This is a genomic window from Chitinophaga sp. CF418 (genome assembly GCF_900142925.1).
GTDB lineage: Bacteria > Bacteroidota > Bacteroidia > Chitinophagales > Chitinophagaceae > Chitinophaga.
In genome coordinates this window covers 383,142-440,812 of the sequence record NZ_FRCN01000005.1, presented here as the reverse complement: position 1 = coordinate 440,812, position 57,671 = coordinate 383,142, and the positions used below count along the sequence as shown (strand labels likewise).

Sequence of the window (57,671 nt, the reverse complement as noted above, 5' to 3'; positions counted from 1 at the left end):
AATTACTATCGTATTAAAGGGATCACGAAGAGTGGTAAGGCCATCTATTCATTTCCATACTTAGCACTGCTCATAGACAGTATGCCGCCTGCTGTTCCGGTAGGACTGGCTGGTAAGGTAGATTCTCTTGGTATTGTCACCTTAACATGGACAAACAATACCGAGAAGGATCTCCAGGGGTACAGGGTATTCAGAGCCAACAGTACGAAAGAGGAATTTGTTGAGGTAACCCGTGAGATACTGAAACGTCCGGGTTTCACTGATACCATCACCCTGCACACACTTACGTCGCATGTATTTTATAAAGTGATTGCAGTAGACAAGAACTTCAATCCTTCAGAATATTCACCCTACGTGATGTTGAGAAGACCAGATACAATAGCGCCTTCCCGTCCGCTCATCACAAAAGCTTACAGGTCTGACAGTCTGCGTGCGATTGTGCTGGAATGGGTCAACAGCTCCAGCCATGACGTAGTGAAGTATGCCCTTTACGGCATCAATACCAAAGACAGCAGCCGCCGGCAGGTAGCGGCATGGGATACCACTTCCAGACGTGAAAGCTATACCGATACCGCATTGGTAATGGGGAACACTTATTACTACGAGCTGGTGGTATATGACGATGCCGGTAACCATGCAAAAGAAATAAGCGGCGATATCTGGTTTGAAACAGGTAAACGTCCTGCAGTGAAAGGCCTCAAAGGATTGGTAAATACGGAAAAGAAACAGATAGAGCTAAGCTGGCAATATAATCAGCCGGAAGTAAAACAGTTCCGGATCTACCGCGCAAAGAACGATAATCCTTTTATTCTGTACAGTACTGTCGATGGTGGTAAACCGCAATGGGTAGATAACGAGGTCTTCCTCGGAAATATCTATAAGTATAAAATTACCGCAGTGATGAAGGGAGATGTGAAAGCAGAAATGAGCAAGGTAGTGGAAGTTAAATTTTAATCCGGTTCTCCGATAAAAGCATTGCGTTATGAAGTACCGCCAAATATTTTTTATTACAACGATCGGTGTGTTACTGACCGGCGCCGGCGCTGTAAAGGGCCAGGCGCTTGATCAGTTTGGAGTGAAGAAAGGTGTGACCATGAATGGGTCTGTAAATGCCAGCACAACTGCTTATACAGCCAGTGGCATCGCGAGCAGGAGAGATCCCTTTGCGTGGTATCTCAACGGTAATATCAATATCAATATGTTCGGCTATGATATGCCGTTCTCTTTTAGTTATAGCAACCAGGGAAAGAACTATTCCCAACCCTTTAACCAGTTTCGTTTCGCCCCAAGTTATAAGTGGGCGAGGTTATACGTGGGTAGTACCAGTATGAACTTCAGTAACTATACCCTGGCAGGGCATATGTTCAACGGAGTAGGAGTAGAGCTGACGCCTTCGAAATGGCATATCTCGGCCATGTATGGTACACTGCTGAAGGCCGTTCCTTTTGATGTGCTGGCGCCGGAAAGTTATAGCAGGGCCTCTTTTGAACGTAAGGGCGCTGGTCTGAAAGTGGCGTACGAAAATGCAGGTAATGCCTATGGCATATCGCTGTTCCGCGCTAAAGACGATCCTGCCTCTCTGCCTTTCATCCCCGATGATGCCACCATCACACCGAGAGAAAACGTAGCGGTGGCTTTCAACGTGCGGCAGAGCATCATGCAACACATCTTCGTAGATATGGAGTATTCAGTGTCTGCCATCAACCGTGATGTGCGCGGCGAGAAGAATGCATTTGACAGCAGCAGGGGTACTTCTAACCTGTTAAAGCACTTTCTGTCACCTACCAACAATACCCGCTACTTTGATGCTATACAGGCAGGGCTCGGATACAATGGTTCATTCTACACTGTACAGCTGCGCTATGAAAGAGTAGCGCCTGACTATGTAACCCTGGGCGCCTATAATGTGGTGAACGATATGCGTAACATCACGGTAGCGCCTTCATTCAAACTGTTCAACGGCAGGGTGAACCTCTCTGCCAACGCAGGTATGCAGGTGAACAATCTCGACAAGAGCAAGAGCAGCGACGCCAAACGCTGGGTGGTGAACGGGAATGCCAGCGTTACTGCGGGCGAACACTGGGTGCTGAACGGAGGATATTCCAACTTCAGTAACTATACCCGCGTAAGGCCACAGATAGATCCTTATTTTAACAATCCGATGGATACCCTGGATTTCTACCAGGTGAACAATACCTACAATGCGATGGTGATGTATCATACCGGTGATAAGGACAGACAGCAGGCTATTACGCTTAATTCTTCCTACCAGTATGCGAGCGACAGGACCAGCACAGACACAACCGCACCGGTATTGAGCAAATTCTTTACTTCTAATGTCAGTTATTCCTATAGCCTGCCACCGAAAGATCTGACCATGAGCGCTTCGGTGAACTATTACAAGAACTCAGCAGCCGGATTAAGCACCACTTTCATGGGGCCTGGTGTAAATGTGAATAAGCAATTCCTGGAGAAAACATTGCGTACAGGCCTTTCTGCTGTATACAATGTGACCTCTGCTAAAAACACAACAGGAGAGGGGCTGACCACCACTACCAATAGTACCCTGTTCAACACGGGACTGAACGTCAATTACAGTCCTAAGGGCAAACAATCCGAAGCAGCTGCAGATGGTGAGGGTAAGAGGAAGTTCTTCAGCAAACAAACACATACCATAGGCGCTACCGTTTCGTGGGTATTGCGTGGCGCCACCACTAACCAGCCGGGTTACAACGAACTGACAAGTACGATCAACTATACCTATTCATTTTGACAACGATGTTTAATCATATCCTGAGGATGTCCCATATATACCGTTACGTTCTGTGTCTGCTGCTGTTTGTGGCAGGTGTAACAAACGTGAAAGCCCAGCAATATCCTGTTACTGCCAGTACACAGATCATACCTCCCTACAGTGTCTATCTTCCTGACTACGCCGTAGCAGGTAGTGACAAGCTGCGTGTGATACTGGTGCAGAACGACCTGACGCTACCCAGCTACAATGTAAGACTGCGGATAACTGTAGAACAGAATGGTACTGTCATTATGCGGACAGCCACTGCGTTTAACCCCAGACCGCTTTCGCTAAGCCCGGGTATTCCTACTATTATCGGTGGAATAGACCTGGCAGATTATCTCAACCCCGCCAATATTGAATACAGTGGAGGCTTCAGCAGGACCGAGTACGAAAAGACCCGTTCTCTGCCGGAAGGTGCATACCGCATTTCCTTCACTGCATACGACTATAGCCGTCCGCAGGTACAGGTAAGTAACATAGGCTCCAACGTCTTCTTCTTCCGGAAGAGTGATCCGCCATTGTTAAACCTGCCTATCTGTAACAGCCGTGTGGAAAAGCTGGACCCGCAGTTCCTCACTTTCAACTGGAGCAGCCGCAATTCCCCTAATCCAATACCGGGAAGCGGAACAGAATATGTATTCTCCCTGTATGAAGTAAGGCCAGCCGGTAGTGTTCCGGATTATATCGTACGTAGCGCCAGACCTATTTATACATTAGTTACAGAGACCAATACGATCGTGTATGGCCCTGGCGAACCTCAGCTCAGGGACAGTATGCAATACGTCTGGACAGTACAGGCGCGCGATAAGAGTGGCAGGGACATGTTCAGCAACCAGGGCCTGAGCCAGAGCTGTACGTTCACTTATCTTGGAAAAAATCCTTTCACACAGAATAATGTACCGAAGCCGGTACTGAAAGGTCGCTCCACAGGCGAACGCAGCGTGCGTTTTAGTTGGCCGTTGGCAGCAGCCAACTACCAGGTAGAGGCATATCGCCTGCAATACCGTGCTACCAAAATGGGCGATACGGAGTTTGACTGGCAGACAGAAGAAAAGCAGTTAGACACCGCGTTTACAGCCAGCAGCCTGGAACCTAACCGTGCATACGAAGGCAGGCTGCAATGGAAGATAGCAGGTGTTTATGGTCCTTTCAGCGACCTGGTTACTATCAAGACTGATTCAGCCAAGACTTTTGTTTGCGGAGATGCCAGCTTACTGGCTGCGCTGGATAACCAGACGCCGCAGCCTTCATTGAGTCCTGCTAAGATCATACGTGTAGGCAACTTTGATATCATACTGACTGAAGTAAGTGGAGGCAATGGCAAGTTCACTGGTAAAGGCCGTGTGATCACACTGGGATTTGGTATCGGGCTGCAGATGGAGTTTAAGGATATCACTGTCAACACCGACCTGAAAGTGATAGCTGGCCAGGTAACCGCGGTAACAGAAGGTATCGACAAATTCGTAAGCGATAAACTGGACGAGCAGCATGGTGGTAATGATGTAGGTGGTGTGGTGAATGGTGATCTCGTACCGGATATCACTACCAAACTGAAGATCTTCTCGCCAGCCAATATCAAGGTAAATACTGACGATGGTTCTATTACGCTCACAGACAGTAATACCGGTGAGCAGGAAGTGATCAACTATAAAGACAAGGGGAAGACCTTGCCGCTCGTACTCGAAGATGCGGACGGCAATCTGTATAATATTGATAAAGGAGGAAAGGTAACTTCCATTGGTAAGCGCGATAGCTCCATCACTTCGGCGGTACTTGAATCCCTGAAGACCTTACAGCTCGATAAAGGTACTGTGTCATTTACACCGGGCACTGGTAATGTCTATGCATTTGATGCATGGAAGAGCGGCTATTCAGGTAAAACCAATGTAGAGAAGGAATACGAGTCGCTGGCAAGCGGTAAATACCATGTAAGCTCCAAAGCTATTGTTCCGGACGAGCAGGAAGAAGTGATAGCTACATTGACGAATGCAGCAAGCGGTATCACAGCTTCTAAACTGAAGTTTATTACCGGTAAGGGTATTGTACTTACAGCGAAAGACAACAATAATGGCAGCTTCACTATCAGTCTGACCGGCGGTCCTGGCGGTGATGCACAGGAAATATATGCTGCTCATCCGGATGGTAGCGGTGGATATATCAGCCTGGGTAAACTGCTGGTGCCAAGTTATAAGCCACTGCAGAAAAAACTGGTGCTGGTACCAATAGGGGCGCAGACAGCAGTGCCTACTGAACAGATAAAAACAGCCCTGAAGGATACCTATAGCAAACTGGGTATTACTTATACTGTGCAGGTAGATGAAAGCTTCCGCTATAATAAAACATGGGACGCTAACGGGGATAGTGTGCTGCAGGATAAGGGAAGTGCATTCCTGAGCAATGATTTCAAAGGCGAAGAGAAAGCCCTGAAGAAAGCGTATAAGAAAGCCATTAATATAGACGATAATGCTGTTTACCTCTTTGTAGTGAATGAAGCAGCGCTGTCTGATGGTGACCTGACAGGTAAGATGCCTCGTGGAAGTCAGTTCGGGTTTGTGTTTACGAAACAGGCATCAGAAGCGGCTATTGTTCGTACGGTTGTGCATGAAATAGGGCACGGGGATTATACGCTGGAGCATACGTTTAGTACGAATGTGGGGCTGGGTAAGAGTTCTACTGATAACCTGATGGATTATGGCAGTGGTTATGGGTTGATTAAGTATCAGTGGGATGTGTTGCATGATCCGGGAAGTGTGTGGGGAGTGTTTGAAGATGATGATGCGGGGGATAACTACTTTGTTAAAGAAATCAGCAAGGATTTCATTAATGAAGATGGCAAAACTGTTGCTTTCCTGACGCCGGCAGGTACTGTACTGGTGGTACCATATGACAGCCTGGGTAGCGTAGAGTTCCAGTATGGTGCTGTTAAGGTCGCAGATGCAAAAGATCAATTCGATCCGGAAATTACAGTAGGATGTGTCAGGAGCTTTAGATTGCGCGACAGTGGGGGAATAATGCGGATATATCAATATGTTGATGCTGAGGGGGTATACAAAAATGGCTCCAGTGAATTGTATCAACAGAATGTTCCCGATCCGGCAAAAGTGGAAGGTTTTATTTATCCCATTCAATGTGCAGATGAATACAGGCTGTGGAAATTCTATAGGACGAGCTTTCCTCTATATAAGGGGGGAGAACCCAAACTGAAGTTTATAGAGTTGGTGGAACGTTTCAATCCGTTCAAGGATCAGTTACCGGTACCCAATCTTAAAGCTGGTACCTCTGCCTTCATTCAGCAGGATATTAAGGATGCTGTGTATAAGACGTGCGTGTATTGCATTACACCTGTTACAATCAGCATGACAGAGAAACATTGCTGGGAAGAAGAGTATCTGTGGATAGATAAGATCGCACAGATGAGGAATGTTTATCCTGATTATTTTGAGAAGTTTACACAGCCAGAACAGGTGAATCTGGGAACAAAGTATGAGCCTAAGATCCAAGCAGGAAACTGGGAAGTACCGCGGACGCTAACAGAACATATATCCTCCGAAGATGTAAGGTTTTCTGCCAGAGACATAACTGTAAATGATTATGATTATCCATGGGGCAAGTATCTGAAAGACCATCCTGAAATTAAGGATGCATATGGAAAGAATGACATCTTATTTTTTAAGACCTTCTATACTGAGTTTACTGAGTATATTAAAACTGCAGTTACTGAGGACGAAGACTTCTGGGCGAAATTTGATAGAGGTACACCAATTAAAGACTTATTTACACAACTGATAGACGAACCGGTGTTCCATTTACAGTCTGTGCCGGCAGAAAAACGTCATCTGGCGCTGAAGATGATGACGGAAAGATACAATGACAGGTCTCTTGTTGGATTCCAGGAAAAAGATCTTTCATATTTGCGCTTGTTTACCAGTTTCCGGGTGGATCAGCAGAAAGCACTGTTGGTATATATTGAGGATAGCCTCCATGTTAAGAGAATTTATGATCTGGCCATGAATGACATGACGGAAGAGTCGGAGATAGGTGTGATGATGGCTTTGAGTAACATGGTCACCGCTTCAGGATATTGTAACTATTTCAAGAACTACATACATCCAGATGGACAGCCTGTTATTATGGCACAGGTTGAAGCAGACTTGTTGCGTTTCAAGAATGCGACAGTTGAGTTTACAAAAAGCCCGGTAACAATAACAATAAATGGTGAGGATTACAGATATAATGATATTATAAGTGTTGAGGTAGTTGGTAGTTTTAAGATCGGAGACAAGACCTATGAAAAAGGTACTATACTGACCATGCCTGCTATACAGCTTGCATTGATGAGCTCTATGGCCAATTCGAAGGTGACAGAAAATGCTGCCTGGTTGGCATTTGATGTAGGTACCCTGGTGATTGGTATTGGTGAAGCCAAAGTATTCTTTAAAGCAGGTAACTACATTAGAAAGGCTATTGTTGCTGCCGATATAGTTGGATCCACCGGGGGGATTGCATTGCAATTGATCAACACGGATGTTATCTCACCTGACCTGAGGGCTGGTTTGCAGATTGCATTCTTTGTTACCTCCTTGCCGAATATGGCATTGTCTATAAATAAGATTGATAATCTGGTAACGAAACTGGATAAGGCAATTTATAAGGCACGATTGGAACAGAAAGCTGCGAAAGCCGTACTGGATGGGTTAGAAGGTGTAAGTGATAAATTAAGTACAGCGGCTCATGTTGGTGATGCAATTGATGCAACAGAATTGGAAAGAAGGGTCGTTACTATTGATGGGGCGGCTGATGTGAACAAAGTCAAATCATGGTTAGACAACACAAAGTCGCTGGATGACAAGAACGTTTATATCGTAGTACATGGTGATGGTAAGACCTTTAGCGTGACGCATAATGGACGGGATGTCGAACTGAGTCACAGATCACTTTCCAGGTATATCAGGGGGCTGGATGATATTGGGGCAGATCGTCAGTTGGTACTGTTATCATGTGCCGACATTGAAACGGCGCAAAACCTGAGCCGCAAACTCGGTGCGCCGGTTGTTGCAAATGATGGAGCCGTAAGAGTATATAGTAATGGCGTGATTGAAGCTGATAATGGATTTGTGTACATTGATGAAGCTGGTAATATTGATGATAGTAAAAAAATAGCAGTAGGTAAGCAGGAAGCGCCGACTGGTCCAATGGTTCAGTTAGGAAAGGCTATTGCTAGAAGCGGATCCGTATCTGAACTCGCAAGAAATTTCGGTATAACTACAGAATTAGCAACAAGGCTGGCCGCAAATGCCGATTTTGTAGCTGCATATATTAAAGCGGAGGGCGCAGGTACAAGATTTATGCGTACTCTGGAAAGTTCGTTGGAAGAGTTGTCAAGAACAACAGACGCGGGCAAGGCAATGGCGCATCATAGAACTGAACTGCTAACGGTATTTGCAGACGATCCCGCTCTATTCAATGCGGTTTATGAACAAATGAGTCAGGTAGAAACGATTTTAGAGGGCGCTGCTAAAATTGCAACTCCAGAGGCGATGAAGATAGGATCAATAAGGCACGCTATAAACAAAATGTTTGAAAAAACGAGCCTTGATATAGATTTCTTTTATGGGCTGTTCAACAATGTTGTAGCAAAACACCACATACCTCTGGGTAGTAAGGAACGGGGAATAATTAAAGCTGCGAGGGAGCTTACCAAAATTGGAGAAGATAGAAATGTTCTTGTTGCTTTGGTCTACAGAAAAGGTAATCCTGTTCCTGAGCGGTTAATTGCAGGTAGTGGAAAACAAGATGGAGTTGTCAACGCAATTGAAAATATGCCTTGGCCGAAAAATCGTAGCTTTGACCAGTTCAGAGTGGGTATTGATCGCGTCCAGGATTCGGAATCTAAGTTTGTTGAATTCTTTTGGAACAAGAGAATGGGCGGGAAAATAGACAGCGACATAGAGAAGGTCGTCTTTATTAGCGAAAGACCAGTGTGTCCGTCGTGTGCAAACGCGATTAACATTTTTAAGGAGAAAACTCAAATTAGTAACATATTAATTTATGAAGGAAAATACATGAAGTAATGGCAACTGACTATTTATATATGGACTTTCTCTTGGATTATAAGGAATATTTTAAAGTGAAGGATGCCTGTACTGAGGAGGAAGTATCAGAAATAGAAGAAAAATTAAGAGTGAAGTTTCCTCGTAGTTATCGTGAAGTATATCTTATTCTCGGGAAGTGGTATGGATTCAGTTTAATTGATGAAAACAGTTATAAGTTTCCGGCATACGAAGAAATGAGGAAAGGGGCAGAGAAAATTATTTCATCAGGTAAGGTTGATTTTACTCTGGATGAGAATATATTCATCATCGGTTGTTTTATGCAGAACGGAATATTCCATTTTTTTAAACTTGATGAAGGAGATGACCCACCTGTATACCAGTATGAAGAGGGGGACGAGGAATACGTCTTAACTGCAGAAAGCTATTCTTCGTTCGTTCAACAGCTTTCCTGGTATGAGGGATATCTTCTTTTGAAAGAAGATCGGGACGCTGGAAAGTAATCATGTAATTGCTATCCGTCAATAAAAAAGCTGACTGAAACCAATGGCCCTCGCCATTCACCTTCAGTCAGCTTTTATTTTTTCCCCCAACTTAGGGGCTCGTTAGACCTTATTCACAGCAAGACATGCAAAGCAGCGGCTATAATCAGAACGGCCATAAATCATCGTACCTATGACGTCTGCCGAGGTCGGAAATAAAGCGAGCGAGTCGCTCCCGGTCACATTCCATACCTTTTTGCTCATTATCTGCATCGTGAATCAGCGTACAAAGCGCATGAACATCCTGTAAAGTTGGCATATCAACTGTTAGTTCACAGAGGTTGCAAACCATAGTCAATGATGTTTGTAAGTCGCGGTTGACCAATGCCTTGATTACTTTCACAGCCAATGCCGCATAGCTGGAACGAAATTCCAGGAATTCAACCGGCAGATAGTTCATGTTGGAGATAACCGACGCGTCCGTATATGCTAAGAGATCAGTAAATTCCAACGGTTCGTACATCACCAGTTTATAGTGCATAGCTGCCAGTTTCGTCTTCTTTTCTTCCAGGTAAACGAGGATCTCGTCAAAGGCCTGCATTCTATGTCCGGCATTCAGTAAGATCGGACTCGCAGCCACATCGCTCATCAGGTTCATATCTTTCAGCGTAAACGAATTGCATATGGCCTGGACATATACTTCCTTAAAATAGGGGGAAATAAATGCCAGGAACGCAGTATCCGTATAGACCGCTTCTTTTACAAATCTTGCGTTTGGCGGAATGGAACCCGTTGCGAGAAAATAACTCAGCACAGGGTCATTGCTGATTAAGGTACGGTACATCTTCTCCTGTTCGGAGATATTCGCAGGTACGGTTTGGCTGTATTTCATAGTATTGAATGTATAGCGCTATCGATGTCTTCTTTTGCAAACTAACGACGACTACGACGATAAGAAGGATGATAGGATGGATGATAGGTTGGATGATAAGTTGGACGATATGAACGATGATAATGATAAGGGCCACTGCTAGGGTACCCGCTATTACCCGAAGAGAGCATCCCAAAGACGGTAATGATGATGATGAAGATGATAACCACGATGCCCAACAGTACCCTACCGATGGTTCCGTCGGAACCACCGGAATTATTAAAATCGCGGGAGTATCCAGAATTGTTGGAATAACCAGAACCTCCGGAATTATCAAAATCGCCGGAATAACCGTAACCGCTTTCAGTAGCGCTTGTCTGCCGATTCGTATCGAGTAACGTATACAGCGCATCCACATCATGTGCAGTTTGCGTGTCAACTGTGAGTTGACGCAGATCCGTGATCATGTTCATTGCTGTCTGCTGGTTCCGGTTAACCAGTGTGTTGATCACCTGCATGATTACCCGCGCATAGCTGGAACGGAATTCCAGGAATTCAACCGGCAGATAGTTGAGATTATAGATAGTTGATGTGCTGGTATGTTCGGCCAGAATAAAGATGTCAACGGGCCCCTGCATCTGCAATGTAGCGTGAAACATTGTCAATACCGATTTCCTTTGTTCCAGGTAAACCAGGATATCATCAAAAGCCTGTTTCCTGTAAGCATCGTCCAGTAAAATAGTATTCATGGCTATATTGCTCATCAGATCTGTATCTTTCTGATCAAATGCGCTGGTAATAGCATTTACGTACACTTCGTGGAAATAAGGCGAGATAAATGCCAGGAATGCAGGATCCCTATAGATCGCCTCTTTTGCAAATCTTGCATTGGGGCGCAGGGAACCGGTTTCGAGGAAATAACTCAGCGCAGGGTCATTGCTGATGGATGTACGGAATGCCTTCTCCTGTTCGGAGATATTCGCTGCCGTGGATTGTTCGTATTTCATGGGTATCGGGTTATATGGCGCTTAACAGTTTGCCGGATTGGCGTATTCCTTTATCCGGCAAACTATATATTAATCTGCAAAGAGGAGTATCAGCTTAATGATGAAAAGAATAATCCCAATGATTGTCGCTACTACTTTGCCAGTACTCATTTCACCTCCGCCACTGGAAAGACCTTCAACAGCGCTCGCCTTCTGACTTGCATTCTCCAGTTGCTGATACAGGGCATCAGCATCGTATGTTGTCTGTGCATCACATTTCAGCTGACGCAGGTCAGTAGCCATGTTCAATGCTGCCGGGAAGTCACGGCTTACCAGCCAGCGTACCACTTTCAGTATTTCTCTGGCATAGGCAGTACGGAATTCCTTGAATTCAACAGGCAGGTAGTTCAGGTTGGCAATGGTCATTATACCTGTATATTCTGATAGATCGAGCAGCGAAATGGCCTCTCCAAGATGTAGCTTATTACTCAGCGACACCAGTTTTGCCTTTCTTTCTTCGAGGTAAGCCATGATCTGATCGAAAGCCTGTTTCTTATGAGCATCATCCAGCAGGATACGGTTTACCGCTACATCACTCATCAGGTTTGTATCTTTCAGATCAAACGACCTGAATATCGCTTTCACATAAACATCCTGAAAATAAGGGGAAATGAATGTCAGGAATGCAGGATCATTGTAGATCTCTTCCTTTGAAAACCTTTTGTTCTTAAGCATGGAGCCCGTTTCGAGAAAATAACTCAGCGCAGGGTCGTTGCTGACAAAGGCGCGGAATGCTTTCTCCTGCTCGGAGATATTCGCATCCACAGATGGTTCGTATTTCATGGGTATCTGGTATATAGAGCTTAACAGTTTGCAGGGATAATCTTGTCCTGCTGCAATATACTTTTATTTTCAAATATGTAAAAGTCTCAGATAAGGAGTAAAACACAAAGCGAATGACCGGGAAGTCATTCGCTTTGAAAAAATGTTGTATTACAATAAGTTAGTTCTTTTTTAACTTATCCTTAAATACCTTTTTGAATTTCTCCAGCTTCGGCTGGATCACAAAGTGACAATAAGGCTGGGAACCATTCTCATTGTAGTAGTTCTGATGATAGTCCTCGGCCTTGTAAAAGGCGGTCATAGGCGCTATTTCAGTTACTACCGGCTTGTCATAGGCGCCCGACTGCTGCAGTTTCTCCTTGTACAGTTCCGCCAGTTTGTGCTGATCCTCATTGTGATAGAAGATGACAGACCGGTACTGGGTACCCACATCATTACCCTGCCGGTTCAACTGGGTAGGGTCATGGCTCTGCCAGAATGCCTGCAACAGCTCTTCGTATGTGATCTTTGAAGGATCGTAGGTGACCTGTATCACTTCTGCGTGACCGGTAGTGCCGGTGCTTACTTGTTCGTAGGTTGGATTCGGAACGGTGCCTCCGGCATAGCCGGATTCTACTTTGGTCACCCCATCCAGGTACTGGAACTGTGCCTCAGTGCACCAGAAACAGCCGCCCCCGAATGTGGCTTTTTCAGTTTTAACGTTGTTGCTGACTTCCATATCTCCTGGTACTTTGTCTTTTGATTTTCCGCTCTGCGCACAGGCACTGACAGTTAGTGCAAGTAAACAGCTTAATAATGAGTATCTTCGCATGATTTAAATTGTTGATGGTGGTATTTGAAGTCAAGGGCTCAGATACCCTCAACAAGTTAAATTACGACAAGAATAACGGATTAGATCACCAAGTTAAGTAACTTTAACATTCCTTTTGCCGGGGCCGTCAAAGGAGCGGAGCGGCAAGAGCTAATTTTAACCGTCTGTAAACAAAGGGTTTACAGGCTTTGTATGGATAAGTAAGATGAAATATTTTCCCGATTCAGCACTGGTACAGCTGGAATTTGACAAGGTACAGGCTTTGTTAAAAGAGCATTGTAAAACCGAGTTGGGTAAACAGATGGCAGATGACCTGCGTTTGCACACCCATATTGATTATGTCAGAACGGCGCTTCAACAGGCCCATGAATACAAGCAGCTTACTTTGCTGCAGGAGCACTTCCCAAACGATTACGTACTGAACCTGAAAAATGAACTCCGGATGCTGGGCATTCAGGGTGCAGTACTCAGTGGTGAACAGATCATGCTCCTGCGCAAGCTGGCGGAAAGCATGCACAGTATTGTACGTTTCTTTGATCACGACAGGCGTGTGCAGTATGCCGGCTTGTTCAGCGTGATCACACATACCCACTATGAAAAAAAGATCACCGCGCTGATAGATGAAGTGCTCGACGAGAACGGAGATGTACGTGATAATGCCACTCCCGAACTGGCTAAGATCCGTATGAACCTCTTCCGTAAAAGGAACGAACTGCGCCGCGCATTCGACCGCGTTCTCAGTAAACTCAGTAAGCTGGGCTACCTGGCAGACACAGAAGAAGCATTTCTGAATGGCAGAAGGGTAGTGGCTGTCTACGCCGAAAATAAACGTATGGTGAAAGGTATCCAGCACGGAGAGTCTGATACCCGCCGTACTACCTTCATAGAGCCGGAAGAAACGATTGAGCTGAACAATGACGTAATGTCCCTCGAAAGAGAGGAAAGCAAAGAGGTTTACAAGATCCTGCGTACACTCACTGCAGCACTCAGCCAGCACGCGCAGCTGCTCAACAATTATCACGAAATTCTGGGACTGTACGATTTTATCAGGGCAAAAGCCAAACTGGCGCTGGACATGGACGGTAATTACCCCATGCTCTCGCCACATGCACAGCTGCACCTGGTAGACGCGTATCACCCACTGCTGTTGTTATACAACCGTCGCGCCCAGAAACCGACCATCCCTGTGAACCTGACCCTGGATAAGGATAACCATATCCTGGTGATCAGTGGTCCTAACGCTGGCGGTAAGACGGTAACCATGAAAACGATAGGGCTGATCCAGCTCATGTTACAGGCAGGCCTGCTGGTACCGGTACATCCCAGTTCACAACTGGGCATCTTCCGCCAACTGATGATCCACATCGGTGACACGCAGTCGCTGGAGTTTGAATTGAGTACCTACAGCTCCCACCTGAGGAACATGAAGTACTTCATGGAAAATGCCAATGGTAAAACCCTGTTCTTTATAGATGAATTGGGAAGTGGTTCAGACCCTAACCTGGGAGGCGCCTTCGCTGAGGTGATCATGGAGGAACTGGCCAAGAAACATGCCTTTGGTATCGTCACCACCCACTACCTGAACCTGAAGGTCATGGCCAATAAGGTAAAAGGTATCATTAACGGTGCGATGGGCTTTGACGAAGAGAACCTGTTGCCAATGTATAAACTGATCGTTGGTAAGCCGGGTAGCTCCTATACATTCTCTATCGCACAGCGTATCGGCTTACATCCCGCACTGATATCCCGCGCAAAGAACCTGGTAGATGAAGGGCATTTCCAGCTGGATAAGCTGTTGAATAAAGCCGAACAGGACCTCCAGAAGATCGAAGCCAAGGAGAAGGAACTGCAGAAGCTCCTGAAGGAAAATGAAAAGCTGAAGAGAGAATATGAGATCCTCTCTGATAAGGAAAGGAAAACACAGCAATTCACCACCCTCAAGCTCCAGAATCAGATCAAGGAAGAAGAACTGCAATACCTGAAGGACATGGAGCGCAAGATGAAGCAGATCGTAATAGAGTGGAAGCGCACCGACGACAAACAGAAAGTACTCAAGCAGGCAGAGGCACTGCTATTCCGTAAAAAGGAAAAACAAATCAATGAGCGCTTTGAAAAGAAAGTGCAGGAGAAATTCCTTGAAGTAGTAGGAGGGGACCTCAAGTTGGGCGATCAGGTGAAAATAAAGAGCAACGGTCAGGTAGGAAAACTAATGGAGATCCGTGACAAACGCGGTATCGTGAAACTGGGAAACATCCCTATGAACGTACCCATGGCCGACCTGGTACTGGTGAAAGAGCGGCCTAAAGAAGCCAAAGAGGCCGCGAAGTAATAAAGTAATTGCCTTATGCCGTTTTAAGAGAACTCTGAAGTAATTGGCCACGCCGACCGCCATCCCATACTGAAACCGGAGCTACTTAGCGTAAAATAAAAGAAAGCGGGTATATCAAAACAGATATACCCGCTTTCTATTATCACTTAAACCAGTAGAATATCATCACAGATGACAATAAAAAGACATACAAAAAGATATTTCACTTTTATTTAGCCGGCTAAGTATTATATTTGTTTCATGAACAGACCGATGATGTGCAGTACCATCAGCCACCTGCTCGTGCAGATCTGCAAGGTACACAGGAATAAAGGCAACCAGATGCTGGCTGCCTACAACCTCCATGCCGGTCAGGAGCTCTTCCTGGCACAGGTATTATGCGGAGGGGCGATGACAATGAACGAACTCACGGAAAATCTGGACGTTACCCCGGCAACAGTAACAAGGATGGCCGAAAGGCTGGAAAAGAACGGCTTCCTGACAAGGGAAAAATGTTGTGCTGATCAGCGGGTGGTCAGGGTAAAACTGACAGAAAAAGGAACAGAAGCAGCAACTGATATCATAGATACTACCTGGAATAAACTGGAACAACAGATTGTAAAGAATATGAGCACAGAAGAAAAGGTATTGCTCAGGCGACTATTAATGCAGGTGTTGGAGAACATCGAAGAGGAAGAATAGGATATATTTTTCTTTTTTTTAGCCTATTTATTTAGCCGGCTAATTAAATATGGTATTGAAAAGTAGCAGGAATCGTATAGGATTAAATTATCAAGCTCTAAATTAAAATTCAACTGATTGCTAGAAAATGTGGGTGGAATTTATACTTTTGTACCACCATATTGTACACTATACGTTAATACTACTTGTTACCACCTGCTTCTGTCCGATCAATTAATCTAATCAGATCTGCCTGATCATTTTATTTATTGTAGTGAACCATTATTAATAACAAACCGCCAAGTGTTATGAGGAATAATGTATTGATACCCGTTTACAACTATGCCGACGTTAACAGGCCTGAGAATCCGGTGAAGGGTTTTCATATAGACCGTACTACTTATCTGGTACAGCCAGGGGATATGACGGAGCCGCACAGACGTTCAAATTACAGTCTCACCCTGCTGTTATCAGGAGAGATCGTGCAATATATTGACTTCGAAAAATATACTGTGAAAGCTCCTGCACTGATTATGCTGGCGCCAGACCAGATACATCAGCATAGCGGTGATAGCTTGTCAGAAATAGTGAACATCTCTTTTTCACCAGAGTTCCTGATACCGGAAACATCCGCCAGTGGCATGATATGCTGGGGATGCCTGTTTGAAAAAGCAGTCGTTGAACTGACAGATGGCCAGTTGAAAGAACTAATGAGCTTCGCCCGTTTAATGCTGAGAGAAATGGATAACCCGCAGCCACTTAGTGAACTGATCATCCGCAGTCAATTGAAATCCCTGATGGCGGCAACCGCAAGACTGCCACAGCTGGATATTGCATCTATTCAGTCAGACACACTGCCCAACCGTATTGTACGCCAGTTCAACGAGTTGTCAGACCTGCATTATAAAGATAAAACACAGGTAGCACACTATGCAGATATGATGTTTGTAACACCAGGACACCTGAATGATACCATCAAATCCGCAATGGGAAAAACTGCAAAACAGATCATTGATGAAAAACGCATAACAGAAGCAAAACGGTTACTGTACTGGGGAGAACATAGCATCAAGGAAATAGCAGGACAACTGAATTTTGAAGATGATGGATATTTCAACCGCTTCTTTAAAAAACATACAGGTGCAACACCAGCCTCTTTTCAGAGAAGCATCCGGGAAAAGTACAATTAATACCGTAATTTGTTAAACGATTTTCAAAACCATACGTTCTACTTTTGTAATTAACGATAGGAATAAACTGTTTTAGCAACCGTCAAACTAAAACCGCAAGCTCATGAAGTTCAAATTCTCTTTCTGCTAACCGCCGAAAACTATTTCTCTTAGCAGTTTTTATAAGTCTTTAAGCGTAAATCTACCCCGTAGTACACATACTACGTGACAACTACTGTTTCCTTTCCCTCCACCTCGGAAAGGGTTAGAAAAGATTTGCCCATAGCTCCATAATGTATCTGAAATCGCCAATAAGGATTACAGGCTGGACCGCTATTGTCAATCATCAAGAAAAACAAACCGTATGAACCACTTATTTGAGATCATTTACAAACAAAAGCCCGCGGGCTTTCTCTATAGCTTAATTGTTATGGCAGTATTATCAGGTTGCACCTCTTCTTCCGCCAGATCAGATGGAGCTCCTCCTCCCACTGCATTGCCTGTATTTAAGGCAGCAGCAGTACCAGCTACTACTTACCGCGAATATAACGCCTCACTCGAAGGTAGAGTGAACGTAGAGATCCGCGCACAGGTAGATGGCTATCTCGACAAGATCTTTGTGGATGAGGGCGCTTATGTGAAAGCAGGCCAGCCGCTCTTCCGCATCAACGACCGGCCTTACCGTGAGCAGTTAAGCAATGCTTCCGCCAGCCTCGCAGCTGCACAGGCCAACGAGGAAAAAGCAGCCCTGGAAGTATCCAGGCTCACACCGCTGGTAGACAATAACGTCGTTTCTGATGTGCAGCTGAAAACTGCTGCCGCTGCCTTACAGGCCGCAAAAGCCAATGTAGCGCAGGCGCAGGCGATGGCGGGCAATGCCCGTATCAATCTTGGATTTACAGTGATCACTGCGCCGGTGAACGGATACATCGGCCGTATTCCTTATAAAATAGGCAGCCTTGTAGGACGTAGTGAAGCACAACCGCTCACATTACTCTCTGATGTGAATGAAGTGTATGCTTATTTCTCCATGAGTGAAGTCGACTTCCTCCAGTTTAAAGACAAAGTGAAAGGCAATACTATCGCAGAAAAAGTAAAACAACTACCTCCTGTAGAACTGGTAATGCCCGACAACACCATCTATCCGGAGAAAGGACGTATCGAAACCATGGAAGGTCAGTTCGACAAAACAATGGGTGCTGTCAGCTTCCGCGCGGTATTTCCTAACCCTAACGGCTTGCTGCGTTCCGGTAATACCGGCAAAGTGAAGATCTCTGAATCATTTCCTGCAGCATTAGTGGTGCCACAGGAAGCTACATTTGAATTGCAGGACAAGATATTCATCTTTACTGTTGGCGACAGTAATAAAGTTGTTAGCAAACCTATCAAAGTATTAGGTAAGAGTAACGCTTATTATTTCGTGGAAAAAGGTGTAGCGCCGGGAGAGTCCGTTGTATATACAGGATTAGACCGTCTCCGCGATGGCGTTGTCATACAGCCACAACCAATATCACTGGATAGTCTGCTGAAAGTAAGACCGCTTTAAGCAATACAGACAGCAGCGTACGCTTTAAACAGCTCACAAAAAGCTGTACAGGGCCGGCACGCTTCAGACATCCGGATAAACAACTAATGCAACCAGATTATGTTAAGAACATTTATAGAAAGACCCGTACTGGCAACGGTGGTTTCAATTATCCTGGTGTTACTGGGATTATTGTCCCTGACCACCTTGCCTGTTACACAGTTCCCCGATATCGCGCCGCCCAGCGTGGCTGTTACAGCTTCTTACCCTGGTGCGAACGCGGAAGTCGTAGCCCGTTCCGTAGCTACTCCTATTGAAGAAGCGGTAAATGGTGTGGAAAACATGACATACATGACTTCCACTTCCAACAACGACGGCTCCATGACGCTGACCGTATACTTCAAATTGGGTACAGATCCCGATCTGGCTGCCGTAAACGTGCAGAACCGCGTTTCCAAGGCTACCAGCCTGCTTCCCGTGGAAGTAGTGAACGCCGGTATCACCACGCAGAAACAACAGAACAGTATGATCATGGTGGTGAACCTGATCAGCGACCAGGAAGAATATGATGAGAAATTCCTGCAGAACTATGCTAAGATCAACATCATCCCGGAAATACAGCGTGTAACCGGGGTAGGACAGGCAATGGTATTTGGTGCGAAAGACTATTCCATGCGTATATGGTTGCGTCCCGATCGCCTTGCCGCCAATAACCTCTCCCCGCAGGATGTACTCACCGCTATCAGGGAACAGAACCTGGAAGCCGCTCCCGGCCGTTTTGGCGAAAGCAGCAAGGAAGCATTCGAATATGTGATAAAGTATAAAGGTAAACGTAACCAGAATGACCAATACGAGGACATTGTGCTGAAAGCAAATGCAGACGGTTCTCTCCTGAGATTGAAAGATGTGGCCCGTGTTGAATTTGGTTCCTTTACCTACAGCAGTGATACACATGTGAATGGTAAATATGGTATTGGTATCGCGATCTATCAGACCGCAGGTTCAAACGCCAATGAGATCCAGACACAGGTGAACGAACTGATGAAAAAGGCATCAGGCCTCTTTCCGCAGGGAGTTGACTACTTCAATATCTACAGCACGAAAGAGTACCTGGATGAATCTATCGACCAGGTGAAACACACACTGATAGAAGCCTTCATACTGGTATTTATCGTGGTATTCATCTTCCTGCAGGACTTCCGCTCTACGCTGATCCCTGCTATTGCAGTGCCTGTAGCCATTATTGGTACCTTCTTCTTTATGCAGCTGTTCGGCTTTACGATCAACCTGCTCACGCTGTTTGCGCTTGTACTGGCCATTGGTATTGTGGTGGACGATGCCATTGTGGTCGTGGAAGCCGTACACACGAAGATGGAGCATATTAATATGACGCCGCGTGCAGCAACGATCACCAGCATGCAGGAGATCTCCGGTGCGATCATATCTATCACCCTGGTAATGGCTGCCGTGTTCATCCCGGTTGGTTTCATGCAGGGACCGGCGGGGGTATTCTACCGGCAGTTCGCCTTTACACTGGCCATTGCGATCCTGATCTCAGCGCTGAACGCCCTGACATTGAGTCCGGCATTATGTGCACTGCTGCTGAAAAACAATCACAGCAAAGATGTACATGGCGCTGCTTATACCAAAGGATTCGGCACCCGTTTCTTCAAGGCTTTCAATACTGGTTTTGAAGCGGTGACTAATAAATACATCAATAGTGTACGCTTCCTGGTGAAACGTAAATGGATTCCTATCGGCGTACTGTTAGTGATATTGGGTGTGACTGTCTGGTTAGTGAAGAGAACACCCACCGGTTTCATTCCAACAGAAGATAACGGCTTCGTAGTATACTCTGTGACCATGCCTCCGGGTAGCTCCCTGCAACGTACGCAGGAAGTAGTGAACAAGGTAGAGAAGGAGATGAAAGCAATGGAAGCGGTGAATACCTATCTGAGTGTTTCCGGTTTCAACCTGCTCACCAACTCTAACAGCTCCGCTTATGCAATAGGTTTCGTGAAACTGAAAAAGCATGAAGACCGCGGACCGGCAAAAGACCTGAAAGATGTAATGGGTATGATGCAGGCGAAGCTCGCCAATATCAAGGAAGCCAGCATCTTTATGTTCAACATGCCAACGGTGCCGGGCTTCAGTAACGTGGATGGTTTTGAAGTGATCCTGCAGGACCGTACTGGTGGTCCGCTCGATAAACTGGCCAATACTGCCTATGGTTTTATCGGTGAGCTGATGAAACGTAAGGAGATCGCTTTCGCATTTACCACTTTCAACGCCGGTAACCCGCAATACAGCCTGGAGATAGATGAAACAAAGGCAAAACAATTGGGCGTATCCGTATCAGATGTACTGCAGACTATGCAGGTATATTACGGTAGCACCTTTGCCTCTGACTTTAATCGCTTTGGTAAATACTACCGCGTGATTGTACAGGCAGAAGCTCCCTCCCGTGCTCAACCGGAGTCGCTGAATGAGATCTATGTGAAGAATAAAACCGATGAGATGGTGCCTTTGAATGCTATCGTAAAGCTGCAAAGAGTGTACGGTCCTGAGACAGTGACCCGTAATAACCTCTTTAATGCGGTAACCATCAACGGGCAGCCCAAGCCTGGTTACAGTTCCGGTGATGCCATCAAAGCAGTGGAAGAAGTAGCGCAGCAATACCTGCCAAGAGGATACTCCTATGAGTGGGTAGGTATGACCAAAGAAGAGATCGCGGCAGGCGGACAGGCAGGTATCATCTTCCTGTTGTGTCTTGTGTTTGTATACTTCCTGCTGTCAGCACAGTATGAAAGTTATATCCTGCCATTCTCTGTAATACTGTCTATCCCGCTGGGTATATTCGGCGTATTCCTGTTCATTAACATGTTCGGTATCGACAACAATATATATGTACAGGTAGGATTGATCATGCTGATAGGGTTGTTGGCGAAGAACGCTATTCTGATTGTGGAATATGCTGTACAGCGACGCCGTAACGGTATGGGACTGCTGGCTGCAGCACTGGAAGCGTCCCGCCTGCGTTTGCGTCCTATCCTGATGACATCCTTTGCCTTTGTGGCGGGCCTGACACCATTGATGCGTGCGACAGGATCTTCTGCGCTGGGTAACCGCTCTATCAGTACCGGTGCTGCCGGAGGTATGCTGACAGGGGTGATACTGGGCGTCTTTGCTATCCCGGTGCTGTTCATCGTTTTCCAGTATCTACAGGAAAAGATCAGCGGCAAACCGCTGAAAGCCGACTCACCTGAACTGGCAGCAGATGCAAGGGTATAAGCGCACTTAATATTAAAGCATAAAGAAAAACAGGATGACACTAAAATATATCAGGATTCAAATCGTCTCTTTCTTTATAGTTGCAGGATTTGCAGCGTGCCGGGTGGGCCGTAATTATGAGCGGCCCGCACTGACGCTGCCGGCTCAGTACAGCGACACCGCCGTTGCTGCTAATACAACGGCAGACAGCAGTATTGCAACAATTGAATGGAAACAATTTTTTACAGATACCACTCTTCAGGGATTAATAGGAAGGGCGCTGAGCGGGAACTATGATCTCCAGCTGGCATTGAAACGAATAGAAACGGCACAGGCATACTTAAAACAGGCGAAATTAGGCTGGCTACCTGCTGTGAATCTCCAGGCGGCAGCGTCTACTTCCATCCCTTCGAAGAACAGTTTAAACGGTACCAGTCTGAATAGTTTCCTGCACACAGATCATATTGAAGACTATAGCCTCAGCGGGGGCCTGTCATGGGAGATAGATGTGTGGGGAAAGATCAGACGCCGTAAGGAAGCTGCACTGGCCAGCTACCTGGAAACGTATGAAGGCATGCATGCCGTGCAGACAGGATTGGTGGCCGATATCGCCAATAGTTACTATAACCTGCTCATGCTGGATGCCCAGCTGAACATCGCCCGTAGCAATGTTTCCCTGAGCGATACCATTGTACAAATGATACGGCTGCAGAAGACAGCCGGTGAAGCCACCGAACTGGCGGTACAACAGGCAGTAGCACAACGGCAGACAGCCGCCCTGCTGATACCTCAGCTGGAGCAGGCCAAAGCTATCGAGCAGAATACACTGCGCATACTGGCAGGTGAGCTGCCTGGTACAATAGCCTACACCAGCACCCTGACAGGCACACCCGTGCGGGAGATGCTGCCTACAGGTGTACCGGCCGCGCTGCTCAGCAACCGTCCGGATGTAAGAGCGCAGGAAATGGCATTGAAAGCTGCTAATGCAGAAGTAGGTGTAGCGCAGGCCAGCATGTACCCCTCTCTGAATATCACTGCAAGCGGAGGTGTCAATGCTTTCAAAGCCAGCGAGTGGTTCACATTGCCTTCTTCCCTCTTTGGTACCGTAGCAGGTAGTATTACGCAACCCGTATTTCAACGGGGACAGTTAAAAGCTAACCTGGAAGTAGCAAAGATACAACGTGAGCAGGCGGTGATCAGATTCCGTCAGATCACCCTGGATGCAGTAGGAGAGGTGTCTAATTCACTCATAAAGCTGGACAAACTGAAAGCCCAGCAACAAATAGCATCAGACCAGGTGAATACAACGCAGCTGGCTGTAGTACAGGCCAGAATGCTGTTCCGCAGTGGTATGGCCAATTACCTGGAAGTGGTCACCGCACAGGGCAGGTCCCTGGAAGCATCACTGACACAGGCTGATATTGTTCGTCAGCAGCTGAGCGCTTCTGTTGAACTATACAGAAGTCTGGGAGGTGGTTGGAAATAGATGAATTAATCAGAAACAGTTGTAATAGGTAGATATAGTGTTTGTAACCCAATAGCGCCACAGCTCTGTGGCGCTATTTATTTTTATTGTCAATATAAAAAAAGCTGTTTCTGGATAGAAACAGCCGTTTGGTAACCAATGCCAACTTGATAAAAATATCAGGTTTAAATTTTCGCTGATGATCCGATATCTTATTGATAACATTACAAAGATGAAAAAACATACGTTCTGCAACAATGCAGGAATCGAGGTTTAACTTGTATTAATTATGGGCCTTAGCTGTTCTGGCAATCCCGGTGCAAAATGAATGACGATTTCCCGGAAATATCACCGGCACCTGCACTCAGCCCGTTGTAAGAACAAGGCATTCTTTCCTGAACTCAGTAAAAGTGGTGCCGGTCGCATTTTTAAAGAACTTGCTGAAATGTGCAATATCTGTAAAGCCCAGGTGCCAGGCCACCTCTTTCATACATTCATCAGAGTAAGCCACCCTTCTCTTAGCTTCCAGTATAATACGCTGACGGATATGATGACTCGCCGGATAAGCAGTAGTCTTCTTAATGATCTCATTCAGGTAATTGGGTGTCACTGTCAGCAGTTTCGCATAATCCGCTACCTTCCGGTGTGTTTTAAAATGCAGCTCTACCAGCGACTTGAATTTTTCTGACAGCTCAATGTTCCTGGTCTGCATGAGTGTCTGTAATGGTGCCTGGAATTGCCTGGCCACATAGATCAGGAATATCTTCAGGTAACGCCGCAGCATTTCTGTTTTGAACAGGTATGTATTATTACTTTCCTTGAGCATTTTAAGCGCTATCTCCTGCATCTCCCCGGCAATATCACTATCCAGCCTTATACCTGCTGATCTGGAAAATGACTGGAAAAGTCCTGAATTATACATCAGGTCAAATTCCTGTTCTCCCATGTGCAGGAAGGCTTCTGTAAAGGAGATGACATACCCCTCTGTTTGCTCTTCTTCTTTTAGCTGATGCAGCTGCCCCGGGGTAATGCAGAAAATACTGTTATCCTGCAGCGTGAACTTCTCGAGGTCCATGACAAGGGTGCCACCGCCTTTAATGATCCAGATGATTTCAACATAGTGCTGCTTATGGGGAATCGTGTTGTGAGCTGTTACGTCGGCCCGCATTCTACGGATAGAATGGATCCTGAAAGGTAGGGCAGCATCTGCACTTTCAGTCTTCAGCAAGGAGCTATATTCCGGAAACTTCATAAAACAGTGGGTTTATGACGAAGACATTCCCAATTATGTGCCTGACTGGTTCGTGTTGATAGTCAGTAGTTTAATGTATTTGTAGGGGAGGGGAAAACGCGATATTTCGTGATATCACCATTTCTGAGGCGAAATGTCGTATTGGTAATGGGGAATGCAGCTGATTTCAGTTAACAGCCATTGGCGGGCAGCCCGGGAGGGAACCGCGCAATATTCGCCAAATAAAGCGAATAAAAACAGTGAAATCACTAAATATAGTTAATTGTCAGTTGATGAAAAAATATCAATTAACTGTCTATCATATGGTTAATGGAGTGGTATATGATTTGTTTTTCCATAGGTGTGATCACATTGTCATTAATTTATCGGAACCATTAACCACACATTATGTCAAAAACTATTCACTGTAATATGCAAACCGCTCTGAATCGTCACTCAGAACCATCATCCTTGCAGATGGAGAAAACTCATTTGCCATTTAAGATCTACAAACTGGACGATGGTACGGCCAACAACCATCTTATGAACAATGTTCCCCATCAGCACAATAGTTTTGAGCTGATATGGGTATTGGAAGGAAATGGTCATTATTGGGTAGATAGTGAACAGCACGAAGTGGGACCTCACCAGATATATTGCCTTACCCCTGGACAGGTCCATCAGTTCAGGCTGAACAGGAACATAAAAGGCTATGTCATCACCTTCAGCCAGGAATTCCTGCTTATGCCGAAAGATAATGCAGCCCTTATTTTTCATCCCAACTCCTTTCACCAGTTGGCCGGTACGACTGTGATCCGCCTGAATGAAGATATGCGGACAGAAATGGAAGATCTGGTGATCAAAATGCTGAAGGAGTTCGACAACTTTCTCCTCCTGCGTTCGGAAATACTGAGAGGCCTGCTGAATATTTTCATGATCTATCTTACCCGTCAGTACCGGCCCGCTGTCCAACCTCCATCAAAACAGGGCAACAGAGCCCTTGTCAGCAGGTTCTTTTCTATTGTTGAAAAGAAATACATGGTCTTTAAACTGGTGGCCGACTACGCTGATGAACTGGCAGTGACGCCTAATCACCTGAATGAAATGGTGAAAAAGGTATCCGGTTTTCCTGCAAGTCATCATATTCGTCAGCGTGTAGTACTGGAGGCTAAAAGACAGGCTACCTATTCCGGTTCAAGTATGAAAGAGATTGCATATAGCCTGGGCTTTGATGATATTGCACACTTCAGTAAATTCTTTAAGAATTTTTCCGGGAGAAGTTTTACAGATTATAAGAAAGACGCTATGCAGCAGTACCTGAGTATATAACGATGTAAAGAAGCACTATGAAATTATAATATTACCTACTTATAGAAAAGGCTGTATCATTAATGCGATGCAGCCTTTTTACATTCGGAAGCCTGATGGAGATAGGTGGTCGTTTAAGTGATGCGCAAGTCCTGTAATTGACGCTCCTGCTCCGGGCAACAGCTATTCTCCTGTTGCCTTCAATCTGCCACCAGTGTCAATGATAGCAGCACTGAATAAAAGATAATCAAAAAGAATAGTGTGGCTGTTGGCAGCCACACTATTTACATAACAGAACGGATAAGTCGCTACAGCTGGCTGAGTAACTGTTTCAACGCTTTTATGCCGCCCTGGTTGTCCGGGTTTAACGCAATGGACTTCTGGTACATGAGGATGGCTTCCTGTTTTTTGCCTGCCTTCGATAACGCTTCTGCATAACTGTCATAAGTATTATAACTTTCAGGAAAAAGCAGCATATTGATCTTAAAGGTTTCTATGGCAAATTGCAGATGATCGGGGAATGAAGAGAAATACAGGAATTCATACCCCAGCTGGTTCATCTCCCGCTCACTGAGATAGTATTTACCAGTATCGCTTTTAAATGCGGTAAGACAAGTGACAGCGTCATCCACACCGTATTGCACCATTGTGCGGGCGAATAGCCTGACTAAGGAGGCTTTCATTTTCAGCTCCATCGGCGGCTGATTATTCATGATGTAAAAGGCAGATGTAACAACGTTACCAAAGGTTGGCCCTGCAACATTGTCAAACGCTATGATGGTTTGTTTTTTGTCAAGGTTCCTGAAATAGAAAGTGGCTAAGCCAAACATAAAGCCGCCATGTCCTACTGACTTCCCGAAACCGGGTTGCTCAAAGATCTCCCAGCCCAACCCATAACTACCTTTACCTTCTCCCAGCATGGTGTCCATATGCTCCCAGTAAATTTCGCCGTTATTGAGCCGTACAGGCGTCAGCGCTTCTTCTATAGAGGCGGGGCTTAATAGTTTGCCATCGAAGAAAGCACGGTCAAACAGTTGCAGATCACTGGTGTTGGTGATAATATTGGATGCACCTGTTGGAGAACTGTTGTTATAACCGGTATAGCGATATCGTTTCACCTGGAAAGCAGGAGAATACGCAGTGTCGTAAAACGTAGCTTTCACATGTGGTGTGGCTATTCCCCCTTGTGATTGCTGATAAGATGTTTTTACGCAATAGGTCAGCAACATCCTTGCCGGCTGAAAAATATATGTCTGAAGATAATCACTGAACGAAAGTCCGCTGAGCTTTTCCACCAGCATAGCAAGCAGGCTATAGTTCATATTGCAATAGCTGTACTTTTCTCCCGGATGGAAATACAACGGTTTGTTTTCTTTTATTAATGTGGAAATGATGATATCATTTGTAATGATAGTATCCGGAAACTGTTGTACAAGGGGCTCATACAATTCCAGATCAGGCAGGCCGGATGTATGCGTTAGTAAATGCCTGATCGTAATGCCAGGATAAGGGAATGCAGGGAAATAATGCTGAAAGGTATCTTCCAGATGGAGCCTCCCTTTTTCCTTTAACTGCAGGATAGCTGTCGATGTGAAAATTTTAGATATTGAAGCCAGGTTATAACGTACGTTTATGTCATTCTCACTGGCAGACGGGAAATCGGAATAACCGAAAGATCTCAGATAAACGGGGCGTCCGTTCTCCGCCAGAAGTATATTCCCGTTCATGTCTTCCTCCCGCGAAATGTTGTTAAAATAGATATTTAATTTTCCCAGTCTGTTCTGTGCCTTCGAAAATATCCCGCTCAGCATGATGGCTGAGAGGAAAAAGATGAGTCTCATAGTGGTCTTGATTTGACTGCAATACTAAGGAAGAACAGGACGCAGAGGGGGCAAATGTGACGAAACGTGTGGGATAAGTGATAAAGCAGAAAATGAGGTATTCAAATATAAAAACAGGTCCTGAAGATAACTGTCTTTCCCGGTACCCGAATGTAAAGAGGCTGCATCCCGTTAGTGATACAGCCTCTTCATATTTCAGTTCTTAATGAGGAACACTGTCTTTCCGCCATGTACTGTCTTTTTTCATTTTATGTTTCATCTTCATCTTATGTTTGGAGGTATCAGAACGTGGTATGGTGTCCTGTATGACATAATCGTTATAGGTAGTGTATGCTTTATCCGTACTGGTCCTTGCCGCAAAAGATGGGGCAGGCAGACTTTGGAAATAAACAAACACACCGGATACGATCAGCAAACCGAGTGTTACAAGATGCTTTTTCATGACTGAGAATTTTAAAAGAGAAATTAATACCTCCCTTGCCGCTAAAATCTTGCTTATTTTCAGGCATTCTTACAAGGATATTATATATCAAATTGTTATATCTCGAGAATAATTAATTATTGATACGAAATAGTATGTTACTGTGGACTTATGGACGAAAAGGGGGTAAATAAATATACAGGCCCGGCTATAAAGTCAAGCCTCCGTGAAAAGGAAGGTAAATCGCTGATTATGAACTTAAAGTCATATATTTGGAATGGACAACGCACTTTGTCGCTATTTGAAAAATCGTTTATTTTGAACATCACACGTCACGCAGTGCACGATAGCCTGGGATAAGTAACCAGCAACTGAATTTATCAATACCCCATATTTAAATTTAGACTCTACATGAGATACGATTCTTTACCCCAGATCGAAGCTCGTTTCAAGAGTGAAGCAGCTCCATTCCTAACACCATTTTCCCTGCAGGTTCCCAATGAACAACTGATCCTCAAGGGACAATTGTACAAGCCAGACCGTAACAATTATTTCTATCCTGATACCCATACGAAGGAGCGGATAGTACTGCATTTTACGGCCGGTAATCTCAAGTCCGACATATTGAGCCTGACCACTCAGGGAAGACACGTTTCTGTACCTTTTGTAATTGCCCGGGATGGTACCATCTACCAGTTATTCCCTTCAGGTAACTGGTCCGGTCATCTGGGAGCCGGCCTTGGAAATCAGGGTACAAACAATGCGCAGGATAAGGTGACCATCGGCATCGAGCTCTCTAATTATGCATATCTCGTGCCCCGCGATGGGAACCTCGAAACCATTTACTCACGCGCTCCGCAGGACGGTAAGCCTGGGCCTGTTGATGAGTATTGCTCATTGAGTAATACCGCTGCCTACCTGAAGATCGACAAGCCTTTCAGGGAACAGTCCTATTATGCTTCCTATACACCTGAACAACTGGAAAGCACTATCATCCTGCTCCGTTATCTGACCGCCAAATATAATATCCCCCGCCAGTTCCTGCCGGAGGATAAAAGATATATCACTACGGATGATGTACTGTCATTCAAAGGCATCGTATCCCATATCAACTATCGCCCTTCCGGTAAATGGGACATCGGACCTGCCTTTGACTGGGATGCATTGATCAGTGGTGTTACAGCTGCAGAATTTACGCCTGCAGCTACGGTCCGTTCTTTAAATTTTGCGACCCGGGAACTATCTATCGGATTGACCACCGAAGGAGGGATCGCTGCCCAGTTTGTTGATGAGAACAGTGATGAGGAAGGCGCTCCGGAAGCAACAGACAATGAAGGATATAATCCCAATGATTATGAAGAAAGCACTGCAAAAGAGGTAGCACCTTCCAGCGGAAAAGTATATGCCCTGCTGGCCGGTATCAATGAATATGACCAGGTGCGTAAACTAAGCGGCTGCCTGCACGATCTGCAACAGGTGGAAGACTACCTGAAGAACCGCACAGTGTTTGATTGTAAGATCAAAAAGATAACAGATTCCGAAGTAACAAGGGGCAACGTAGTAAAGGCATTTGAGGAGCACCTGGGACAGGCGAAGAAAGAAGATACCATCCTGTTCTATTTCTCAGGCCACGGTACCCAGGAAGATGCGGCACCTATGTGGGATGAAACTGACGGCAAACTGGAATGCATCGTGTGTTATGACGGTGGTACCAGCAAGGCAGCTGAGTTCCTGCTGACAGATAAGGAACTGCGTTATATGATCGCTAAATTGTACAATAAGACAGCCGCACATATCGTGGTGATCTTTGACTGCTGTCATTCCGGCGATAATACCCGTGGTCAGCTGATCAATGCTGCCTTCGCCAAAGACAAAGTGATCAAACGTATGATCTACGACAATACACGTTACTCCGGCGCTTTCCCGCAGCGTGAATGGAGTGAGTTCGTGTTCAGTACTGAGATCAGAGAAGAAGACATAAAATATAAAAAGACGGATGAATTCCTGCCCGAAGGTATCCATATACAAATGGCTGCCTGCGAAAGTAATCAGTCTGCCGTTGAAATAAATGGGGAAGGAATATTCACCAAAAAACTGCTGGGTGCTCTTGATGCCTGTACCGGTAATGTTTCCTATAATGACCTGAGCAGCAGGATCAGGCAGTACCTGCGTTTCAGTTTCGAACAGACGCCGCGTATTTATGTATCAGGAGATACTGACAGACTGTTGTACACTGGTTTCCTGAATCGCAGTCTCACAGACAATGTCACTATTGCCGAAGCCACTTATGGTAAGAATGGATGGCAGCTGAATATTGGCGCTATCCATGGTGTAGATAAAAATACGAAGCTCACTATCGTAAATGCTGACGATGCAAACCAGAAATGGACCGCCCGCATAGACAACGTATTCATTGATTACAGCGGCATCACCATTGACGGTACGCCTGACCAGACGAAAGCTCATAAAGCATTTGCAGAAGGACTGATGAGCGGAAAAATATTGCTGGAGCTGAACAACAGCAATGGTAATCCTGCAGAGATGGCCCAGCTGCTGGACGATATTGAACGCAAGGCTGGAGGTCATTTTGAATTCCAGTCAGGTGCTGCAGTGAATGGCCGCGGTGCAGACTATGCACTGCATATCAGGGCAGGTGAAGCAGTTATTACACATGCCAATGATCCTTACCGTCCGGTGGTACGCCCCCTGGATCTGACAAAAGAGAAAGGAGATGTTGAACTGGTAGAAACACTGAAACACATCTCCCAATGGCAGTTTATCAAGCAGCTGCAGAACAGTGTTATCCCGGAAGGCTTCCCTGAAAAACCCTTACAGATCGATGTTGCCAGGATCTATCCGGATGGCAGCAAGGAAAAGATCAGCACCGATACCGGAACTGCCACCTTCGATTTTGAGCCTGGTCAGGGTCTCTGGGAAGGCGCCATGGAAATAAAACTCACTAATACCACCCAACAATCCGTATACGTAGCTGCCCTGTATCTCGGTATCCAGTTCAGCAGTTACCTGGAATACCTGCCACAATCCCCCTGGCTGCTGGAACCCGGTAAAGAGCTTATTCTGGCCAGGAAAGGCAAAGACAGGATCATCATCCGCCAGGATGATTTTGTAAAGGAATATAACTGGCCATTAAGCATGGAAACGCTGAAGCTGATCGTCAGCACAGACGAGTTCAATGTGAAGGCGCTTTCCCTGGGTAGCCTGCCGGCTCCTTATGTGCTGGCCGACCGTGAGAAAGGACTGGTAAGAGGTAAAACAGAGGTCGCCAAAGGAGCTGTAATGGAAGACGATATTCCGGCAGAATTTAAAGGCTGGATCACCCAGACCTTATACCTCGTCTTCAATAATCCAGACTTCAATAACATAGACCGTAAGATGCTGCAGGAACTGATGGAGTACGACGAGACGGCTTATTATGCCGCCGGTTTGTATTACGACCTGGTAACAGATGAAAACGGACAACCTACCCGCCTGAAGCTGAAACCTGAAATTAAGGTCCCGGAAGGCGAAAAAGGCCTGTGGGGAGACGTTGTATTGTGGGCAGCCAATACTATTGAAAGCCGTCAGCGCAAAAGACTGTATAAACGCTTAAAAGAGACAAACAGGTTAAGGATCGTAGCAGAAGGCGATTCCTGGTTCCAGTATCCTATCCGTGTGCTGGATACCATAGACCATCTGTACAAACTCTATGCGATCCGCAGCTTTGCCGAAGCAGGCGATACGCTGGAGAACTATATGAAGGAAAGAGAGTACCTGAAGGGGATCAAAGAAGAGGAAGCGCAGATCTTCCTGGTCAGCGGTGGTGGTAATGACATACTTGGCGAGCAGTTCCAGTATTCTTTACGCGACACGCCTGCTAAAGATGATATGACGCTGGCACGATTCCTGAACAAGACCTTCTTCGATAAGCTGGACCGCCTGGAAACATGGTATACCGATATGTTCACCGAACTGCACAACAGGTATCCGAACCTGCGTATGCTGGTGCACAGTTACGACTATATCATACCGGTTGATACAGATCTTTACCCCCGTAGAACCAGCTGGCTGGGTAAATACATGATCCGGAAGAATATTCATCAGCAGGCGGTGAGAGAATCCCTGATCCGCTTTATGGTGGATGAATTTAACAAGCGCCTGGAAAAAGTGTCCGCCGCATTCCCGGGAGTAGTTTACTATATCAATGTGAGGGAGATTGTGGACCGTGGCAGCTGGTATGATGAGATACATCCTACTAATGCCGGGTTCAAGCTGGTAGCCGACAAATTTGTCGATATTATCGAAGGGCTGAAAGCTGATCTTAAACCGTTTGCGGAGGCACCGGCAATGTCCGCCCGCACCCGACTGTAACTATCCATTCAAATAAAGGAAAGGCTGTCCGCTGTTATGGTGGACAGCCTTCATTTTTACCATCCGCTGCTGCAGTATTGCCGCCTGAAGCAATAACGATAATTGGTCCTGACCGCAGTGGAAAGGTTAAATAATAGGAATATACCGTTATACTTGCAGGAGAATTATTGTATCATGATTGAAGCAAACGATGTGCGTCCGGGTAACCTGGTATGGTATTATGATCTGTATATGAATGAAACAGTGTTTGAGGTAGAGGGCATATTAGACGGCTTCATCTATAGTTCAACACTGCCAAAAAGCAAACTGCCGCTGGCAAATGTACATCCCTTGTCTTTGGATACGGGTTATCTGCGCAGTTTTGGATTCGTAAGAGGAGATAAAGCGCATGGAGAAGATGAAAATGTGTACTCCTATAAGTACAATCGTAACGACAGTGTGTATGTAAGGGATGAAGGATATTCCTTTCAATTCCTGGCAGCCGCACCAGGGCAGCTGATACCCTATGGACAAGCGGTGGTGCATGTGCATCAGTTACAAAACCTGTTTTATTGTCTGACGGGGCAGGAATTATAAAGAAAGGGATACCTTACAATAACATATCCCTTTCTTTTAATTCTTTCCACCGGAGAGAGTACCATCTTTTACGTGAAAGCAGTAGTAGCTATTTTATGGTAGCTCATGGATGAGGGCCCATACAAACGATCTGTACACCGCTGAAAGTGCCTTTCAGGTTGATCGTTTTTTCAGCGCCTGACTCGATATCATTTCGGCCCGTGAACTCAAAATGACCGGAGATAAAGGCTTTCACATCATCAAACCTGATCTCTGTAAGTGTGAAAGTACCTTTCTCAGAATTGCAGGAAACATCTTTACTGGCAGCATCATCTGCGTTTTCTGCTGATTCATCCTTCGGATAGTTCAGAAATTGTGCAAAGTTGGCGGATTCTTCGCCGCCAGCCGATTGGTCCAGTGAAATAGTAACCGGCTTGAATTCGCCGATTTTCTTCAGATCAAATTTGATGGACAATGTTCTGTTCCCATCACGAAGAGTACACTCCAGGTTCATGATAGCCATCTTACTGCTACCGATGGTGGCAGTACCTCTGATATCCTTTGAGGAAATAACGGCACCATTCTTCTCAATGTTAAATGTACCCGGATTGAGCACTTTCTTTTGCGCTAATACGGTCGTGGAGCCCGTACAGAAAAAAGTGATAACAGCACTTGTTATCAGTGATAGCATTTTAGTTTTCATGTAGGTTCGGTTAGGGATAGCTGATTAAGTATAACGACGAAAGATACAAAAAATATTTTCAAACCACCACTCCCCCCATTTTGCCGACCCGCTATTTTATAACAACGGTCTTACTACATCTTGAGCGGTATGGTCAGCCGGTGATTATCTATCCTTTTGTTATATAGAAGTATTGGTACTGAATGATTTAAGCACCTGCATAGCCCTGTCCGCATCTGCTAAAGCCACAAAAATGTGATCATGGTAATAGGCTGCCATTACATTACAACTGATCCCCGCTTTGGCAAGCGCCGTGGAAAAGGCTGCCGTAAGTCCCACCGCTTCCAGCGACGAATGTATGGTGAGTGTGATCCAGGCGGCGATGTAGGTATAAGGCAGCTGAAGACGGTCCGCCGTTTCCCTGGCAAGAATAAGTGTTGTACCTTCTTTTTCGCGGAAGCTCCCAATCACCTCCTGCCAATCTACCTGTCCCGGGTTGCTCACCGTGCAGAAAACGTATGCTCCCTCATGCAGCTGAGGCGTCATGTGTTGCAGTAATGTGGAAATGTCTGTAATGCCGCTCATGTTGTAAATATACGGCCAATGAGAAGATTAAAAGCGTCGGTCCTCTCCGGTATCTTAGAAGGGATAACATCTGTCTTAAAAGGACTTTATACGGGCAATGATAAAGCTAAAAACTCCCCGGTATATAAAAAGGGTTACGCACCTATATTATATATTATATTGACAATTTAAATAATACGATCTATCTTGCCTTTTTAATAGGCAATATGACCAGGTACTGGACAAACTACGACAACAAAGGGGACAAGCTGTTAGCTTTCGCAAATGGAACACTGTACAAAGCAAACCCGAAACCAGATGAAATAGAGAACATCGTCAGGGATATGCAGATGAATGACTTTACGGCGCCAGGCCTCTTTAGCATTCCTGCGGACTACATCAAAGAGGTCCACCTGCAGGAGGGGAATGACTATATCCAGGTTTTCTTCGGCCAGAATATAGAAGAACATCTGCAAATTAAGGACGATGCTACAAGACAGGAAATATTCGACTTTCTGAAAGATCACCTTCCGGGGGCTTCATACACCGTTGACAAATATACTAAGTTCAGGGCTGCTAAAAAGCCAATGATTGCGCTGGCGGTTATAACAGTGCTGTTTCTTTACACCCTGAGTTTAACCCTGGTCCTTGATGCGGGCGGAGAGGTTATGGCAGGCGGACGTATCGGAGGGCTGCTGGCAGGAGTAGCCGGGTTGGGCATGACGAAGGTATTACTGATCTATGGCACATTGATTGCCATTGCAGGTACTACAATGACGCGTAAGATGATGAACCCTCCCGTTATTCATCTGATCCGGATAGTTCGTTAGAAAACGATATGGGAGCCGTTTACAATGTAGTAACCGGCCCCCATATATGTTTAACGGATAAAGGATACCTTTACGATCTTACCGTTTTCAATGGTATAAACAGCAATAGCTTCCATTGGCTTTTCCCCCATACCCGTTACTTTTTCCTGATCTATCACTGTATTACCCAGCACCATCCTGTTCACCAGCTGACAATGTAATTCTTTTGCCCTGTCAAAGATGGCCGCATATCGTTGCCGCATCTGTTCTTTTCCCTGCATCAGTAATTTACCGCTTGCCTGGTCATAGATAGCGATGCTATCGCTGTAAGGCGCCAGGAAGGCTTCGATATTACGGGCATTATAGGCATTCAGCTGTTCCTGTACCAATACTGCCGGTGTGGGCTTCAGCAGTTCCTTTGGTTGCAACTGTACGCCACGGTGTATGACGGTCTGTACATCCGCCAGGGCGTTCAGGTCCTGTGTAGGATCTTTGTCCAGGATCAGCAGGTCGGCAATTTTTCCTTTTTCTATACTGCCATAATCCTTGTCTTTTCCAAAACCTTTTGCCGCATTGATGGTAGCTGAACGGATGATCTCCAGATTGCTTAATCCCGATTGTTGCATGGCTTGCAGTTCTGTAAAAAAGGATGAAGCATGCAAGGTACCGATATTACCTGCATCAGTGCCTGCCACTACATTTACGCCGGCCTTTTCCGCCAGTTCCAGGTTGGTGCGCATCACAGTATCTTCTTTTGAAGGGATGAAATGACGGGTGCGTAAAGTTTTATATTCAAAACCGGCAACGCTTTTGTCAATATGCTGAAGGTCCATCAATGTTCCCAGCATAAACGGGTCCCCATACGCCAGATCATGGGCGGGGAAATCAAACTGTTGCGTAAACGCCCGTTTATAGCCATGCATTACAGTCAGGGTAGGAATGTAAACGGTTTGTTTGCTTTTCAGCAACTGAAGCATTTCATTGTCCAGCACTTTATCATCCACACTATGCACCAGGATGTCAGCCCCCGCTGTAACAGCCAGTTTAGCGGTTTCATACTGAGTAGCATGTACAGCTACTTTTAATCCGTGGGCATGACTTTCGGCTATCGTCGCCTTCACAATATGTAAAGTACTTTCAGCCGGCATACCTGGCACCACAATGTACCAGATCTTAATAAAGTCAGGTTTATAGGGCAATTGCTTTTTTACCAGTTCACGGGCTGCTTCCGGCGTAGTCACTTTCACAATAGGCGGATCGTTTTTATCCAGGTTAGGTGGAAGGTAGGTAGACACCAACGGTCCTGTTACCCAGGCATTAGTAGCATGGGGATCGGCATTCACTTTGTCGCGGATGGCAAAATTGCTGAATGGTCCGCCTACATCTACCACGGTAGTAATACCACATGCCAGGTAGCGGGCCATCATATCATTCAGATGTTCCTTTGCCCACTGCTGGTCCTTTTCATAAGGATATACCGCCATGAGGTTCAGGGCATCGGGCCGGGTATACAGGCCGCCGGTCTGGAAAAAATGGATATGCGCGTCCGTCATACCGGGCATAACGTACTTGCCTGTGGCATCTATGACAGTAGCGCCGGCGGGTGTCTTCAGTTTCTTTGATGGTCCTGTAGCCAGTATACGGTCATGCTCAATGATGATGGTCTGATCTGCCAGCGTTTTACTGGTGTTGACATCTATCAGGTTAGCATGCGTGATGCAAAGGGTAGAGGGCGCATTATTTGCAGGCGATGTGGCGGCGGATTGTGTGTAACCCGGCAGTGCATATATGACGAGCGCAACTGCCAATAACAGCGGGAATTTTTTCATCGGGTTAAATTTGATAGGTACTAAAGATAGCAGATTTTACTTTCTTTATATATATTAGCCATATGAATCAGGAGTTGAGAGTCCCTATACAGCGCCCCTTTGTCCTATCTGGTGGTGGCGCCCGTGGTTATGCCCATATCGGTGTATTAAAAGCGTTTGCAGAACATAATATCTTTCCCGAAGCTATCGCGGCTACCAGTGCCGGCTCTATAGCTGCGGCCTTTATCTGTGATGGTTATACTACAGATGAGGTAAGGGAGATCTTTCTGCATACAAAGATGGGATTGACGGTTGAATGGCGGAACCTGAAAACAGGTTTCCTGTCATTGAAGATCCTGGAAAAGGTACTGACGCAGACTTTACGACATACTACCTTTGAATCATTACCGATCCCCCTGTATGTTACTGCCACCAATTTTTCAACAGGGCAACAAACTATTTTTGACAGAGGACCACTGATACCCGCTATACTGGCGGCTTCGAGCATCCCAATGTTGTTTCCGCCGGTGGTAATTGAGGGCATTCCCTATGTGGATGGAGGTATTTCCGGCAACCTTCCGGTAGAACCTTTGACAGGGAAATACAAATCCATCATCGGCGTACATGTCAATCCGCTCACACCTTATAATCCCGCCAGCGGCATCCGCGCTAATATAGAGAGAACCCTGCATATGGCCATTCATGAGCCGGTATTGAAGAACCGGCTGCTGTGCAGTCGCTTTATTGAGCCTCAGGAATTAGGACAGTTCGGCATGTTCGATTTTAAACGTTTCGACGCCATTTATACGGTGGGACTGGAATATACCCGCCAGGTGCTGCAGGAAAGCCCTGAGCCGGTTGAGGCATAAAGCGCTGTTTTTCATTCAATATATTAGCGGGAACGTACAAAGGAGGTATAGCCGTACGAAAATGGAACTGATTGCGTTTAATTGCAAGAGATCACTGTTCATCTGCCTCCTATTGTAAACCCACTCACAAATGAGACACTCGCTAAATTATTCCATGATTATTGGTGCCCTTGGTATCTTTTAAATTTCTTCCTGTAGCAAATCTGACCTCGTTACTCCCGACCAAGATACCTTTAATGAAACAGTGGCCGGGATATTTTTTTATCAGTCAAAAAAAGGATCGGGAGCTCTTCTGTCAATATGAAAGGCCTGGTCAAGATAATAAAGTACAGTCTCCGGCGCTTTGGCCGTGCGTACCAGTTCTCTTAGCGGGGTTACTATCTTCGGATATTCATCGATAAATTCCAGTCCCTCCACCGGTGCTAAATGAAATGATTGCATCAGTAACCGGAACCGTTCCAGCTCTGCGCCCCAATACCGGATGTATTTACTTTCACTGATGCTGAGTTCTATGAGTATGCCTTTTATCTGGAAGAGTAGTCCGGCTTCCAGCCGGCAGTCCTGTGTGAGCTCCTGCCGGTATTTTTCCAGTTCATTCAGTACAAACTGTTTCTGCAGCAGGGGAGTGGTGACCTGGTCTTCTTCATATATGCCATACACACAGCTTACCTTATCCGGCAGAGTAGCCGCCAGTGCCTGGAACAAGGACCATAAACGGCTGTTATCAATATTGATCATAGCCTGGAAGCGATAGGGCAGGCGGGGATTCTCATTAAGTGTAAGGGCGTACCCTTCTACGATCTTCGCCTTCCTTCTTTTGAAGAGGATCTCGTCGATGTCCGGCCGGTAATCTATTTCCTCATCCGAGGGGATACGTACGGTAATAGGCAGTTCTAGCATATTGTAAAGATAAGGGAACAGGAGCTGCGGAAGCCGGACGATAGCAGAAATCCCGAAGCGCTCTCCCGGCTGTAACAGGCCCCATGCTTTAGGCATGGTTCATGATAAATATTAGTATGAAGCATCAGGAAAGACCATATCAACGCATTGAAAATTATGGTATTATAGGCAATCTGGAGACTGTTGCCCTGGTTTCCCTGACAGGGTCAATTGACTTCATGTGCTTTCCGCGGTTTGATTCTCCCACTATCTTTGCCGCCCTGCTGGATTCCACCAAAGGAGGGTACTTTTCTGTTGAGCCTGAGTTGAAAGATTATACCTCCAAACAACTTTACATACCTGGTACGGCTATCCTGCTGACCCGCTATTTCTCTGACTGCGGTATTGCTGAGCTGACGGACTATATGCCCATTGCTGATGTGCAGAAGGAGAATGATTGCACGATAGTCCGCAAGATCAAAACCATCCGCGGCAATATCACTTTCAAGGTGAATTGTGTGCCCCGGTTTGACTATGGTGCAGCTAAACATGAGGCAGTGCTGAAGAATAGGAAAAACGAGATCATTTTTACCCCTGTCAACGACGGGGATGTGCAACTCCGGTTGATAGCAGATAAACCTTTGCAGCTGAAACGTAAGAATGGATATGCGGAATTTACTCTCCGGGAATCGGAAGTAGCGCATATCGTATTGCAGGCCGTCAAAAAAGGCGATACAGGGGCCTTAGAGGGGATTGGATATTATACGAACATCTACCAGGGAACGATCGTGAAATGGCGGGAATGGGTAGGCAAATCGACTTATAAGGGACATTATGGGGAGTTGATACAACGGTCGGCCATTACCCTGAAATTACTGACCTCCACAAAGTACGGTTCCGTAGTGGCGGCGCCCACCTTTGGAATTCCTGAAGCATTGGCCGGCAACCGTAACTGGGACTACCGTTTTACCTGGATAAGAGATGCCGCTTTTACCATGTATGCTTTCCTGAAACTGGGCTTTTATGATGAAGCAGCCGCCTTTATAGACTGGATATTTAACCTGTGCAGGGAGAGCCAGTTGCAACTGGTGTACAATATTGATGGCAGCAAAGCAGGGCAGGAGAAAATACTGAAACACCTGGATGGCTATAAACATGCTAAACCTGTACGTATCGGCAACGCTGCCGCCGGCCAGCGCCAGACAGATATTTACGGAGAGCTGATCGATACTATCTACATCTACAATAAGTCTTTTGAGCCCATTACCTTCGAATTCTGGGCCTTGATCAGGAAACAGGTGGAATGTGTGATCAGCGACTGGAAAATGCCCGATCATGGCATATGGGAAATAAGGAACGAGAAACGGGAATTCCTCCACTCCCGTTTAATGTGCTGGGTAGCCATGGACAGGGCCATTAAAATTGCACAACATCGTTCATTTCCCTATCCGGAAACTGAATGGCAGACCGTTCGCGACGAAATCTATAATGACATTTACCATAATTTCTGGAATAAAGACCTGCAGGCATGGGTACAATACAAAGGCGCCAAAACAGTGGATGCCAGCGCGCTGCTGATGCCCCTGACGCATTTTATTACCCCATTGGAGCCAAGATGGCTTTCGACGATGAAGGTAATAGACAGGGAGCTACGCCTGGATGTACTCATTTATCGTTACCGGAACCATCTGGAAAGGGTAGACGGACTGGATGGCGAAGAAGGTACTTTCAATATGTGCTCATTCTGGTATATAGAAGCCCTTGCCAAATGCGGAGAACTGGAGCTGGCGATAGAAAGTTTTGAAAAGATGATCGGGTATGCCAATCACCTCGGACTTTTCAGTGAAGAGCTGGGAAAAAAGGGAGAGCACCTGGGGAACTTTCCCCAGGCATTCACGCACCTTGCTTTAATTAGTGCTGCCGTTGAGATCAACAAGCAGATGAGTCGTGTGTAAAGATCATTTTCCCGAAGGAAATATGGGAAATAGCAGATTGGTATTGCTGATAAATGCGATACGCTTACTATCCGGCGACCATGAAGGCGTATTGATCGTGCCCTGTCCACCGTACAGGTAGGCAATCACTTTGGCGGGGCCACCACCTGCAGGCATCAGCCGTAAATAAACATGTTTATAAAAAGGATGGTCTGACGGCACTACTTCTTCTTTCAGAAAGGAAATGAATACGATCCACTTACCATCCGGGGAAATGTGCGGGAACCAGTTATTAAAACCATCATCTGTGATCTGTGTCTGTTCAGAACCATCGGCCTTCATCCGCCATAGCTGCATCAATCCTTTGCGCACAGAGTTGAAGTAAATGTACTTTCCATCTGGTGTATATTCAGGTCCATCGTCCAGTCCGGGGGCAGTGGTCAGCCTGACTTCCTCTCCACCGGCAGCAGGCACACGGTAGATATCAAACTCACCGTTACGTTGCCCGGTAAATACCAGGTACTTTCCATCCGGCGACCATCCATGCATATAGGAAGGACCCACCTTGTTGATACGTGTAGGAGTGCCTCCTGTGCGTGGCACCACATAACCTATTGACGCGCCTTTTTCCCCGTCGCCGCTGCTGATAGCGAGCATCTTTCCATCGAAGGATAACACGTGATCATTGTTGTTCTTTTTCGCTTCTCCGGTGTGGATCAGGGAAGGGGTTTTCTCCTCCAGGTTAAATTGGTACAGCACCCCGTCAGCATTATAGATCAGCGATCTGCCATCTTTATTCCAGTTAGGGGCCTGTATGGAACCTGGCACCTGGTAAACGATGGTGCTGTTCTGCGTAGCGATATCCAGTATTTCGAGCATACTGCCGATATACTGGCGGTAAGGTACCAGTGTGTCGGGCGCAGGTACCGTGATACGTACGTTGCTGAACACTGCTTTCTCAACAACATCTGCATTGTGAGAGCAGACGAACAGGCCTGCGTATACTTCATCTCCCAATGCGAGATTATCCAGTTTTTCACTGACGAATGTTTGTCCGTTACGTGCTACGGATAAAGTGAATGTATTACCCTTCCGTTCTAATTGCACAACATCGGCAGCGGTTATAGTTGATTTTATTTCCTCTGTATTCGCCCCGGTAGTACGCCTGAACTGCAGGGAGGTTAACCCGTCTCCATGTACGACGCCATTCACGTGTGTAGCGCTGGTGTCCAGCGAGCTGCGTATCATCAGGCCCCATTTGCGATGTGCTTCTTTACCTTTGCCAATGAATCGGGCATTGGTACGGAGAATGAAATCCCCTTTCATCTTCTTCCACACAAAGTGAAACTCATCACTGCCGAACCACATATTCGTACCGGCGCCGCTGATGGTGTATTGCTGTGTTGTTGGGTCGTACCGCGTGGCACCAGGGAGTTTCACTTTCCCGACATCTGTTTGTCCGTCGAAAATGCCGGGCGATTGTGCAGAGAGCCTGGCGAACTGGCTGAATGCCAGCAGGCTGACGATAAATAACAGCAATTTCTTACTCATATGTAATAGTATAACGTGATCAACTGGAGGCAGGGGTGCCGCGGAATCTTATACTGTCTAATTTACAGATGTTTCCCCGGGAATGAAAGATTTCTGCTGGCAGTGGGCGCTATTAATTTACATAGTTAAGAATAGAGATGTTATTGCACTCAATCCCCTCTTTCTATGGGTGTTACCCGCAGTTCATGTTTTACATTGTCCCTTATCACATTGATATACTGGAACTGACCTATTTTATCAGCAGTCATCATTTTAAAGAACTGGTCGGCAGTTTCTACCGGCTGATCATTGAACTGGAAAATGATGTCCCCGTTGAGGATACCTGCTTTGGCCGCGGGACTGTTGCGCTCCACTTTGGAGATAAACAAAGCCTGTTTGTTTTTTAGCTGATGAATGGTACGCAGTCTTGGTACAAGATCTATCTGTTGCATGGCAACACCTATATAGGCTCTTTTGACTTTACCGTAACGGATCAGCTGGTTGGCGATAGCCTTGGCGGTATTGATGCTGATAGCAAAACAAAGGCCCTGCGCTCCGCGGATAACGGCTGTATTAACGCCAATAACCTCTCCATTGCTGTTAATGAGCGGACCACCGGAATTACCGGGATTCAGGGCTGCATCTGTCTGTATCATCGCATCCATCATCATACCGTCCTGTCCCTGCAGTGATCTGCCCAAAGCACTGATCACACCTGCGGTAACGGTGTGCTGGAATCCCAGGGGATTACCAATGGCAATCACCATCTGACCGATCTTCAGTTCGTCGGAGTCGCCCAGTTTCACAGGAGAAAATTCCCGGGCATCAATTTTCAAAAGCGCGAGGTCTGTAGAAGGGTCCTGGCCAGCCAGGCTGGCTGGGTATATACGACCGTCCTGCAGCATTACTTTCAGGCTGGTAGCCCCGTTTACAACGTGGCTGTTGGTGAAGATATAACCATCGGAAGAGAACAGGAACCCGGAGCCAGTTCCGGACACTGCCTCCTGGTTACCGCTGGCGTTCAGCCTTTCTATTTTGACAACTGCCGGACTTGCTTTTTCCACAGCGTCAATGATAACTTGAGAATATGCATCCATAATTTGAATTGTATCGATTTTTTTAGATGCATCAAATATCTTACCTCTCATGAATCTGGACAGACTGGCAGGAGCAGGTGAATTTAATCTGTCAGAAAGATCGCTGGCTGTCAATCAGGCTGCCAATATGAGCAGGTGAATGTCCTTTCCAGACCGGCCGCTAAAACGTGCTTCTGAATCTTTTCCGGTATTGGGAAGGGGTTACCTCCATGGTTCTCAGAAATACTTTTCGCATATTCTGTGCATTACCAAATCCTGTTTGTACAGCTATTTCATCCTGTGTAAGTTTCTTTTCCGTCAGACTTCTGCAGGCCTGTTCCAGCCGCAGCTTTTCTACGTATCTGGCAGGTGTGATTTTCAGTTCCTGTACAAATACCCGGGCGAAATTGCGGGGGCTCATTGCTGCCTCCTGCGCTAATCGTTCTACGGTGATCTCTTCATGCAGGTGCTTATGCAGCCAGGCCAGCGCTGCTTTCACCGGTTCATAGTCTGTTTCCTGTGCTTCCAGCATGGTACTGTATTGGGACTGGTTGCCGGGACGTTTGAGGAAAAGTACCATCTGCCGGGCAATGTCCAGGGCGAAAGATCTGCCCATATCTTCCTCTACCAGGGCCAGGGCCATGTCCATACCAGTGGTTACTCCCGCGGAGGTATAGATGTTGCCATCCTTTACGAAGACAGGGGTGTTTTCAACCTTTATTTCGGGAAACATATCCGCCAGGCGCTGACAGAGCCGCCAGTGTGTAGTAGCGCGTTTCCCGTTAAGCACTCCTGCCTGCGCCAGCATAAAAGTGCCGGAACATACCGTGCATATCCTGCGTACCTGTTTTGCCTGCAGGGCGATCCACGGAAGCAGCTCTTGATCCAATGGCCGGTCATCCGCAGGAATACCGGAAAGAATGAGTGTATCGATGGGGTAATCCACTTCTTCAAAAGTAGACTCGCACAGAATAGGTAAAAAAGAAGAAGTTACGACCTGGCGGGTCTTTCCGCCCGATATGGTATGTACGATGTAACGCGTGTCTTTTTCTTCACGTTGGGCCAGTATGGCCGCTCTGTTAAATACTTCCAGTGGTCCGGCCATGTCCATCAACGCAGAATTGGACGGCACCAGTATAACGATGTGTTTCTCTTCCTTTGACATAGTTAAGACGGTATGAGTAGTTCCTGTAATTGGCAGGAATTACCTGTTTTTTGTCTTCCTGTACAAAATGTTGTGAGACTAATTTTGTTTTATGAGACAAAGAACAATATTATTATCACTATTTATTTTTCTATTCATTAAGAACATGCAAGCACAAATGCCGGATGCAAAATTCATTCAGATCGAAAGTACAAAGCTTTGTTATTATGAGCAAGGGCAGGGGGAGGTGATACTGCTGCTGCATGGCTGGCCACAAACCTCTTATGTATGGCGTAAGGTAATTCCGGGGCTGGCGAAAACTAACAGGGTTATAGCCCTGGATCTTCCTGGTCTGGGCAACAGCGGCGCTACGGAAAGTTATGATACCAGAGCTGTTGCAGCTATCATCAGTAAATTTATCACTGCATTGAAAGTAGGGAAGGTGCACCTGGTATCGCATGATGTAGGCAGCTGGGTGGCTGTTGCATTTGCATTGCAACATGAAGATCAGCTGAATACCCTGACAGTCATCGATGCTGCTATTCCGGGGTTTATGTCTGATGAAGTGTTTAAACCGGAGAATGCAAAGAAGATATGGCAATTCTATTTCCATGCTGTGGCAGATATACCGGAGTTGCTTGTGGTAGGCAAAGAAAAAGAATATCTCAACTGGTATTTTTCCAACAAGTCATTTGTTAAATCTGCTATTAACGAAGAAGACCTGGATGTATATGTAAAAGCCTATACGGGAAAGGAGAGGCTGGGCCGTGGATTTGAGTACTACCGGGCTTTTAACGTAAGTGCACAGCATAACAGGAAAGTGCAGCGTCATTTGTCAATACCTGTCCTGGCGATAGGAGGGCAATATGCATTGGGAGAACTTATAGGCAACGCATTGAAGGCAGTAACAACGCCAAAGGTAGTGGTGATAAAAGATTGCGGTCACTATGTTCCTGAAGAGCAGCCGGAGGAAACAGTAAAGTATATAAGGACGATTATTGGCGGATGAACCATCGCTTAAATGAAGCAATGCGGGATTTGATATTGTTTGAAAAGCAGGTACTTAGTAGTACATAACGCTCAATTATTATACCGTTAACACTGCATTGTATCGGGTATTCCTGAAACGTGTTACCTTAGTATCATATAACGCCACGAACAGTCAATTACCCTTTTAGTCCCGCATTCTTCATTTTTTAAAACATCACGACGATGAGAACTATCTCTCCGACCCTTAACAGCAGCGCCCCTCAACCCGCAGGCGCCACGACTGCTGTATTACTTTGCTTTGTCAGCTACACACCTGATCCGGTTAACGACATTACGACCTACATGCCAGGATGGAAAATAGTATGGAACGGTGTTCAGACGGAGGATGGCAACTATGCATTTATCGCGGTTGACCCTACCGGGGATAACTATGCACTCGCTATCCGCGGTTCGCTTCCTCCCCAGGATATTTTTGATAATTGGGATGCATTTGCCAACTGGGTATTGGAAGATCTGGATGTGATCACCCGTGTAAAATGGCAGTATGCAACCACGGCTGATGCCAAGGTGAGTAATGGCGCGTATACTGCCTTTACAAACCTGGAGAATATGACGGATTCGTTTGGTTCTACTTTATCTGTCACAGATTACCTGACCAGCAATGTTATTGGGAACGGTAAACAGGTAACCATTACAGGACATAGTCTGGGCGGTAATATCGCGAATGTATATTCTTCTTATTTCGTAAGCACATTGACATCGGGCAATCATCCTTCCAGCGGTGTATCTCTTTATACATTTGCAGCACCTGCTCCTGGTAACGCTGATTTTGCCAATGACCTGGATGCCAAGTTACCAGCAGCATGGCACTATCAGAATGCAAATGATATAGTACCAAACTTCCCTGTAGCGGATACTATTTTCCTGACAGGATTGTTATATCTCCCAAGCCCCGCTGCTTCGGCTATTTCTATTACCTACAATGACTATACGGTTACATTAAGAGAGGGGTTCTTCCTGCTTTACGGTGTGTTCCTGTTGTATGGTTATCAGCAGCAGCAAAATAACTATACAGTATTTGGTACCAACCTATACGACGAATACCTGGATAATACTGCTGAAGATTGGTTTGGCCAGGCCGGCGCCCAACATGCGCTGGCCAATTATGCGGGCTTCCTGGGAGTTATGCTACCTGTGCTGCCCAGTCAGCCGATGGTGCAGCATGTGTAATATAGAACGCCCGAAATATATACCTGCTCATAAAAGCCCCTGTATGACTGATGTTATGCAGGCGCTTTATGATAGGATAGGCCTGCTGTATTAAGCATACGTAGCACTTTATTCATTTTCACATAATTTTTTGTTCGTCGATAAGAGGCGTTATAAGAGCCTTTCGTCATTTGCAGTAAAGCCGCTTACGTCATTCATATAGCCAGTATATGAGTTGCATATGACCAGCATTATCCTTCGTTAATCTTTCGTTCCGAACGAAGGATTAACGAAGGATAATGCAACTCATATGCAAGTTGTATACTGGCTATATGCAGCTTATGTAAACATTATGTAGGACTTAGAATATCCGGGACTATATTAGATATTTCCAGGATGTAACCAGCGTATGACACCGGGTAATACGGCTCATCCATTCGCGGGAATATCCTGGGAATCTTGCCTCAACTAAGCCTGCTAAAGAAAGCCCGGTAATTTTATCCAGTCAGTAATTATTCCTAAATACTTTTTGCATCGTTGTTTCATTTATTTACTTTTGTTCCCCGGATAGAGAAATGCGTACCCGAATACAAAGGGATTTTTGACAGAAAAGAGGAAACCATGGAGAAAACTGACAGAATTACCGGAATAAAGTCCGCTTACCAGGTGAAATGGGACGCCATAGGCATAGGAGCATCACTGGCCTGCGCTGTTCATTGTGTGTTGTTACCTGTTATTTTTACGGCCTTCAGCCTGTTTGGGGTGGAAATACTGAAGAATGTTTTCCTGGAGGTTCTGACGGTATTTGTGTCGATGACTGCCGGAGGGTGGGCTATCTGGAAAGGGTATATGCGCCTGCACAGGCAAAAGGCTGTTCTGGTATATTTTATAGCAGGGTTGTTACTGATGATAACAGGCAATTTTATAAGCTTCACCCCGCTGGAAATGGGCTTCAAGATCACCGGAGCCATACTGTTGATCACGGCACACATCAGGAACTGGAGAGGTTGCAGGGATTGCGAAACCCATGCCTCATCAATAGCATAAACTGGTACCGTACTGCTACTAACGCAGCAGTACGGTGGTTCCTTTACGAAATACTTTTTTACCGGTATCTTTTATAGTATAGCGGAGCATCCATACATAGGTGCCGACATCGGCAGGTTTACCTTTCACGTTACCATCCCATTTCTTCGTCCAGTCGGCGGTCTGGAACACCAGTTGTCCTACGCGGTTGTATACGGAAAACTCCAGGTCTATTGCCTTATAAGCACTCAACGGATAGAGATAGTCGTTCATCCCGTCATGATTAGGGGAGAAGGCGGTAGGCACATCAATATAACAGCTCGTTACGGCTTTGATGATATGGTCCACCGTATCCATGCAATGAAGGTTATCCTCCACGATCAGCCTGATCTGGTAATCCTGTTCCTTACGAGTAGGATAATATCGTTGCGGTACCGCATCCGGACCGACGCTGATAGCACCATTCCCATAATCCCACAGATAGGAGATGAGATTTCCGAAGCTTGCATTTTTAGGGGAGATGATATCCAGTGGGCAATATGGCCCCGGATCTACATTGAAGACTGCGCCCATTGTCTGTTCCAGGTTGATATCCCTTGCAACGGAATCTGTACAGGTGCCATTGGATACAAACAGGGTGACATGTTTGGGCCCGAAATTGCCATATATCTTAGTGACATTCTGCGTATAGCGGTTGTCTGTGCTGTCAAACGTCCAGTGCCAGTAATTCACGCCGTTGTCGCCGTCATGTGTCAGGCTCAGGGTGCTTACTTTACAGTTCCTGTTCAGACCATAGTCAAAATCAGCAGAAACGGTATCGACTGTATGAAAGGTAACTGTTTGTCCGATAGTTGCCGGCTGGCCACATTCTCCCAATATTGGATTGCCATCGGTGCCGGTAGTTAGTGTGATAGTATAATTCCCGTCTCTTACCAGTGGTTGAGCCAGTTGAATGATCAGGGTATCGGTCAGGTTGTTTACATTGCAATTACCGACAGCCCCCTTGATGGCTGCCAGCGGTGTTCCGCTTATCCTGAAATCGCTTCCATCGGCAGCAATAGATCCGCAACGTACCGGCACTGATAATCCGATTTTGATGAGGTCGGGGGCACAACCTACCGGCGCTGCGCTCCGCAGTTCCACTGTAGGCGGTACAGTGATATGGAAATCAGCGCTTTCCCCTTCTGCCAGTGCATTACCGCATACATCCAGGACGGTATTACCATCTGTACCATTCTTTATGGCGATGGTATAATCGCCGGGCACTAATGGTGCGCTTAACTGTACCAGCAGTGAATCACTGTCGAAGCCATTGGAACAATTTGCGCCGCTTGCTCCGGTGATAGTAGCTGTTCCTTTTGTAAAAGTGAACTCCGTTCCCTGAGAAGTTAATGTCTTACAAAGTGTTTTCTTGGTGAGTTTTATGCCGATGGTACTGTTCAGGCAATTGTAAGTAGCAGACTGAATAGCTGGTATTCCCGGACTGGTGATATCAGCCGTTCCTCCTGTGAATTCCAGGTCATATCCCGATTGTCCTTCTGATGTAAAGTGACTGAGTAACAACAGGTATTCATGGCCCAGGATCAACGTCGGCATACTACTCCACAATGGTACTCCACGCCCTCCGCATTCCTGCAGGGAAGTACCTGCGCCGGACGCGCCAGTTACGCCACCTTCACCAGACCAGTTCCGGCATACAAAGAGGCGTGGATCAGTAAATACATCATCGGGCGAATGACCTGTTACATCGAATAGCTGCCAGTCATAGTCATCCGTCAATACCTTTGGGGTGATCTTAAATCCAAGCGTTCCTGCTTTATAGCAGGTGAATTTATACCAATAAGGGTTAACGTCTGTAAGGCCGCCGTCCTGTCCATTGGGGCAAGGAGGGCCAACAACGGATCTTCCGCCGCATTTGGGCACTGACTCCTGGCTGAATACTTTGGTGCCACAAACGGGAAATGCAGTGGAAGGGTTCTGACCGATCGCTGTGCACGTCGTTTGCTGCGCCTGAATAGTATCAATGTGTATAAACATCAGGCAAAGGAGCGGGTACAGGAAAATGAATTTTGATCGCATGTTTGTTCCGTACTGGGTATCAGTAATACCTAAAAATAGTTTTTTTTTACGAGCAAACCCAACAACACAAAGGATTTTACCAGAATGATATGCAATATGGAAAAGTTTTTTTTTGAAAATTAAATCAGTTTTATACTTTTGCACCGGAGAAATGGCAGAGCGGTCGATTGCGGCAGTCTTGAAAACTGTTGACTGTAACAGGTCCGGGGGTTCGAATCCCTCTTTCTCCGCCAAGAAAATCTAAGCGACAGCGAAAAGTTTTTGAGTCTTCAGATGATGTCTGAAGGCTTTTTTGTTTGTGTCAGTCTCTGATCAAATGATTTTGACTGTAACAGGTCCGGGGGTTCGAATCCCTCTTTCTCGCAGATGCAAATTGGAATAATTAAGTATGATTATGCCTGATTATTCCCATTTTTTATAAGCCAGATCAATATTCTTCTTCGAATACATCCTTCTATCTATTCTATATTTCAGTTCTCCTCTGAACATACTCCAACTAATCTGCCTGATGCGGGGATAGGCAATTGTATCTCGCCTTACAATGTCCGGCGCCGGACAAGAAATGGCCATTTGCGGACAGTTACAAGCTCGTTACTACACATAAACAGGCCGTTTCTATTGGGAAACAGCCTGTTTGCTGAGTTGGCACCGCCTTTGTTCGATAAAATAGAAGCTAATAACCTGAACATATGCGTAGAACATATTTGGGTGAATTTGAAGAAATAATTTTACTGATGGTCGCCATCCTGAACGGAGAAGGGTATGGTGTGACGATAAGTGAGGCACTGGAAGAGCATACAGGACGTATCGTCACGTTCGGCACGGTACATAATACGCTGATCCGTCTGGAAGAGAAAGGGTTTGTGACATCTGAACTGGGTGGGTCCACGGCCGAACGCGGGGGACGACGTAAACGACTGTTCCAGATTACTGCCTTGGGAAATCGGGCGCTTCAGGAAATCCAACAGCTACGCCAAAATCTCTGGTTGCTATTACCGCCTGACATGCTTCAACCTGGTAACGCATGAAAGACCCTGTTCAACCACCCCGCTGGGCCCGATGGCTACTTAGTAGACTACATCCTGACAATACGCTGGAGGAAGTAACAGGTGATCTGGATGAGTTATATAGGTACCGGTATAAGCGTTCCGGTAAAACTCGGGCCACACTGCATTATCTGTTGAATGTAGTGTCGGTGGTACCGCCATTTGTACGCAGAAGGAACACGGATAAACAATATTATCAACAACCGGATTACCGGGCCACTTTCAGCTTAAAATCCACCATGATCCAGAATTATCTGAAAATCGCATTCCGGAGTTTGAAACGACAAAAAGTTTCAACCAGCATTAATATAATTGGTTTAGCTATCGGATTGGCTACCTGCATACTGATCATGCTTTATATTCAGGATGAATTATCCTATGATCGCTATCATGAGAAGGCAGATCGGATTTTCCGGGTCGGACTCATGGCGCGGTTAGACGGTGAGGACGTTGGTGGTCCCATGTTAGGCCCGAATGCGGCCCGCGACTTACAACAGGAAATTCCGGAAATATTAAAAGCAACGCGCATTCTGAAGGGAGGAGAGTTTGTCAGCAATGGGACCAGTTCTTTTAAAGAAGATAATCTGCTATATACCGACTCAACCTTTTGCGAGGTGTTCACCATTCCATTTCTGAAAGGAGATCCCAAGCGGGCACTGACAGAGCCAAACGCGGTAGTATTGACAGAAGAAACTGCACGGAAATACTTTGGCAATCAGGACCCGGTTGGGAAAGTCTTATTATTCAGCCGTGAAAAGATACCTCATCGAATTACAGGTGTGGTCAGAAATGTCCCCACGAACGCTCATTTTCGGTTTGATATGCTGGTTTCCTCACCTGATGATGACGAGCAGCATATAGGATGGATGTATCGCATAAACTATTACACCTACGTGGTGCTGCCTGAGAAATACAATTATAAAAAGTTGGAGGCTAAAGTTGCGCAGCTTGCTGAAAGGCAAATTGGAGCTGAATTGCAGGAATTCCTACACCTTAGCCCAAAACAGTTTCGTGAGAAGGGCAATGATTTTGGCATTTTTCTTCAGCCACTCACTAAGATTCATTTATATTCTACATTCGGCGGAAATGAGTTAACCCCAGGAGGAAATATTCTATACGTATACGTAATTATCGCCATTGCGGCCTTTATGTTGCTGATAGCCTGCGTGAATTTCATGAACCTGTCAACGGCCACGGCAGTACGTCGTTCACGCGAGATAGGAGTACGTAAAGTATTGGGTTCGGTAAAAAGACAATTGCAACAACAATTTTTGATTGAATCAGTTTTGCTGGCTGTTGCCGCACTAATAGTCGCATTGTTGATTGTATGCCTGTCTTTGCCTTACTTTAATCAGTTGACAGGCAAGACACTTACGTTGAGTTTACTGACAAATGCATTCGTAGCCACTGGTTTAATAGTGGGGACGGTGTTGGTCGGCCTGTTGGCAGGTAGCTATCCGGCTTTTTACTTGTCTTCGTTTGAGCCGGTCGTGGTATTGAAAGGGCGGATTACTGCCGGACGCGGAAGTTTTAACCTGCGAAGCGGTTTGGTCGCCTTTCAATTCTTCATCACCATTTCGATGATTATTGCCACCGTTACCGCAGATCGACAACTACGTTACATGCAAGCGCAGAAAATTGGTTTCAATCGTGAACAGGTGCTTATCATTCATGATACGCAAATGCTTCACAATAACGAAACCCTATTTCGGGATAAGATCGTCCAATCTCCGCTGGTAATCACGGGAAGTATTTCAGGGCAGGTACCCATTGGAAATTCGGCCCTCGACAATACGCCTGTGATGTCCAGAGAAAATCCTGATAAAGCTGTAATGAGTCGATTCTACAAAGTAGATGATGAGTATATTCCTACACTAGGGATGCATATGATCGAGGGACGCAATTTTTCTAAAAATTTATCCACCGATTCCTCGGCTGTGATTCTGAATGAAACGGCTGTCAGGGCCTTAGGCTGGCAGCAAAATCCGATCGGCAAAGAACTGATTGGACATATTGACGATAATGGTGTAAAAACATATTACCGGGTCATTGGAGTTGTAAGCGACTTCCATTTCGAATCCCTGCGGCAGAAAATTGGGCCTTTAGTCATGTTCCTCGGTGGGAATTCAGGAAACATTCTAGTCAAAACGCGTCCTGGTGAACTTCCACAGCTTCTCGCATCGCTGAAAGAACAGTGGGAATCATTTTCTCCCGCTGCTCCTTTTTCCTATTCGTTTTTAGATGATCGGTTTAAGCAGGTTTATCTCGGAGAACAGAAAATAGAACAGGTATTAACGCTCTTCTCTGGCCTGACTATCTTTATTGCCTGCTTAGGGTTATTCGGATTGGCGACCTACACTGCCGAACAGCGGACAAAAGAAATTGGCGTTCGGAAAGTGTTAGGCGCATCTGTCGGCAGTGTCGTGGCACTGCTTTCCCAGGATTTTCTCAAACCTATTGTGATAGCGTTAGTACTGGCTTCCCCTGTGGCTTGGTGGGGTATGGATCAATGGTTGAAGGAATTTGCCTATAAGGTTACGATTGACTGGTGGTTTTTTGCGCTGGCAGGATTACTGGCGATCGGGATTGCCTTATTGACCGTGAGTTATCAGAGTATCAAAGCAGCGCTGACAAATCCGATAAAAAGCCTACGTAATGAATAGTACATTCAGTTGGTTAATTCATTTCTGAAGTAAATTTTCGCCTAATAAAACTTGAATTTCAGACAAGTAATCTATAAAATGGTTCGAACTTTGTCCCCGGCAGCCCGCAGAAAATTGAAGCCTTCAGATTATGTCTGAAGGCTTTTTGTTGTATACTGGTATAAGCTATTAGGCAGCCATGCTTAGTCTCAAATTAAATGGTTTTGACCGTCAAAGAGGTCCGGGGAATTGCCCTACTTACATCTTTATCATCGTCCAATATTTTCTCTCCTATACTCATCTACGGGCAATATCTCCGCCAAATAACTAAAATACGGCTGTAGCTTCCATAGTTCCCTATTACCAATAATGTACATATATTTCTTAGCACGGGTCACCGCTACATTTAACATATTGGGAGCTTGCGCTACCCACTCTCTTGCTCGAGACACATTAGGGTCACTCCCCAGAATTATAAAAACAATATCAGCTTCTTTTCCCTGAAACCTATGAATTGTTCCGCATTCAACATCATCGAAAATATGCTGACATTCCGATGCAACTGATTTAAAAGGAGAGATGATATAAATAGTACCCATTTCGCCATTTTCGTGGAGGATGTTCATTTTTTCCCTCAGCGCTTCTATTTCATCAGTAATGATGTGTCCACGATTGCGATTGCTTTTAACATCTATCCAGGTACTTTTTCCAATAGAAATATTTAACGGTCCATCTTTGGTTATTTTCACCATCTGGCCATCATAAGCTATCGTATTTGAAATCGTAAACATAGGGTCAGCACATCTTCGATGCGCCCTCAAAGGGAAACCGGTCCATATCTTTTCATTTTTGCCAAGTACATAAGTTCCAAAAGCTGTAGTTCTATCAGCTAATAGTTGGGCTGAGGAGTATAGAGGAGACCAGTATGGAACAAGTATATCATAATTTTTCTGCAAAACTTTTCCAAGCAATTCAGACACTGTCACCACAGGCATTACCTGCAAAGTATCTCCAATCACGATACAACGTTGAGAACGCCAGATGGCACCACAGGCAGATTGTGGTGTGGCCTGTCCTGCTTCATCTAACAATAGCCAGCCTATATCAGCTTGTCCTAATTTCTTAAGGAAACGTTCGATAGATGCCAAGGCTGAAGAAACAACCGGTATACAAAAGAAGAAAGTATCCCATAATATCTTAGCAGCAGCATCGTTGATTAATCCGGTATTCTTTCCTGCCAGCATGTTGAGGAACATCTCAATATTCGCTTTAAAATGCCGCGCATTTATCTTTATTACATGCTCTATTAATTCCAGACTCTTTAGAAAGATATTACTCCTTAAGGTGTTTATAGTAACCGATGAATAAGGTAACATCCGATGAATATCTGCCATCTTCATTTGAGAGACATTTTGATCTATGATATTTTCTGGAAGTATTTTATAAGTATGAATCAACTGATTTTTAAGATTTAGCAAAGTATCATTATCTAGTCGCTTATAATCTTTTGGAAAATACATTGCCAGAACCCCTTCATGATAAGTAGCAGAAATTTTCTGAAATGTCTTAAATTCACTTAGTAATGCTTTCAATTCAGTCGCAACTCTATGAAATTCTTCTTTATAGTGCGTTTCTGCATATTCATTATCAAGGCTATTCAACAAATTCCCAAAGTTACCTGTAGTTAACAGGTTATACCTAAATTTTTTACAATTCGTACTGTTACCCAATACAGCACTTAAAATCGCCCAAGTTGGTTCTTTCTCGCCCATCTTCCGAGCCGTCTCTGTGAAATAGCTTGCTTGAGGAAACGATTTTACATCAATACTTTTCATCTGGGGAAGTTCTTTCGAAATGTTTTCCACAGCTGTATTATTATTACTTGAAATGAGTATACCATCGTTAGCAAAAACACCGGACATAATATTATAGTAATAGCTATCCCCTACAAATATCCGTTTCTTACTAAACAATTTGTTGACACCAGCATCTAAAAGCCGTTCCGCCCTTTTTAGTATAACGTCGGCAACTACTTCCCTTAATAAAGTGGTTTTTCCTGTACCAGGAGGGCCATTAACACCTAGTAACCCAGATTCATTGTGTAATTTATTTAAAGACATGTATACGGCTGCCTGTTGTGCACTATGTAATCCATGCGCAGGATTTGAAGGCCAGCGAGCAGCAGATTGATATTGGGGATGTATGCATTGGATAATGATACCGTTCTCTTGCATATCATAGCGATCCTCAATACATATTTTCTCCTGCAAGTATGCAGTCAATGGTTGACCAATATCTTTTTTACTATGCAATAAGTCGATAAGATTGCTCAAGTCGGCTGTATAAAAGCTATTTAAAAAAGGAGCTTCAGGTTCGGTAGTAGCATGTATTAACTCAGAAACACATAGTATATCAATTTTTTCTCTAAAGACCGATGTAATTTTTCTGAGATCAGTTATTTCATTCTCAATCTGTATCCAGGTAAGAGGTATTGTATTCTCCTCATCATCTTCCTCTACCTCTTCAATGTCAAACCGGCCCGGAAGCCCAGCATATGCAAGGTCCAAATCTTCTTTCACTTTGTCTAATGATGTGCCTGCAATAAGTACTTCTACAGCATAAGAAAAAGCGGCTCGTGTATATGTTTTATAGTATATACATCCGTTCTCATCTACGACAATAGCAGATAACCAGGTACTACCTAAAAGAGGTTCTATCTGTTCTTCATCATCAGTAACTGCCGTTCTGATTACGTCAAGCACTCGTTGTTTCAGCATACAACCGAAGTAGATAGTGTGTTTCCATTTTCTATCGGGCACACTAACGAAGGAAGGGGTTTCCCATGGAAATAAATCAGTTGAACGAAGCTGGGTAAATTTCCGCGTGTCCCTTATTTTCTGCTCAGGTAGATCAGGTAGATTAAAGGCTTCAATGGCTCTCCAAAATTTCAATACGTTTAAGCTATGGGCATTTTTGTTATTCATTGATTACATTGTGGTTAACTGTCAAAAGATATGATACTAATATAAGAAAATATTAAACCCAATGATCATGAAAAATATCTGTGAAGCATATACTAATTAGTGGGGCAAATTTTGACAATACATTTGAATTAGTATAGCACTATATCTATGAAGAGGAAAAGGCTAACCATAATTTATATATATATAAATAACTTCAAATTTGAAATAAAATAATCAATAGCCGATTCGTTCAAAATCAATTAACGTCGTTATACAAACTACTCTACAGAGAGTCTCTGAAAAGAAACTAATGTTTATTATGTAAAGGAAAACAAGCTCCCACATATATCATTTTATTATCGATAGATATCCTACCAATAAATTCACTAATAAAACCCTGAATTGCAGACAAATTATCTTCAAACAGGTTCGAACTTCGTCCCCGGTAGCCCGCCAGGAAAATCTAAGCGACAGCGAAAAGTTTTTGAGTCTTCAGATGATGTCTGAAGGCTTTTTTGTTGTTGCAGTCTCTGATCAAATGATTTTCACTGTAACAGGGGATACCCAATCGGTGACTTGGATGTGGAAGATACCCATTATCCCATCAGGCAATAAACATGTCAGATGAGTCTTTCCATTCTAACTTTCAAGGTATATTTCCTATCTTCATATTATACAAGTAAACTCATGCACCTTAAACGCTATGTAGGCAAGTTTTTAACGTTCCAGTTTCAGGGCCGGAAGGACAATATTTCGGGCGTTGTCCTGAAGTATAATGACGATTATACACTCATTCGGACATGTATTGATTACCGATTGGATGGTTATACGATATTCAAAAATGAAAAGGTAGAGTTCATACAAGGAGACTTTGAAAAGAGAGCTGCACGTATTTTGAAGCTAAAAAAATACCTGCCGGGAGAAGAACCTATCATTCCTATTGACACGCTTGAAAACATTCTGGCGTATGTTAGTCTGCAATATCGATTGATTCAGTTAGATACCCGCAAAGGAGACGCATTTGATGTTGTGGACTTTAGAGGGAGAGTGGGTAAACTTTATCACTTTGAAGAATTAACTACCAATGCGAAATGGCGTTACAAATTGCAACTACCGGAACGAGAATGCCGGTTTATCCATTTTGACAATGATTATTTAAATTCGCTGAAGTTGATAACCAAATTTAAAGGAGGAACAAGCATTTAAATGATTAGCCTTGTAGATTCGTGAAAATGTTTATTTTCTTTGCAACAGCATTGAAAGCTTCCTTCAGTATTGCTGATTAAAGGCATATAGATCACACGCTTTTTTGTTCTATTTCGTTGTATTTTTTCTGTTAATCAAGCCGTCAATGTAATTCAACAAAACGCATTAAGCAGGACGTGGACTCGCACCCAATAGCCAATATACATACCTGATACACAACAAAAAGAGGCCAT

The 57,671-nt window shown here is 45.2% G+C and carries 38 protein-coding genes and 1 tRNA gene (1 of these 39 only partly in view); 23 read left to right on the top strand and 16 right to left on the bottom strand.

What is annotated here, in order from left to right; genetic code table 11:
* The 4 genes in view from F3I09_RS14150 to F3I09_RS14135 are tightly spaced (at most 28 nt apart) and all read left to right on the top strand, a layout consistent with a single transcriptional unit that may run on beyond the window.
* A protein-coding gene (locus F3I09_RS14150; RefSeq protein WP_149695674.1) for a fibronectin type III domain-containing protein crosses the window boundary here: on the top strand, positions 1-954 show its end. It extends 1,119 nt beyond the left edge of the window; only the last 954 of its 2,073 coding nucleotides appear in the window; the start codon falls outside the window, past its left edge; the stop codon is at positions 952-954.
* 28 nt (positions 955-982) lie between these two features.
* Positions 983-2,773 (top strand): hypothetical protein, encoded by a 1,791-nt coding sequence (locus F3I09_RS14145; RefSeq protein WP_149695673.1) that lies wholly within the window; start codon positions 983-985, stop codon positions 2,771-2,773.
* 26 nt (positions 2,774-2,799) lie between these two features.
* On the top strand, positions 2,800-8,868 hold the full coding sequence (locus tag F3I09_RS14140; protein WP_149695672.1) for a fibronectin type III domain-containing protein: 6,069 nt from the start codon (positions 2,800-2,802) through the stop codon (positions 8,866-8,868).
* Positions 8,868-9,350 (top strand): SMI1/KNR4 family protein, encoded by a 483-nt coding sequence (locus tag F3I09_RS14135; RefSeq protein WP_149695671.1) that lies wholly within the window; start codon positions 8,868-8,870, stop codon positions 9,348-9,350. The genes F3I09_RS14140 and F3I09_RS14135 overlap by 1 nt, the downstream gene beginning before the upstream one ends.
* Before the next feature lie 145 nt (positions 9,351-9,495).
* On the opposite strand, the gene F3I09_RS14130 is transcribed toward F3I09_RS14135, so the two are convergent.
* The 4 genes from F3I09_RS14130 to msrA all read right to left on the bottom strand — a co-directional run bounded on the left by F3I09_RS14130 (position 9,496) and on the right by msrA (position 12,840).
* Positions 9,496-10,221 carry a hypothetical protein gene (locus F3I09_RS14130; protein WP_149695670.1) on the bottom strand — a complete coding sequence of 242 codons (726 nt, stop codon included), beginning with the start codon at positions 10,219-10,221 and terminating at the stop codon, positions 9,496-9,498.
* Between the two features lie 41 nt (positions 10,222-10,262).
* A complete protein-coding gene (locus F3I09_RS14125; protein WP_149695669.1) occupies positions 10,263-11,207 on the bottom strand; it encodes a hypothetical protein in 945 nt (314 codons plus the stop codon).
* 69 nt (positions 11,208-11,276) lie between these two features.
* Positions 11,277-12,029, bottom strand: coding sequence for a hypothetical protein (locus F3I09_RS14120; RefSeq protein ID WP_149695668.1), 753 nt, complete (start codon positions 12,027-12,029; stop codon positions 11,277-11,279).
* Positions 12,030-12,189: 160 nt separating this feature from the next.
* Complete coding sequence (gene msrA / locus F3I09_RS14115) at positions 12,190-12,840, bottom strand: peptide-methionine (S)-S-oxide reductase MsrA (protein ID WP_188133804.1); 651 nt, start codon at positions 12,838-12,840, stop codon at positions 12,190-12,192.
* 205 nt (positions 12,841-13,045) lie between these two features.
* On the opposite strand from msrA, the gene F3I09_RS14110 reads away from it, so the two are divergent.
* From F3I09_RS14110 to F3I09_RS14085, 6 genes are all read left to right on the top strand, one after another.
* Positions 13,046-15,169, top strand: a complete 2,124-nt coding sequence (locus F3I09_RS14110) for an endonuclease MutS2 (protein WP_149695667.1) — start codon at positions 13,046-13,048, stop codon at positions 15,167-15,169.
* A gap of 240 nt (positions 15,170-15,409) precedes the next feature.
* Entirely contained in the window at positions 15,410-15,850 is a 441-nt protein-coding gene (locus F3I09_RS14105; RefSeq protein WP_149695666.1) for a MarR family winged helix-turn-helix transcriptional regulator, read from the top strand.
* 287 nt (positions 15,851-16,137) lie between these two features.
* A complete protein-coding gene (locus F3I09_RS14100; protein WP_149695665.1) occupies positions 16,138-17,019 on the top strand; it encodes a helix-turn-helix domain-containing protein in 882 nt (293 codons plus the stop codon).
* A 343-nt stretch (positions 17,020-17,362) separates the two neighbouring features.
* A complete protein-coding gene (locus F3I09_RS14095) occupies positions 17,363-18,544 on the top strand; it encodes an efflux RND transporter periplasmic adaptor subunit (RefSeq protein WP_149695664.1) in 1,182 nt (393 codons plus the stop codon).
* Positions 18,545-18,643: 99 nt separating this feature from the next.
* Positions 18,644-21,814 carry an efflux RND transporter permease subunit gene (locus F3I09_RS14090; RefSeq protein WP_149695663.1) on the top strand — a complete coding sequence of 1,057 codons (3,171 nt, stop codon included), beginning with the start codon at positions 18,644-18,646 and terminating at the stop codon, positions 21,812-21,814.
* A 34-nt stretch (positions 21,815-21,848) separates the two neighbouring features.
* Positions 21,849-23,279, top strand: a complete 1,431-nt coding sequence (locus F3I09_RS14085; protein WP_149695662.1) for an efflux transporter outer membrane subunit — start codon at positions 21,849-21,851, stop codon at positions 23,277-23,279.
* A gap of 343 nt (positions 23,280-23,622) precedes the next feature.
* Here F3I09_RS14085 and F3I09_RS14080 read toward each other — a convergent pair whose 3' ends face one another.
* On the bottom strand, positions 23,623-24,510 hold the full coding sequence (locus F3I09_RS14080) for an AraC family transcriptional regulator (protein ID WP_149695661.1): 888 nt from the start codon (positions 24,508-24,510) through the stop codon (positions 23,623-23,625).
* A gap of 387 nt (positions 24,511-24,897) precedes the next feature.
* On the opposite strand from F3I09_RS14080, the gene F3I09_RS14075 reads away from it, so the two are divergent.
* Positions 24,898-25,818 carry a helix-turn-helix transcriptional regulator gene (locus F3I09_RS14075; RefSeq protein ID WP_149695660.1) on the top strand — a complete coding sequence of 307 codons (921 nt, stop codon included), beginning with the start codon at positions 24,898-24,900 and terminating at the stop codon, positions 25,816-25,818.
* A 287-nt stretch (positions 25,819-26,105) separates the two neighbouring features.
* On the opposite strand, the gene F3I09_RS14070 is transcribed toward F3I09_RS14075, so the two are convergent.
* Positions 26,106-27,638 carry a serine hydrolase domain-containing protein gene (locus F3I09_RS14070; protein WP_149695659.1) on the bottom strand — a complete coding sequence of 511 codons (1,533 nt, stop codon included), beginning with the start codon at positions 27,636-27,638 and terminating at the stop codon, positions 26,106-26,108.
* A 202-nt stretch (positions 27,639-27,840) separates the two neighbouring features.
* Positions 27,841-28,080 (bottom strand): hypothetical protein, encoded by a 240-nt coding sequence (locus F3I09_RS14065; RefSeq protein ID WP_149695658.1) that lies wholly within the window; start codon positions 28,078-28,080, stop codon positions 27,841-27,843.
* A gap of 390 nt (positions 28,081-28,470) precedes the next feature.
* On the opposite strand from F3I09_RS14065, the gene F3I09_RS14060 reads away from it, so the two are divergent.
* Positions 28,471-32,427: a caspase family protein gene (locus F3I09_RS14060; RefSeq protein ID WP_149695657.1), complete on the top strand. Its 3,957-nt coding sequence runs from the start codon at positions 28,471-28,473 to the stop codon at positions 32,425-32,427.
* Positions 32,428-32,601: 174 nt separating this feature from the next.
* Positions 32,602-33,003, top strand: a complete 402-nt coding sequence (locus F3I09_RS14055) for a hypothetical protein (protein ID WP_149695656.1) — start codon at positions 32,602-32,604, stop codon at positions 33,001-33,003.
* Positions 33,004-33,106: 103 nt separating this feature from the next.
* On the opposite strand, the gene F3I09_RS14050 is transcribed toward F3I09_RS14055, so the two are convergent.
* Both F3I09_RS14050 and F3I09_RS14045 read right to left on the bottom strand, forming a co-directional pair.
* A complete protein-coding gene (locus F3I09_RS14050) occupies positions 33,107-33,685 on the bottom strand; it encodes a hypothetical protein (RefSeq protein WP_149695655.1) in 579 nt (192 codons plus the stop codon).
* Positions 33,686-33,844: 159 nt separating this feature from the next.
* Complete coding sequence (locus tag F3I09_RS14045) at positions 33,845-34,249, bottom strand: ACT domain-containing protein (protein WP_149695654.1); 405 nt, start codon at positions 34,247-34,249, stop codon at positions 33,845-33,847.
* A gap of 206 nt (positions 34,250-34,455) precedes the next feature.
* Here F3I09_RS14045 and F3I09_RS14040 point away from each other — a divergent pair, with 206 nt between their 5' ends.
* Positions 34,456-35,058 carry a hypothetical protein gene (locus tag F3I09_RS14040; RefSeq protein WP_149695653.1) on the top strand — a complete coding sequence of 201 codons (603 nt, stop codon included), beginning with the start codon at positions 34,456-34,458 and terminating at the stop codon, positions 35,056-35,058.
* Between the two features lie 50 nt (positions 35,059-35,108).
* Here the strand turns inward: F3I09_RS14040 and F3I09_RS14035 are convergent, their stop codons facing one another.
* Complete coding sequence (locus F3I09_RS14035; protein ID WP_149695652.1) at positions 35,109-36,866, bottom strand: amidohydrolase family protein; 1,758 nt, start codon at positions 36,864-36,866, stop codon at positions 35,109-35,111.
* Positions 36,867-36,928: 62 nt separating this feature from the next.
* Here F3I09_RS14035 and F3I09_RS14030 point away from each other — a divergent pair, with 62 nt between their 5' ends.
* Positions 36,929-37,714, top strand: a complete 786-nt coding sequence (locus F3I09_RS14030) for a patatin-like phospholipase family protein (protein WP_149695651.1) — start codon at positions 36,929-36,931, stop codon at positions 37,712-37,714.
* Positions 37,715-37,978: 264 nt separating this feature from the next.
* Here the strand turns inward: F3I09_RS14030 and F3I09_RS14025 are convergent, their stop codons facing one another.
* The gene (locus tag F3I09_RS14025) at positions 37,979-38,710 is read right to left on the bottom strand and encodes a hypothetical protein (protein ID WP_149695650.1); all 732 of its coding nucleotides are present in this window, start codon (positions 38,708-38,710) and stop codon (positions 37,979-37,981) included.
* Between the two features lie 20 nt (positions 38,711-38,730).
* On the opposite strand from F3I09_RS14025, the gene F3I09_RS14020 reads away from it, so the two are divergent.
* On the top strand, positions 38,731-40,548 hold the full coding sequence (locus F3I09_RS14020; RefSeq protein WP_149695649.1) for a glycoside hydrolase family 15 protein: 1,818 nt from the start codon (positions 38,731-38,733) through the stop codon (positions 40,546-40,548).
* Positions 40,549-40,551: 3 nt separating this feature from the next.
* Here the strand turns inward: F3I09_RS14020 and F3I09_RS14015 are convergent, their stop codons facing one another.
* The 3 genes from F3I09_RS14015 to F3I09_RS14005 all read right to left on the bottom strand — a co-directional run bounded on the left by F3I09_RS14015 (position 40,552) and on the right by F3I09_RS14005 (position 44,298).
* On the bottom strand, positions 40,552-42,078 hold the full coding sequence (locus F3I09_RS14015) for a TolB family protein (RefSeq protein ID WP_149695648.1): 1,527 nt from the start codon (positions 42,076-42,078) through the stop codon (positions 40,552-40,554).
* 149 nt (positions 42,079-42,227) lie between these two features.
* Entirely contained in the window at positions 42,228-43,154 is a 927-nt protein-coding gene (locus F3I09_RS14010) for a S1C family serine protease (protein WP_149695647.1), read from the bottom strand.
* A gap of 160 nt (positions 43,155-43,314) precedes the next feature.
* Positions 43,315-44,298, bottom strand: coding sequence for a GlxA family transcriptional regulator (locus tag F3I09_RS14005; RefSeq protein WP_149695646.1), 984 nt, complete (start codon positions 44,296-44,298; stop codon positions 43,315-43,317).
* 145 nt (positions 44,299-44,443) lie between these two features.
* On the opposite strand from F3I09_RS14005, the gene F3I09_RS14000 reads away from it, so the two are divergent.
* The 3 genes from F3I09_RS14000 to F3I09_RS13990 all read left to right on the top strand — a co-directional run bounded on the left by F3I09_RS14000 (position 44,444) and on the right by F3I09_RS13990 (position 47,523).
* The gene (locus F3I09_RS14000; protein ID WP_149695645.1) at positions 44,444-45,286 is read left to right on the top strand and encodes an alpha/beta fold hydrolase; all 843 of its coding nucleotides are present in this window, start codon (positions 44,444-44,446) and stop codon (positions 45,284-45,286) included.
* A gap of 203 nt (positions 45,287-45,489) precedes the next feature.
* Positions 45,490-46,497: a lipase family protein gene (locus tag F3I09_RS13995; protein WP_149695644.1), complete on the top strand. Its 1,008-nt coding sequence runs from the start codon at positions 45,490-45,492 to the stop codon at positions 46,495-46,497.
* Positions 46,498-47,097: 600 nt separating this feature from the next.
* Positions 47,098-47,523 carry a MerC domain-containing protein gene (locus F3I09_RS13990; RefSeq protein ID WP_149695643.1) on the top strand — a complete coding sequence of 142 codons (426 nt, stop codon included), beginning with the start codon at positions 47,098-47,100 and terminating at the stop codon, positions 47,521-47,523.
* Positions 47,524-47,541: 18 nt separating this feature from the next.
* Here the strand turns inward: F3I09_RS13990 and F3I09_RS13985 are convergent, their stop codons facing one another.
* Entirely contained in the window at positions 47,542-49,581 is a 2,040-nt protein-coding gene (locus F3I09_RS13985) for a gliding motility-associated C-terminal domain-containing protein (RefSeq protein ID WP_149695642.1), read from the bottom strand.
* Between the two features lie 145 nt (positions 49,582-49,726).
* Between F3I09_RS13985 and F3I09_RS13980 the strand changes: the two genes are divergently transcribed.
* The 3 genes from F3I09_RS13980 (at position 49,727) to F3I09_RS13970 (ending at position 53,290) form a co-directional block, all read left to right on the top strand.
* Positions 49,727-49,814, top strand: a tRNA-Ser gene (locus F3I09_RS13980).
* Between the two features lie 456 nt (positions 49,815-50,270).
* On the top strand, positions 50,271-50,609 hold the full coding sequence (locus F3I09_RS13975; RefSeq protein ID WP_149695641.1) for a PadR family transcriptional regulator: 339 nt from the start codon (positions 50,271-50,273) through the stop codon (positions 50,607-50,609).
* Positions 50,606-53,290 carry an ABC transporter permease gene (locus F3I09_RS13970; protein WP_223233238.1) on the top strand — a complete coding sequence of 895 codons (2,685 nt, stop codon included), beginning with the start codon at positions 50,606-50,608 and terminating at the stop codon, positions 53,288-53,290. Before F3I09_RS13975 ends, F3I09_RS13970 begins: the two co-directional genes overlap by 4 nt.
* Positions 53,291-53,538: 248 nt before the next feature.
* Here F3I09_RS13970 and F3I09_RS13965 read toward each other — a convergent pair whose 3' ends face one another.
* Positions 53,539-56,253 (bottom strand): AAA domain-containing protein, encoded by a 2,715-nt coding sequence (locus F3I09_RS13965; protein WP_149695640.1) that lies wholly within the window; start codon positions 56,251-56,253, stop codon positions 53,539-53,541.
* Between the two features lie 603 nt (positions 56,254-56,856).
* Between F3I09_RS13965 and F3I09_RS13960 the strand changes: the two genes are divergently transcribed.
* Positions 56,857-57,438 (top strand): hypothetical protein, encoded by a 582-nt coding sequence (locus F3I09_RS13960; RefSeq protein WP_149695639.1) that lies wholly within the window; start codon positions 56,857-56,859, stop codon positions 57,436-57,438.
* Positions 57,439-57,671: the final 233 nt, after the last annotated feature.

Bases quoted from the DNA above. Each gene is read 5' to 3' on its own strand.
- F3I09_RS14125 (WP_149695669.1), bottom strand. From the start codon at position 11,207: ATGAAATACGAACAATCCACGGCAGCGAATATCTCCGAACAGGAGAAG.
- F3I09_RS14020 (WP_149695649.1), top strand. From the start codon at position 38,731: ATGAAGCATCAGGAAAGACCATATCAACGCATTGAAAATTATGGTATT.
- F3I09_RS13965 (WP_149695640.1), bottom strand. From the start codon at position 56,253: ATGAATAACAAAAATGCCCATAGCTTAAACGTATTGAAATTTTGGAGA.
- F3I09_RS14010 (WP_149695647.1), bottom strand. From the start codon at position 43,154: ATGGATGCATATTCTCAAGTTATCATTGACGCTGTGGAAAAAGCAAGT.
- F3I09_RS13970 (WP_223233238.1), top strand. From the start codon at position 50,606: ATGAAAGACCCTGTTCAACCACCCCGCTGGGCCCGATGGCTACTTAGT.
- F3I09_RS14030 (WP_149695651.1), top strand. From the start codon at position 36,929: ATGAATCAGGAGTTGAGAGTCCCTATACAGCGCCCCTTTGTCCTATCT.
- F3I09_RS14135 (WP_149695671.1), top strand. From the start codon at position 8,868: ATGGCAACTGACTATTTATATATGGACTTTCTCTTGGATTATAAGGAA.
- F3I09_RS14080 (WP_149695661.1), bottom strand. From the start codon at position 24,510: ATGAAGTTTCCGGAATATAGCTCCTTGCTGAAGACTGAAAGTGCAGAT.
- F3I09_RS14050 (WP_149695655.1), bottom strand. From the start codon at position 33,685: ATGAAAACTAAAATGCTATCACTGATAACAAGTGCTGTTATCACTTTT.
- F3I09_RS14110 (WP_149695667.1), top strand. From the start codon at position 13,046: ATGAAATATTTTCCCGATTCAGCACTGGTACAGCTGGAATTTGACAAG.
- F3I09_RS14005 (WP_149695646.1), bottom strand. From the start codon at position 44,298: ATGTCAAAGGAAGAGAAACACATCGTTATACTGGTGCCGTCCAATTCT.
- F3I09_RS14055 (WP_149695656.1), top strand. From the start codon at position 32,602: ATGATTGAAGCAAACGATGTGCGTCCGGGTAACCTGGTATGGTATTAT.
- F3I09_RS13990 (WP_149695643.1), top strand. From the start codon at position 47,098: ATGGAGAAAACTGACAGAATTACCGGAATAAAGTCCGCTTACCAGGTG.
- F3I09_RS14025 (WP_149695650.1), bottom strand. From the start codon at position 38,710: ATGCCTAAAGCATGGGGCCTGTTACAGCCGGGAGAGCGCTTCGGGATT.
- F3I09_RS14145 (WP_149695673.1), top strand. From the start codon at position 983: ATGAAGTACCGCCAAATATTTTTTATTACAACGATCGGTGTGTTACTG.
- F3I09_RS14120 (WP_149695668.1), bottom strand. From the start codon at position 12,029: ATGAAATACGAACCATCTGTGGATGCGAATATCTCCGAGCAGGAGAAA.
- F3I09_RS14090 (WP_149695663.1), top strand. From the start codon at position 18,644: ATGTTAAGAACATTTATAGAAAGACCCGTACTGGCAACGGTGGTTTCA.
- F3I09_RS14015 (WP_149695648.1), bottom strand. From the start codon at position 42,078: ATGAGTAAGAAATTGCTGTTATTTATCGTCAGCCTGCTGGCATTCAGC.
- F3I09_RS14095 (WP_149695664.1), top strand. From the start codon at position 17,363: ATGAACCACTTATTTGAGATCATTTACAAACAAAAGCCCGCGGGCTTT.
- F3I09_RS13995 (WP_149695644.1), top strand. From the start codon at position 45,490: ATGAGAACTATCTCTCCGACCCTTAACAGCAGCGCCCCTCAACCCGCA.
- F3I09_RS14000 (WP_149695645.1), top strand. From the start codon at position 44,444: ATGCAAGCACAAATGCCGGATGCAAAATTCATTCAGATCGAAAGTACA.
- F3I09_RS13985 (WP_149695642.1), bottom strand. From the start codon at position 49,581: ATGCGATCAAAATTCATTTTCCTGTACCCGCTCCTTTGCCTGATGTTT.
- F3I09_RS14075 (WP_149695660.1), top strand. From the start codon at position 24,898: ATGTCAAAAACTATTCACTGTAATATGCAAACCGCTCTGAATCGTCAC.
- F3I09_RS14130 (WP_149695670.1), bottom strand. From the start codon at position 10,221: ATGAAATACAGCCAAACCGTACCTGCGAATATCTCCGAACAGGAGAAG.
- F3I09_RS14140 (WP_149695672.1), top strand. From the start codon at position 2,800: ATGTCCCATATATACCGTTACGTTCTGTGTCTGCTGCTGTTTGTGGCA.
- F3I09_RS13960 (WP_149695639.1), top strand. From the start codon at position 56,857: ATGAGTCTTTCCATTCTAACTTTCAAGGTATATTTCCTATCTTCATAT.
- F3I09_RS14070 (WP_149695659.1), bottom strand. From the start codon at position 27,638: ATGAGACTCATCTTTTTCCTCTCAGCCATCATGCTGAGCGGGATATTT.
- F3I09_RS14040 (WP_149695653.1), top strand. From the start codon at position 34,456: ATGACCAGGTACTGGACAAACTACGACAACAAAGGGGACAAGCTGTTA.
- F3I09_RS14100 (WP_149695665.1), top strand. From the start codon at position 16,138: ATGAGGAATAATGTATTGATACCCGTTTACAACTATGCCGACGTTAAC.
- F3I09_RS13975 (WP_149695641.1), top strand. From the start codon at position 50,271: ATGCGTAGAACATATTTGGGTGAATTTGAAGAAATAATTTTACTGATG.
- msrA (WP_188133804.1), bottom strand. From the start codon at position 12,840: ATGCGAAGATACTCATTATTAAGCTGTTTACTTGCACTAACTGTCAGT.
- F3I09_RS14085 (WP_149695662.1), top strand. From the start codon at position 21,849: ATGACACTAAAATATATCAGGATTCAAATCGTCTCTTTCTTTATAGTT.
- F3I09_RS14065 (WP_149695658.1), bottom strand. From the start codon at position 28,080: ATGAAAAAGCATCTTGTAACACTCGGTTTGCTGATCGTATCCGGTGTG.
- F3I09_RS14045 (WP_149695654.1), bottom strand. From the start codon at position 34,249: ATGAGCGGCATTACAGACATTTCCACATTACTGCAACACATGACGCCT.
- F3I09_RS14060 (WP_149695657.1), top strand. From the start codon at position 28,471: ATGAGATACGATTCTTTACCCCAGATCGAAGCTCGTTTCAAGAGTGAA.
- F3I09_RS14105 (WP_149695666.1), top strand. From the start codon at position 15,410: ATGAACAGACCGATGATGTGCAGTACCATCAGCCACCTGCTCGTGCAG.
- F3I09_RS14035 (WP_149695652.1), bottom strand. From the start codon at position 36,866: ATGAAAAAATTCCCGCTGTTATTGGCAGTTGCGCTCGTCATATATGCA.